The organism is Sphingobium bisphenolivorans (genome assembly GCF_000412635.1).
Taxonomy (GTDB): domain Bacteria; phylum Pseudomonadota; class Alphaproteobacteria; order Sphingomonadales; family Sphingomonadaceae; genus Sphingobium; species Sphingobium bisphenolivorans.
On the sequence record NZ_ASTG01000027.1, the window covers coordinates 1 to 55,039 of the forward strand.

The window sequence follows — 55,039 nt, forward strand, 5'->3', positions numbered from 1 at the left end:
TCGTGATCAATGCATGTTGGTATTAAGCCTGCGGACAATAGCCGACCCGACCATTCCACGGTGGCCTGCCACCCAGATTCGTTTACCTTCAATCACCGTGACCCCCGATTTCACTCAGCCAAGACCTCTGTCCGCTTTTTCGTATTAACATTCATTTCTTCAAGTCTTTTAGTAATAGCGCGCTGGTGGACCAATGCGCCTAAATCTGTCAACTTCTGACGTGATGACGGTGAAGTGGACATTGTATGTGGGCTTTGGCGAAACCTTGCCATCCCGTTCTGTGTAGCCCTAGCATCGCTTCTGGACGATCAAGGTTAGCGGAGTTTCTTAATTAGCTCTCGCTGCACAATCTGGCGACCCTGCAATCAGTCGCCTCAAAGTCTGTTCACCATCGTATCTTGGCGCCCATCCGGTTATCAAGCGAAGCCTCTGCGAGGCCCCGACCATGATTGGTGTGTCGTCTGCTGAGTTCCGTTGTGCAGCAAAGGCAATCTCCCCGACTTGTTTGTTGAGGATGGCAGCGATCATGCGCGTTATGTCGCTGATGCTTATCGCCACGCCGCTGGCGACATTGAAGATCGAGTGGGTCCGGTTTTTGGTCATGAGAACAGCGAAATAAGCCTCGATAATATCGTCGACATCCAGAAAATCCCGAATGCTGTTGAGGCCTGCCATTTCGATAGTAGTACCATCGGACGCATCCCGGACTCGGCGGATAATGGAGGGGATGACGAGGTCCGGTCGCATTCCGGCGCCGATATGGTTAAAGGGACGTGCGACCACCGCATCGATACCTGAAGCGCGGAGCACGATATTCTCGCACATGGCTTTGGCCAGACCATAATTGCCGCGCGGATCGACAGGGTCTTCCTCCGTTAGTGGATTTTGGCTGGCGCCATAAACCAAACAGGAACTGGCGAACAGCAATCGTCCCGATCGCAGGTGGCGACACAGGTTCAGTGTCATTTCGACAGAATCGACCAGTGGCTCATAGTCCGAAAATTTCGAAGGCACCGTTTCACTGGCCAAGTGAAGGACAAAGGGGATATCAACGGGCAAGCGGGCCACCGACCTGCGATCGAGTAGATCAACCGCACACCAAGCCGCATCCGCGGGAAGCCAATCGGGCCTTTTTCCCCTGCCTGTTGCGATGATGTTGAAACGCGATCGCCCGAGGGCAATCGCGCGTTGACCGACAAACCCTGATGCGCCGGTGACGAGAAGGCCCGGCTTATCGGACAATCTGCGCCTCAAGCTCATCGAATTTACGATGTTGATGCTCACGCTGTGCTAGCTTCAAGTCACTTTCGACCATCATTTTGGCAAGTGACGCGACGTCGTGGGTGGGTGACCATCCCAGATCCCGCTGTGTCTTGCTGTAATCACCGAGCAGGTAATCAACCTCTGCCGGGCGGTAGAAGCGCTCGTCAATCTCCACGAAATCTTGCCAATCAAGATCAATATGCTCGAATGTTAACGCGAGAAAATCTCGGATCGAGATCGCCTTGTTGGTGGCAACCACAAAGTCATCAGGTCGGTCATGTTGAAGCATCCGCCACATCGCTTCAACATAATCGCCTGCAAAGCCCCAGTCGCGCTTGGCGTCGAGATTGCCCAGATACAATTTTTTCTGCAGACCTAGTTTGATCCGCGCTGCGGCAAGAGTGATCTTTCGCGTAACGAAGGCTTCGCCGCGGCGAGGGCTTTCATGGTTGAAGAGGATGCCGTTACTCGCAAACATCCCATAGCTTTCGCGGTAATTGACCGTTTGGTAATGGGCATACACCTTGGCGCAAGCATAAGGGCTGCGGGGTTCGAAGCGCGTGGCCTCGCTCTGAGGCGGCTTAGCGGACCCGAACATTTCGCTCGATCCGGCTTGATAGAAGCGCACTGTCTTGGGCGCATATTGCGTAGAAGCACGGATCGCTTCCAACAAACGCAGAACGCCGGTTCCCGTAGCGTCCGTGGTATATTCAGGCTGGTCAAAGCTGACGCGGACATGGCTTTGCGCGGCTAGATTATAGATTTCATTTGGTTGCGTGAGATCAATCAGGCGACGTAGGGAGTTGGCATCTGACAGGTCGCCATAGTGCAACGAAAAACGATTATCCTGTTCTTCTTCTAAAAGATGATCGATGCGCCAAGTATTTACTGTGCTTGCTCGCCGAACCATGCCATGAACTTCATAGCCTTTTCCAAGAAGAAGTTCAGAAAGGTAGCTACCGTCTTGTCCGGTTACGCCAGTAATAAGGGCGACTTTAGCCATTTTATACTCCAATTATAAAATTATGCACTGTGCATGTTATGCATATGATGTCCATATGCTTGATCAAAGTCTGTGTATAATTTCATATCACCTTTATTTAATATGGCGAACTTGCTACAGTGATTTTTAATATACTCTGGGTCGTGAGAAATGATCAGCATGGCGCGATCAGCACGCTTATGGAAAAGTTCGACCGCACATTTCTCGTGAAAGCGCGCATCACCTACAGCGCTCACTTCGTCGATCAGATAGCAGTCAAATTCGATGATCATCGAAATGGCGAAGGCGAGCCGCGCCCGCATACCTTGGGAATAGGATTTGACCGGTTCACGAAGATAAAGGCCAAGTTCAGTAAAATCCTGAACAAAATCAATATTTTGGGCATAATCTTGATTGTATATGCGACTTATGAAGCGGACATTGTCAAACCCAGTCAAGGCGCCCTGGAATGCTCCGCCAAAGGCAAGCGGCCAGGAAACGGACATGGTCCTGGTGATCGTGCCAGATGTAGGTCGTTCCGCACCGCTGATCAATCTGATCAGGGTCGACTTGCCGGCACCGTTACGGCCCAAAATGCCTAGCTTTTCCCCACGAGCGACTGAAAAGGATATATCGCTAAGTATCACGCGATTGCCTTGTCGCGTCGGATAAATTTTATGGACATGATCGGCGATAATCATTCGGGTGTGATCTCCCGATTGACAACATTGACTTGCGCCAGCGCGAGCAGGGTTAGCGCGATACAGCACCCCAGTAGATAGGGTAGGTCATAATGGGTGCGGATCTGGTTGCCAAAATATCCCTCACGCACCAACTCCACTCCGTTTACCATTGGGATATAAAGCGCATATTTCTGTGCAGAGGTAGGCAAGGCATCGACTAGGAAGCCCGCTCCTGAAAGCGGAAAGGTGATGTAGGATGCCGGATGCCAGAACCGTTCTATTAGCTCGCTCCTTTCTGCCAGAGCCCCAAGTAGCATGGCAAGGCTTGCTCCGAACCAGGCAAGCAGTAACCATCCTTCTACCACGGTGAGAACATCTTCAGGTGGTTCAAGCCACCCAATATAGATGTAGAACAGGCTAAGGGTCACGAACGAAATTGTTGCCCCGCCGGCTTCCAGCAGAAGACGCGCCAGAAAGACATCAATCGCCTTGACGTTACGATGATACATGAGCGCGAGGTTTGGCTCTATGGCACCGATGCATCTTGCGGGCATGTTGCGCCACAAGAGGACGCTAGAATAGCCGGTGAGTGCAAAAGCAACGATAGGCAGTGATGATCCATGCACCGACTGGGACAGCGTCCACAATATGGTGACGCCAGTTGTGAACAGCATCGGCTCAACGAACAGCCAAAGGAAGCCGATATTGTGCCGGCCATAACGGGTGAGAATCTCGCGCATCAAAAGCGCATAGATCACCCGCCCCTGAATCGCTGCGCTGCGACTGATTGCGGCGAGTTGCGAAAAGGTTGTCACGTGGTTGCTAGTCCCGATGTTCCAGCATCCCCGCGACCAGCATGCTGATGATGCCCCATGCGGCAAGCCCCAAGATAAAGGTCGAGAAAATACCGCGCCACCGTCGCGGTTCCAGTGGTTCATCGGGAACATTGGGTTGCACGATACGCTCGACATAAGCCTGTTTGCGGTTTGCTTCGTTTCGAGCTTCGTCAAGGGATGCCATCGCACTAGCCAGTTGCTTGTCGGCGAACTGATTTTCGAGCAAGAGGCGTTGATATTGGGCGGCGCGGGACGAAAGCGACCTGCTGCTGCCGGCAACGAGGCCAAGCTGTTTGTCGATCTCATCGCTCAGGCTTTTAGCCCGCGTGGCTAGCACTTCGATTTGCGGGTTCTGGGGAGATACGGTGCGCGTTTCGGTCAGTTGCGTGCGGGTGGCGATCAATTCGTCCTGCAGCTTCGAAATCATCTGGACCTGAACCGTCGCCTGCTTTTCTGGGTCTACGACCCCTGCCGCGTTGCGATAGGCGGACAGGGCCAGCGCTGCGGTTTGCGATTTGACTTTGGCCTCACCGACTTCTCTCTGGGCGAAACGAATGAGATCCTGCCGCCCCCGCTCATTGAGCTTGTTGACGGTGGCTTCGGCCATTTCCAGCAGTTGCTCGTTGAACCGTGCCGCATCTCGCGGTGTGAAAGCTCGCACGGTTAGAGTAACAATGGAGGAGGATGTTTCGTATTTTACATCCACTTTTTTCTTATAATATTTATACAGGTCCTCAAAAGTCGTTCCCCAACCTATTCCGGGAAAGCGATCAAAAGCAGAAATCGAAGGGGCGGAATAAGCGCGCGTAAAGGCATTTTTCCTGTTGAGCGCCTGCAAGGCGTCGCGGGATTGCACATAGTCCTGGGCTGCGTAGACCTCGTCCCCCGCGTTGGTGAAACCTGAGCTTTTGAACAGGGCGCCAAGACCGGTGGGCGTAGATTTTTCGGGGCTTCGAACGGTGAAGCGCGATTCCGAAATATAAACGTCCGATGCAATGAAGCCAAAATACAGGATGGCCAGCAGAGTCGGAATGATGACCGTTATCAGAAAAAGTGGACTGATCTTTTTAAAATTTCTTGCGATCATTTCCTGCTTCTCTGCATAATATAGTGCACGTTGTTCCTGATGCCCCTGCGGATATTCAAGGCCGGGTTCAATTTTAGCGTGCATGGCATCCATAAACCTATAAATTCCAAACAACCAACATCCGCTTGGGACGGGCTGCAACCGGCCCTAACCGCCTCGCGCACTATCGTCCAGCAGGCCGTGCGGGAAGCCTCTATTTTCCTTCACGGAAGCGGTGAATGGACCGGTCCTACGATTGTCGTCGGAATGGGCGGATTTGCACCAGGCGCAGGATCCTTAGTGCGGGTGAGGGATTTTATGTGGAGCGTCCTTGATCCGCTTGCCCGGTTCAGCCATAGGTCAGCGCCTTTCGCCCCTGATTGCGCGCTTGTCTGTAATAGTTGGATCTGGCTGGACCCCGATGAATAAACCAATGAAGTCAGTCCGGATGGCTGGGGCGGCATGCCTGGCTATGGTGCTTTCAGGTTGCGCCATCATGTCTTCGTCCGGTCCAACAGCCCGTGCTATCAGGGCAGAGCGGGAACAGACGGTCAATGACTCCCAGATTAAGCTCATAGACGTTACGGATGCGGTGGCCCGCGATGTCATCGCCAACACCCCTCATTCCTCCTTTGTAGAGGATCTGGGCGAAGGGCGGCCAATTGGATCAGTGATCGGACAGGGCGATGTTCTCGACATTGCGATTTGGGAAGCGCCGCCCGCGACGCTGTTCGGCGGCTCCAGCAGTGACGTGCGGCTAGGATCGACCAGCTCCGGTTCACTTTCACGCGGTACGCCGCTGCCTGAGCAGATGGTCGACAGCGACGGCCAAATCATCATTCCGTTCATTGGCCGGGTACAGGCTGCGGGGCGGACGCCGCAGGAGATCGCGCGAACCATTACGTCTCGCCTGGCCGGCATGGCGCACCAGCCTCAGGCGATCGTGCGCCTGTCGCGTAATGCTGCGGCGAACGTTACGGTCGTGGGTGAAGTCGCCAATAGCGCGCGCGTGCCGCTGACCGCGCGCGGCGAGCGTATTCTCGACATCCTGGCGACAGCCGGCGGGGTGCGGCAGCCTGTCGGCAAGATGACCGTCCAGATCACGCGCGGCATGAAGGTATCCTCGCTGCCCCTGGAGACGGTGATCCGCGATCCCCGGCAGAATGTCCGGCTTGAGCCTGACGATGTCATGACCCTGCTCTATCAGCCCTACAGCTTCACCGCTCTGGGTGCGATCGGCAGGAACGATGAACTGCCCTTCGAGGCGACCGGGCTGACGCTAGCGCAGGCGCTTGGCCGCATTTCCGGGCTGCAGGATGCCCGCGCCGACGTGAAGGGGGTATTCATCTTCCGCTTTGAAGATCCCGACGCGCTCGATCCGGCCATTCGGGAGACAGTCCATCTTACGCCTGACGGCAAGGTGCCGGTTATCTATCGCATTAACATGAAGGATCCTTCCAGTCTCTTCATCGCGCAAAGCTTCCCGATCCGGAACAAGGACGTTCTGTACGTATCGAATGCACCGCTGGCCGATATCCAGAAATTTGTGAGCGTGATCTACTCCACCTTCCTGCCGATCGCGACGACGGCGACAACATTGAGATAAGGGTTGGCCCGCTTGGGAGTGGCGTTGTCGTGAAGGCTTTCTGGGATCTGTTGCCCCGTCATGTCGAACAGGCGGTGACCTCCGGCGTGATCCGCAAGCTGCGCGCGCGCTATCAACGACGCAAGATCGCGCCTGTTCAGGAGCGCGCATTGCCCACCACTCGGCGCTTGTTCATCGATCTGGCGGTCATCAGCCGGCATGACGCCGGGACCGGCATTCAGCGTGTGGTGCGCGCCTTGGCGCTGGCTTTGAAGGACGAGGCGGCAGGCGAGTGGGATGTCCGCTTTGTCGCGGCGGATCGGCGCCGTCCCTATCATGGCATATCCTGGCCCGATGCCAGCGCGATTGTCGATCGCGCGGAAATCTGGGCGGAGCCGGGCGACTTGTTCATCGGCCTTGATTTCTCGCTCGACACCATTCGCCGCTATCGTCGTCAGTTGAGCCGGTTCGTTCAGGATGGCGGGCGTTTCTGGTTCCTGATCTGCGATCTCCTGCCGGTGGAAAAATCCGACTGGTTCTCGCCCAACAATGTCCTTCGCTACAAGGCCTGGCTCGACACCATCGTTGGCCTAAGCGAAGGCTTCCTGTGCATATCCGAGCAGACCGAGCGCGACCTACAGCGGGTGCTGGCAACGCGATACGGCCTGACATCAGGCTATCGCACGAAGGTGGTGGCGATGGGCCACGATATCCGGGAATCGCTGCTCGATTCGGTGACGGTCCGTAGCTCGGATAACGCCGTGCGGTTCGATACGTCATCGCCCTTCTGGCTGATGGTGGGGACGCTTGAGCCGCGCAAGGGGCATGCCGATATCCTGGCGGCCTTTAGCGCACTCTGGCGTCAGGGCGCGGACAATCGCCTGGTTCTGGTAGGCCGGATGGGATGGCGTATCGATGATCTGCGGGACGCGATCCATGCGCATCCCGAATATGGCGACAAGCTGCTGTGGTTCGACGATATCGACGATCTGGAGCTGGGGCATATCTATCAGGCGTGCAGCGGCGTGATTATCGCGTCGCACGCCGAGGGGTTCGGACTGCCGCTGATAGAGGCGCTTGGGCATGGCAAGCCGGTGCTGGCGCGTGACTTGCCCATATTCCGCATCCATGAGGGACAGGGCGTTCATTATTTCCCGGCGGATGCCGATGCTCAGGAACTGGGCGCCTGCATCCAGCAGTGGGCCGACCATGCACAGGCTGGCCGGATCAATGTGGTTCGGCCAAGCGCCAGCTGGAAATCCTCTGCGCGAGGGTTGCTGGCGGCCATTGCCTAGCGGGCTTGACGCTCAGTCTTCGGTCTTGCGGTTGCCGATCAAGCGCAGGGCCTGTTCGTTGAGCCAGGCAGCACGCTCGGCCGTGTCGCTTTCGGTATAGCAACGCAGTTCCGGGGCGTTTCCGCTGGGGCGTAGGTGGATGATATCGCCCGCTTCGAAATGGATGCGCAGCCCGTCGGTCGTATCGATCCCGTCCGCAGTGCCGACGAGGGCGCCGAACATCTGCGTCAATCGCGCCATTATTTCGGCCTCGCCCCCTTCCTGAAGATGCGCGATCAGTGCCTGGCTCTGGCTGGTGGGATAATCCTGCAGCCGCTCGCTGAACGTATAGCGGGGCGGTAGTTGCGCCTGTAGCGCCGACAGCGACACCTTGCGCCGCCGCGCATCAACCAGAACGGCGAGGATGGGCAGCACAGCATCGCGTGTGGGGAGTGCAGACAGGGAACGCCCGTCCGCCTCGACTGTGGTCGCGAGCAGAAAGCCGCCATTGGCCTCATAGCCGCACACCGTGGCTTGGCCTTCCTCGACCAGAGCGTTCATCGCCTCGATGACGAAGGGGGATCCGATGCGGGTGCGGCGCACTACGTTGAACTGGCCGGACAATTCGACCGCGCTGTTGCAGCTGACCGGCGTTGCCACAGCGTTGATGCCAAGGGCGCGGGCACACAATATGCCGAGCACATCGCCACGCATCCACGCTCCGCTTTCATCGGCTAGCAGCGGGCGATCGGAATCTCCATCGGTGGAGAGGATGGCATTGAGTTGCAGATCGGCAGCCCATTGACGGGCGAGAGCCTGGTCTTCCGGGCGAACGGCTTCCGTATCGACCGGGATGAATGTCTCGGATCGGCCGAGGCGGATAGCCTGCCCGCCCAGTCGCTCGACGATCTGGGCCAGCACGTCGCGGCCGACGGCGGAATGTTCATAGATGCCGAGCTTCAGCCCTTCCAGCGCCTGCGATCCGAAGAAATCGGCATATCGCGCCACATAATCCGTCTCGGCATCGACGAGGGGCGCACTGTCCTGCGCTTCTTTCAGCATGCCCTGATCGTCGAACAGGTCCGGCAGGGACACATTCTGGGCGCGCATGGCCAGTTCATCCGGCTTGAGGACCTCGCCATCCACCCGGTTGAACTTGATGCCGTTGCGATCGTCGGGAATGTGGCTCCCCGTCACCATCAGCGAAGGGATAGCCTGCGCAAAGCCATAGGCGGCGACCGCAGGGGATGGCACAAAACCGCAGAAATCGACCTTCCCGCCCTTGTGCCGGACAGCCGCCGCACAAGCCGCAATGATGCGCGGCGAGGACGGGCGCAGATCGCCCGCGATCGCTACGCGCGTGCCGGATGCGAATTGGCCGATAGTCTCAAGATGCTGCAGGAATGCGCAGGTATAGGTGAAGCACACCATGTCCGTCATGGCGCTGACCAGGCCGCGCGCGCCGCTGGTTCCGAATGCGACCCCGGAACGTTCCATCAGGCCGGCAACCGAGACAATCTGCGTCATGCGCCGGGCGCCGCGTTCTTGAGAGCCTCGGCAACCTGGCGCACTTTCTGGGACTCGCCGCGACGCAGGATCATGACCTCGCCTTGCGAGACGACGACGATCAGGTCGTCGACATCGACGACCGTAACGCGCGGGCCATCGGTGTGGACAAGGCAGTTGCGCGCTCCCAGAGCCAAAGCCTGTCCGCGAACGGCGTTTCCTGCATCGTCCTGGGTGCTGACGGCGTGCAGGGAATCCCAGCTTCCGACGTCGGACCAGCCCATGTCCACCGGCACGCATGCCACGCGGTCTTCGCGTTCCATGATGGCATAGTCGATCGAATCCGATGGGCAGGCCGCAAAGGCCTGCGGCTCAGGCGATATGTGCGAGCCGCTGCGTTCGGCCTTTTCCAGCGCAGCCTTGGCCGCAGCAAGCATATCTGGCTGATGGCGCTCCAGAGCCGCCAGATAGGCGTCGGCGCGAAACATGAAAATGCCGGCATTCCAGGCATGATTGCCTTCGGCCAGCATCGCCGCGGCGCGATCCGCATCAGGCTTCTCGACGAAGCGCTCCACCTCATGGATCCTGTCCCCACAGGTCTGGCCCATCTTGATATAGCCATATCCGGTTTCGGGAGCATCCGGGTTGATGCCGAACGTGACGAGCCACCCTTCGGCCACCAGCGGCAGCGCGCGGGCAATTGCTTCATGAAAAGCCGGGAGATCGACGATCACATGGTCGCTCGGCATGACCAGCATCGCATCGCTCGCCTCCGCCTCAAGCGCGGCTAAGGCGATTGCGGGAGCCGTGTTCCGACCAAAGGGTTCGAGCAGGACGAGATAATCCTCGATACCACTGTCGGTAAGCTGCTCGTCGATGATAGTGGCGTGCGCGGCATTGGCAACCAGGATTGGGGGTCCCACCGGCGCGGCATCAAAGCTGGCAATCCGCTGGACCGTCAGCTGGAGCATGGTTTCATCCGCCGTCAGCGGCAATAATTGCTTCGGGCGTTCGGGTGTCGAGACGGGCCAGAGCCGCGTGCCGGAACCGCCGGATAAGATTACGGGCACGATTTTCGGGAAGCTATTCGTCATAACTCACATGGTCTAAATAAAAACAAATACTTAGAGCATGATCCGACAACAAAATGAGCCGAGCCCCGCCCGCGGGCTTCATGCGCGGAATGGCCCGACTTGCCAAGTGATTTTCAAATGAGCGATGCTTGGCTATCGCGCCATCAACCCATCGTTTCGAATGGTTTCGAACGGCGATGTGGCTGGCGCTTGAAGGTAGAATATGGAAATCCAAGCCGCTAATATTGCAGGGATTAAATTCTTGACCCCTCGCCGCATAGGTGATGACCGCGGCTATTTTTCAGAAACCTTCCGAGCCGATCTGTTCGCTCTGCATGTTGGCGATTTCACCTTCGTCCAGGACAATGAGTCGCTGAGCGCTCGACAGGGCACCATCCGAGGCCTGCATTTCCAGAGCGAACCCCATTCCCAGGGCAAGCTCGTTCGCTGCACCGCAGGCGCGCTGTTCGACGTCGTGGTGGATGTCCGTCGGGGCTCTCCCACTTTCGGCCAATGGGTGGCCGAGACGCTGACCCCCGACAATGGCAAGCAGCTCTGGATTCCTCCCGGTTTTGCCCACGGATTTTGCTCCATCGAGCCGAACACGGTCATCTGTTACAAGGTGACCAGCTTTTATAGTGCGGAGTGCGACAAAGGGGTGCGCTGGGACGATCCGGCGATCGGCATCGAGTGGCCCGATGCGGCCGATCCCGATACGCTTTCACCGAAGGACCGGCAGCAGCCCTTGCTTGCTGACCTTCCGGATTATTTCACCTGGGGGAAGTGACGCCATGCGCGTGATCGTTACGGGAGGCGCTGGTTTCATCGGTTCGGCCCTCGTCCGCTATCTGGTGCTGGAAAAGGGCTATGAGGTCCTGACCGTCGACGCGCTGACCTATGCAGGGTGCGAGGCTTCGCTCAAGGCCGTCGAAGGCAAGGCCAGCCACCGCTTCCTTAAGGCCGACATCTGTGACCGCGCGGCTATTAACGCGGCGATCACCGGCTTCCGGCCCGACCGCATCATGCACTTGGCGGCGGAAAGCCATGTCGACCGCTCGATCACCGGCGCGGCCGACTTCATCCAGACCAATGTCGTGGGCACCTTCACCCTGCTGGAGGCCGCGCGTGGCTATTGGAACGGCCTTTCCGGCGCGGCGAAGGAGGATTTCCGCTTCCTCCATGTCTCGACCGACGAGGTCTATGGCTCGCTCGGCGATGAAGGGCTGTTCGAGGAAAGCACGCCCTACGATCCCAGCTCGCCCTATTCGGCGTCCAAGGCCGCGTCTGACCATCTCGCCAAGGCCTGGCAGCGCACCTATGGGCTGCCTGTGGTGGTGTCGAACTGCTCGAACAATTACGGTCCCTATCATTTCCCCGAAAAGCTGATCCCGCTCACCATCCTGAACGCGCTCGCAGGCCGTGCGCTGCCGGTCTATGGCAAGGGTGAGAATGTGCGCGACTGGCTCTATGTCGATGACCATGCCCGTGCGCTCGACATCATCATCGAGCGCGGGGTGCCCGGCGAAACCTATAATGTCGGTGGCCGTAACGAACGGCGCAACATTGACGTGGTGCGCCGGATTTGCGCGGTGCTGGATGAGCTGGTTCCTGCCGATGCGCCACGCGAAGGGCTGATCGAGTTCGTTACCGATCGCCCGGGCCATGATGCGCGCTATGCGATCGACGCGACCAGGCTGGAGACGGAACTGGGCTGGCGCGCGCAGGAGAATTTCGACAGCGGCATCGAGAAGACCGTGCGCTGGTATCTGGAGAATGAATGGTGGTGGCGCCCGTTGCGCGATCGTTATGACGGCCAGAGGCTAGGGCTGAACGCCGCGCCCGCCGGAGTGGCTGCGTGAGAATTGCCGTCACCGGCAAGGCCGGTCAGGTCGTGACCAGCCTGATCGAGCGGGGAAGCGCCGCCGGACATGAAATTATCGCGCTGGGCCGGCCTGAGCTGGACCTAGCCGAGCCGGATTCGGTTGCCAGCGCGTTCGAGGCGGCTGCGCCAGATGCCATCGTCTCGGCGGCTGCCTATACAGCGGTCGACAAGGCTGAGAGCGAGAGCGAACTCGCCCATGCGGTGAACGGCGCCGGCGCTGGCGCGGTGGCGGAGGCGGCGAGGGGGCTGGGCGTGCCGCTGATCCATGTCTCGACCGACTATGTCTTCGACGGCAGGCTCGATCATCCCTATGTCGAGAGCGACCCAACCGGGCCGACGGGCGTCTATGGCGCGTCCAAGCTGGCAGGCGAGCAGGCGGTGCTGGCTGCCCATGGCGACAATAGCGCGGTGCTGCGCGTGGCATGGGTCTATAGCCCGTTCGGCGCGAATTTCGTGAAGACCATGCTGCATCTGGCTGGCGACAAGGATGAGGTGTCCGTCGTCGCCGATCAGCTGGGCAATCCCACCAGCGCCCTGGAGATAGCCGATGGTATCCTGCGGGTAGCTACCAATATGGTATCCGATAGTAGCCCATTCTTGCGCGGCGTCTTCCACATGACTGCCAGCGGAGAGGGCAGCTGGGCCGATTTTGCCGATGCCATCTTCGCCGCATCCGCTGCGCGGGGTGGACCTGCGGCGCGGGTCAAGCGGATCACTACCGCCGACTATCCGACGCCGGCCACCCGCCCATCCAATAGCCGGCTCGACTGCGGCTTGATTGCAAGGGTGCATGGCGTGGCCTTGCCCGACTGGCACGGGTCGTTGGAAACCGTAATCGCTCGCCTGCAGGCCGTGGCGAACTGACCTCTCCACCCAAAAGGAACGACGACGCATGAAGGGTATCATCCTCGCCGGTGGCAGCGGCACCCGCCTTTATCCGATGACGCTGGCGACCTCGAAGCAGCTGATGTCGGTCTATGACAAGCCGATGATCTATTATCCGCTGAGCACCCTGATGCTGGCGGGCATCCGCGAGGTGCTGATCATCTCCACCCCGCGCGACCTGCCCGCCTTCCAGGCGCTGCTGGGCGACGGATCGCAATGGGGTATGCGCTTCGAATTTGCCGGGCAGCCGAGCCCCGACGGGCTGGCGCAGGCCTATATCATCGGTGCTGATTTCGTGGCGGGGCAGCAGTCGGCGCTGATCCTGGGCGACAATATCTATTATGGGCATGGCTTGCCCGAACTGCTCGCCAGCGCTTCGTCGCGCAAGGAAGGCGCGAGCGTCTTCGCCTATCATGTGAACGATCCCGAGCGGTACGGTGTGGTAAGCTTCGACGGTTCGATGAAGGCCGTATCGATCGAGGAGAAGCCGGCCCAGCCACAGTCCAACTGGGCGGTCACAGGGCTCTATTTCTATGACGAGCAGGTGGTGGACATTGCCGCAAACCTGGAGCCCTCGGCGCGCGGTGAGCTGGAGATCACCGACGTCAATCGCGCCTATCTGGAGCGCGGGCAGCTCAATGTGGAGATCATGGGCCGCGGCTATGCCTGGCTCGACACCGGCACGCCCGACAGCATGCTGGACGCGGCCGATTTCGTCCGTGTTCTGGAGAAGCGACAGGGCTTCAAGATCGCCAGTCCCGAGGAAATCGCTTTCCGCCAAGGCTTCATCGGCGTTGCGGAGCTGGAGCGGGCGATCGGCAAGCTCGGCAAGTCGAATTATGCTCTCTACTTGCGGCGATTAATATCGGCGTAACTCAATGCCCATAAGCGCTTGCCTGACTCCTGAAAGCGAATAAAAGATAGGGGAGGCCTGACAAAAAAATCAGCCAAGGCCAAGGCTTTCAGCGGAAACGGAACTCAAAGGGGCAATATGCCGATACATCGTCTTGTTGCCCGAGCTGTCGAAAAGCCGTGGGGCCGCACCGATATTCCCTCGCATATCGCCACCAATGATGGCCTACGCATCGGCGAAATCTGGTTCTCTCCTGAACAAGCAATCAGGCTGCCTCTCCTGGTGAAATACATCTTCACCAGCGAAAATCTGTCGGTTCAGGTTCACCCCAATGATGAGCAGGCCCGGCAATATGGGCTGGCCGGCGGCAAGTCCGAATGCTGGTATGTGCTGGATGCCGCGCCCGATGCCCGGTTAGGCATTGGTACGACCCAGGATCTGACCTGTGAGGAATTGCGCACTGCGGCGCTGGACGGCAGCATCGAGGCGCTGATGGAATGGAAGCCCGTCCAGCCCGGCAGCTTCTATTATATCCCCGCAGGAACGGTGCATGCGATCGGCGGCGGCGTGACGCTGGTGGAAATCCAGCAGAATAATGACGTGACCTATCGCCTCTATGACTATGGGCGGCCGCGTGAATTGCATCTCGACCAGGGCGTGTCGGTCAGCGTGGCGGAGCCTTATGCCATGCCCGATCATGTCATTCCCCTGACCGCCGAAACACAGCTGGTCGCCTCCGGGGCGCCCTTCACCCTTGATATCGTTCAGGGTGCAGCCCGATCCCGCCGGGAGATTGAGGGGGAAATGCTGTGGTTCATTCCATTGGCTGGGTCCGGATTGATCGATGGTCAGGCCTGGCGTCCCGGTGAATGTTGGCTGATAACGGGCGGGGCAAGCGTCGAGATTGCGGAGCCGATGAGCGCTCTCCTCGCTCGGCCTGCGGTGGCGCAATGCGGTGCCGATCAGCAAGGCATCGATGCCATCCCAACCATGGCTCCAAGAGCGCTCGCCAGCTAGCCATCTTGACCAGGCCGTTCACTGCTGCAACTTTCGTTTCATGACGCCGATCGAACGCGCCGCGCGCACCCTGTGCAAACTCAATGGTCATGCTGAGGATGCGGAGCGTGATGGCACGCCCTTGTGGCGCAGCTATCTGCCCCAAGTTCGTTCGGTGCTGGAAGCGTTGCATGAGCCAAGCACGCGCATGGCGGAAGCAGGCGCTACGCTGATCAGATATGTGGGTCCGGACGAATCCGAGGAAGGCTATCAAAGCGATGCCGCCAATGTCTGGCGCTTCATGATCGACGCAATGCGGGAAGATTTTTCGACCCGGACATGAGGGGGACGAGAATGGGCCGGAACGCTTCAGGCCATTCCGCTCTTTTCTTCCGCTTCCGCGTCGAACGCACGGCGGCCGCGCCGCTTCCAGAGTGCCAGCGTGCTGCTGTCCTCCCGCGCCTTTCCGGCCAACTCCAGCAGCGCGCCATAAAGGGTGGCGCGATCGTCGTCGGCCAGATCGACGAGCCCGGCTTTCTGGACCAGGCCGCCCAGCTCGATCAGGTGGCGCGTGCGTTCCCTGCGCTGCATCACCCAATCCCGTGTGTCGGTGCGGCGCTGACCGGCTTCGGCGCGGCGAAGAGCGCGCTGCGTGCGCACCATGGCCTTGCCGGTGGCCGCGAGATCATGCGCGAGCCTTTTTCCTCCGCTGTTGAAAGAAGGCCTGGCCCTTCGCGCGCCACGCCTCCCTTGCTTCCGCATCGGGCGCTTCCACTGCTGCGATAAGGGCACCGGCGAGTATATCAGGATCGAGCGTATCGGCCCCGGTCACCGTCACAAGCTGGCCGAGCTGCTCGACCTTCTTCGCCTTCAGGGCGCGCGCCTTGTCGTTCAGCGCCTTCAATTCCGCATCATAGTCGCGCACCTTGCGCATGGCTGTTCCCTTAAGCAATTGAAAGCAGGAGACTATCAGCGCTCTCCCTAGAGGGAATCGGCCGAACCCGAAAATGCGACGAAGTCACTCAGGCGAACGGCAGAGAGTGTGAGTGCGCGCTTATACGTCGTTGCCGACGTGCTGCTAAGCTGCGAGAATCATTGGGTAATGGCGATCTACCATTTCTCCGCCAAAGTCATCAGCCGCGCCAATGGATCGAGCGCAGTGGCGTCGGCCGCCTATCGTTCGGCATCCGAATTGCAAGACGAGCGGCTTGGGCGTGCCCATGATTTCTCGAACAAGGCAGGCGTCATTCATTCCGAAGTGCTGCTGCCCCAAGGGGCGCCGGAGCGCCTGGCGGATCGTGCGACCTTGTGGAACGAAGTCGAGGCAGGGGAGAAGCGCAAGGACGCGCAGCTTGCCCGCGAGGTGGAGTTCGCGATCCCCCGCGAGATGAACCAGGTGCAGGGCGTCCGGCTTGCCCGTGATTTTGTCGAAAAGCAGTTCGTGAAACGTGGCATGGTCGCCGACCTCAATGTGCATTGGGATAAGGGCACGGATGGGCAGCCCAAGCCGCACGCCCATGTCATGCTGTCGATGCGCGAAGTGGGCCCCGACGGCTTCGGCAAGAAGGTGCGCGAGTGGAACGGCACGGAGCTGCTGAAGGAATGGCGCGAGGCATGGGAAGCCCATGTGAACGAGCGTCTTGCCGAGCTGGATATCGATGCGCGGATCGATCACCGGACGTTGGCGGCGCAGGGGATTGACCTTGAGCCGCAGCACAAGATCGGCCCTGCCGGATCGCGGCGATTGGAACGCGGCGAGGGCGCCGAACGCGCGGAAGATCATGTCCGGATTGCGCGAGAGAATGGCGAGAAAATCATCGCCAATCCTTCCATCGCCCTGGACGCGATCACGCGGCAACAGGCCACTTTCACCACCCGCGATCTTGCCATGTTCGTGCATCGGCACAGCGACGGGAAGGCGCAGTTCGATGAGGCTCTGAGGGCGGTGCGGTCCAGCCCCGAACTGGTGGCATTGGGGATCGACGGGAAGGGGAATGACCGCTTCACCTCCCACGACATGATGGCGGCTGAACAGCGGTTGGAATCGGCCGCCGATCGGCTCGGAGGCCAGGCGCAACATGGCCTCGCCGGTCGGCATCGCGACGACGCGTTGGCGACCGCTGAAACGCGGGGACTTGTCCTCTCCACGGAACAGCGCGGAGCGCTGGAGCATATCACTGGCAGGGAGGGGCTGGCGTCGGTCGTTGGCTATGCCGGGACCGGCAAATCGGCGATGCTGGGCGTGGCGCGCGAGGCTTGGGAGAGTGCGGGCTATCGGGTCCATGGCGTTGCGCTGTCAGGCATTGCGGCGGAAAATCTGGAGAGCGGATCGGGCATTGCTTCCCGGACGATCGCTGCACTCGAATATCAGTGGGAGCAGGGGCGCGAGCAGCTTTCCCCGCGCGACATACTGGTGATCGACGAGGCAGGGATGATCGGCACGCGCCAGATGGAGCGGGTGCTGTCCCATGCCGCCGACGCCGGGGCGAAGGTGGTGCTGGTCGGCGACCCCGAGCAGTTGCAGGCGATCGAGGCCGGCGCGGCCTTCCGCAGCCTGGCCGAGCGCCATGGCTGGGCCGAGATCGGCGAGATACGCCGGCAGCGCGCGGAGTGGCAGCGGGATGCCACCAAGGCGCTGGCGACGGGCCGAACGGGTGAGGCCGTTCATGCTTATGAGCAGAAGGGCATGGTCCATGCGGCGGAGACGCGTGAGCAGGCGCGGAGCGAACTGATCGACCGCTGGGATGAGCAGCGCCGTGCCGATCCCGATCAGAGCCGCATCATCCTCACCCACACCAATGCCGAGGTGCGCGACCTCAATCTCGCCGCGCGCGAGCGGCTGCGCGATGCTGGCGAACTGGGTGCGGATGTGGGGGTAGCGGCCGAGCGGGGCGCGCGCGATTTCGCCAGCGGCGACCGCATCATGTTCCTCAAGAATGAGCGCGGGCTGGGCGTGAAGAATGGCACGCTGGGGCGGATCGAAACCGTGTCGCCGGAGCGCATGGCGGTGCGGCTCGATGACGGGCGTAGGCTAGCCTTCGACTTCAAGGATTACGCCCATGTCGATCATGGCTATGCCGCCACCATCCACAAATCGCAGGGGGTAACGGTCGATCGGACGCATGTGCTGGCTACCCCCGGCATGGACCGCCATTCAGCCTATGTGGCGCTGTCGCGGCATCGCGACGGGGTACAGCTTCATTATGGCCGCGACGATTTTGCCGACCAGCGCCAGCTTGTGCGGACGCTCGGGCGTGAGCGGGCCAAGGATATGGCGTCGGATTATGCCCGCGATGCCGACGGGCCGCGCCGCGCCTTTGCTGATCTGCGCGGGCTGTCGGACGAGATCCGCTTGCCCGATGCGCCCGCCAAGCGGCGTGGCATGTTCGACGGCTTGCGGCTGTCGCGTGCTTCCTCACCGAGGACGGAGCCAGCTGCCGCTGACCGGACGCTGGTGCGGGCGGTGGAGCGTGTGGCCCGGGCCACAGGGGCCATATCCCAGGCGCAGGAGAAGGGCGCGCCCGTTCTGGAGCATCAGAAAGTCGCGCTGGAACAGGCGCGCACTGCGCTCGATCAGGTCCAGCCCCATGCGTCACGCGACATGAGCGCGGCGATCGCGCGCAATCCGGGTCTTGCCCGCGAGGCAGCATCGGGGCGCAGCGGTCCCCTGCTTGCCGCCATGGCGCAGGAGGCGCGCTTGCGGGCCGATCCGCATCTGCGCGCCGCGCAGTTCGTGGAACGCTGGCAGGGGCTTCAGGCAGAATATCGCGCTAGCGGCAGCGCAGGCCGCGAGAAGGCTGGCGAGGCCATGGCCGGCATGGCGAAAAGCCTGGAGCGCGACCCGCAAATGGAGGCGGTGCTGCGCGGGCGGGTGCGCGAGCTGGGGCTCGAAATGGGCATGGACCGTGGGCGTGATCTCGGCCGCCAGCTGACCCAAGGATTGGGGCTGGGCCGGGACCGCGGGCTCGAACGATAGGAGGAAGAATGGACCAGTATCGCGAGGTCGAGCAGGACGACCCAGTCGCGGCGTTCGAGCAGCTGCGCGGCGAGGTGACGCTGCTGCGTCGCGCCGTGGAAGGGCTGACCGCCGCGCGCGAGTCCATCGACATTCCCGACTATGAGCCGACCCTCGCCCGCACCGAGAAGGTGCTGGGGATATTGGTGAAGCAGACCGAGGCCATGCGCCAAAGCCCCGCCATGACGCTGACGCCCGAGACGATGGGCAACCGGCTGAACGCCTCCGTCAGGGAAGCGGTGAACGCCGTGCGGGGCGAGGCGCAGGCGTCGAAAGCGGCGCTGGACGGCGCGGTCGGCGATCTGCGCCGGCTGACAGGCTCGGTGCGCCAGGCGAAGGAGCAGAGGACGCAATTGTTCATTTCCGGGGGCATTGGCCTGGCATTGGGCCTGCTGCTCTATGCCGCGCTGGCGGGGCCGATCGCGCAGTTAATGCCTGCGAGCTGGCAATGGCCCGAGCGCATGGCTGCGCGGGTGCTGGATGAGCGTACCATCTGGGGAGCAGGCCAGCATCTCATGACCAGTGTCTCGCAGCCGAGCTGGGATGCAATCATCGAGGCCGCCAATCTCGTCCGTGACAATAGCGAAACGATCGAGAGGTGCCGCAAAGCCGCTGCCAAGGCGGAGAAGGCCATGCGCTGCACGATCGAGGTGAAGGGCGAGTAGGTCCCTCCTACCGATCATTCCTGCCCAAGAGCATGCACGGCCGTCGACAGCAACATCACCTCGATGCCGCTCAATCATCCTCGCAATATTCAATCTACGTTTGAAATTTGCAAGGTTGCGGGAGTTGAAATCCGCACCCGCTCCACCTCGGCACGGCTGATCTCGTCTCTCTGTTGGTCATAAATCTGCGCCTGCGGGTCAAGCTGTGATTTGGTCATGGCGGCGGCATTGGAAATCCGTGCCAGGGATTGCCGGGAAATCTCGACAGTTGTCCGATGATCCCTGCTTAGCTAAATGTAGCCAAGGAAGGTGCCTAATGGCTCAATTTTCGGTTCACGAGGCCAAGTCCAACCTGTCCCGGTTGATTGCCGATGCGCTGGCAGGTGGCGAAGTGGTTATTGCCAGGGGCAATGTGCCGGCAGTGCGTCTCGTTCCCGTTTCGCCTGTCGGTAAGCGGCGCTTTGGGGCTCTTGAAGGCAAGATCGGCATCGATGAACGTTTCGACGAGCCGCTCCTCAATGAGGAACTTAGTGGTTGGAATCTGATTTGAGGTTCCCAGATACATTCGTGCTGATCACGAGATGATAGCGGGCATAACGGCGCTCACCAGTCCGTTGTAGCGCACCCAGTTCGACGAGTTCAGCCAGATCGCGGGTGGCGGTTGCCGATGTGGCGTCGGTGATCGTGCGATAATTGTGCGCACTCAAGCCGCCAATGAAGCCGTCAGGCCCTTCGGCCATCATGCGGATGAGCGCCTTTTCCTGTCGCGCATTGATCTTGCCGCGCAGTCGATCAAGCAGGCGGGTCTTCTCGATCAGGAAACGGATGCTGGCGAGGGTCCGGGACTGCGCTTCCAGAACGATGCTGGCAAACCAATGTAGCCAGTCATCAATCTGATTGCTCTGGCTGGCTCGCTGTAGTTCGGCATAATAGGCCTTCCTGTGTCGATTGATGGTGGCAGAGAGCGCCGTCAGCGTGGGCGCCTCCAGGCTCTGAGCCAAAGCCTTCTCGGCAATGGCGCGGCCCAGGCGGCCGTTGCCGTCCTCAAATGGGTGGATCGTCTCGAACCAGAGATGCGCAATGCCCGCGCGCGTGATCGCTGGGAGGGGAGCAGAGCCTTGCGGGCAACTATCGTTGAACCAGGCGATAAACTGCGCCATCTCCCCTGATACCCGATCCGATGGCGGCGCTTCGAAATGAACGCGTGGTGCGTGGAGCGCGCCGGACACGATCTGCATGGCGTCGGCATGGGTGCGATAAGCGCCGATATCGGCCAGATCGCGACGGCCGTTCATCAGCATGCTATGCCATTCAAACAGAAGCTGATCGCCTAACGGCTCGGCATAGCGCCTATAGAGGTCCACCATAAGCTCTGCTGCCCCGGCTTCCGCGGGGTTTGACCGGCGCTTGGCCGAAGCAAAGCCAAGCTGTCGCGCGATGGAGGACTGGACGCTCGCGCGGTCCAGCACTTCTCCCTCAATGGCCGAGCTATCGACCATTTCCTGGGAAATCAGCTCGATCGCAATGCCTTGGCGTGCCTCGCCATCGAGATGGTGCAGCGATCCAACGATAACGCCAGCCCCTTTTATGAAACGCTCTTCTGCGGCACGCAGGGACGCCTGGTCGAAGCGGAACTGGGGCCAGTCGGACAGTTGCCAATTCCAGAGCATGATCGATAAAACCCCTTTCTATCGATCATAATATCGTAGAAAATGATTTATAGAAAGCAACCCTGTCGATCGAAACTTGATCGTACCCCCTCTCATCAAATCCGCACCCGCTCTACTTCGGCAAGGCTGATCTCGTCCCTTCGCCGGTCGTAAATCTGCGTCGTCCGGGTCGAGCTGTGATTGGCCATGGCGGCGGCGTTTTCCAGCGTGCCGCCATTTTTGAGATAAGTGGTGATCCCGGTCGCGCGGAAGCTGTGATTGCCGATGCGGGTTGCGATGCCCGCGGCCTTGGCGCGGCGGCGCACCATGGCGTGGGCGTCGGGCTGGGAGAGCGGGGTTTCGCTCAGCCGCTTCGTTGCGCGGCTGATGGTGCGGAACAGGGGCGCCTTGGCCTCCGCCAGGCCGCAGCTTTCGATATAGGCGAGGAGATATTCTTCCAGTTGGTGGTGGCAGGGCATTTCATGCCGCTTGCCGCCCTTTTCATGCAGCCGCAGCCAATGGCGGCGGCCCTGCACAAACACATCCTCCCGCTTCATGGCGAGCGCCGCGCCGACGCGCGCGAAGCTGTAGACCATGAGGCCGATCAGCGCCCGATCACGCAGGCCCGCTTCGGTCGAAATGTCGATCGCGTCGAGCAGGGCGCGGGCCTCCTCGGCTTCCAGTACGGGCGTGCGTCCAGTGCGCGCGCTATGGGCGGGGCCGCGCACGCTGGAGGCGGGGTTGAAGGGGATGATCTGGCCCATGACCAGCCAGTCGAACAGATTGCGCACCGCCGCGAGGCGCAGCTTGACGGTGGGCGCGGAAAGCGACTGGCCGAGTTCCTCTACCCAGCCCGCGACATGAAGCGGAGCGATCTCGGCAAGGTTGCGTGCACCATGGGCAAAGCACCAGCTGAGGAAGTCGCCCGCTGCCCGCGCATAGGCGCGCCGGGTGTTCGGGTTGCGGATGTTTGCCGCGAAAAATTCGAGGAAGCGGAGCCGGGCTTTGTTGTCGGCCGACGCGATCAGCGCCGGCAGCGCCAGATCTGACGAGGCGAGAGGGGTGAGCCGCGTCATCGCGCGATTTTTTCCCAGTGCGCCGGCTCAGGACGGGGCTTGGTAACCTCTCGACGCAATTCGTCCATGACTTCGTCCAGATCGCGGACGCGGCCAGCTTTTACATCTTCCAGGGACGCATCCAATTGCCGGCGCAGCAGCTCATCGCGCAGATCGCGATGCGGCTCCAAGTCGATATAGTTACTGACGATAGCGAACACCGCTTCGGATGGATCGGCGAACCACCCGCCTTCGACCCGTTCCAGCACCCAGTCGGCCATGCTGCCGGGAAGATAGGCCTCAAACCGTAGTCCGCCAGAGCGCGCCCGCTCGCGTAGCGCCTTGGCCTGTTCGCGCTCAGCCTGATTGTCGGCAAAAGCGTCATTTTCCTCAGTCATGCGGCAACCTCGATATCGGTGAGGGCGAAGTCATTGCCCTTGAACAGAAGCGGCTCGCCGGTCGCTTTCGCCAGCGCATAGGCGAAGCAATCGCCGAAGTTCAGCCCCGCCTTATGACGACCCTTTCCGAAATCGAGAAAGGCTTGCCGGGCCAGCTCGCCATGCTCGACTGTCACCGGCTCTATCATGATACCAGCGCGCCGGAAGAAGGCTTCAGCCTGTCGCATCCCTTCGGCCCCCAGCTGGTTTTCGATAACCATGGACAATTCGAGATGATTGGCGACGCTGATGCGGCAGGCATCGGCATTATGGATGGCTTGGACGAACGCCTCCGCTTCAGGTTCGCGGTAGAGGATTGCGACCAGTGCCGATGTGTCGAGGATCATTTCGGCAGGCCATTCTCATCGTACAGCAACTCGGCATGATCGGCATAGGGCTGCGTCACATGCGCGGCCGCCCGATCGGCGATGGCCAGCAGTTCGTGCACGCTTGCCTTGCCTTTGCGGCGCTCGATGCTGGCATAGCGTTCGCGCAGCGCCTGCGTGACGACCCGGGTCATGCTCTCGCCGGTCGCTTGGGCGATGGCTTGGGCAAGCCGGTGCGCTTCGGGGTCTTTGATGTTGAGGCTCACAAAGCACCTTTCTAGAAATATAGATGCTTTTCTACCATTACAGACGCCGAGGGGGAAGGCTTTGATAAAGGACATTATCACAGGATCAGGCGAGATCATGCCGCGATGTGTCGGGTATGGCGTGGTGTTAAATAGTGGCACAAATAGACATATATGGCATAGATAGCCAAATATGCTTATTGGAGCGAAAAGCGTTAAAGGGGTGCTGATGTGGCGATACAAGTGAATATCACTCCGAATGGCAGAATGAGCCTGCCCGTCGATCTTCGAAAGCGTCTGGGCCTTTCGGGCGGAGGGGCCTTGCTTGTGGAGGAAACGCCTGACGGTGTCATCCTGCGCACCGTTGCCCAGTCCGTAGCTCATGCCCGCGCGCTGGCTCGCAAATATACGGCGGACAAGCCGGAGGCCTCGGTCGATAGCTTCCTCGCCAACCGTCGCGCGGAAAGCGGCGAATGACCTCCATTGTTCTGGACGCCTCGGCCTTGCTCGCCATGCTGCGGGAGGAACCCGGTGGCGACAAGGTGGCGGGCGCACTTATCGGCTCGCGCATGTGCGTGGTGAACCTTGCCGAAGTGACGGGTCATTTCGTGCAGAACGGCATGCCGCCTGCAGAAGTCGATGCCATGCTGCGCCCCTTACCCGTGACGCTGGTGGAAGCGGATGCCGAACTCGCCAGGATCGCAGGCCATTTGCGCCCGGAGACATCCGAGGCGGGACTGTCGCTCGGCGACCGCTTCTGCCTGGCCTTGGCGCTGCGGGACGGAGTGCCGGCATGGACCGCCGATCAGCAATGGGCCTCGGTCGCCGAAAAGATCGGGGCCAAGGTGAAGATCATTCGGCCAATGAAACGATCGGGCTGACGATTTGGATCGTAAATGGGGATAGATGGAGGTGAATATGCGTGTGCAGATCAAGAAATGGGGCGACAGCGCTGCAATTCCTATTCCTGCACCGATCATGGCCGCGGTCGCTCTCCGCATTGATCAGGAGGTCGAGGTGCGAGAGGAAGAAGGACGCATTGTCATCGAGCCTGTCCTTTCGCCCACCTATAATCTGGACGAGCTTCTGGCCGGGATGACGTCAGATACTTTTCCCGACCCGGTAGAGTTTGGTTCGTCCGCCGGGAATAAATTTTGGTGATGGCCGCTTGAATAGGGTCACCTAGTAAATTGCTTTTGTTCCGATCTGGACTATATCTGGATCAGGAGAAGCTCTATGCCTCAGTTGCCTTATGCCTCCGACGTAGCGCAGCGTGCGCTGGACCTGTCCCGGTTCGAGCCGTCCAACCGCCGCCGCCTCAGCGCACCCGCTTTGCGCACCTTCCTCGCCATCGCCGACCTTTGGGGGCTGAACGAGGAACAGCGGCGGCTGATGCTGGGCTATCCGTCGCGCTCCACCTTCCATAGCTGGTGCAAGCAGGTGCGGGAGCATGGGTCGATCACGCTCGATGTCGATGTGCTGACCCGCATTTCCGCCGTCCTTGGTATCCACCAGGCGCTCGCCATGCTCTTCGCCGAGGAGCGTGATGGCGTCGCATGGCTTCGTCAGCCGCATGAGGCGCGCGTCTTTGGAGGCAGGCCGCCGCTCACGCTCGCCGCCAACGGCACGCAGGATGGGCTGATGACGGTCCGCCGCTTCCTCGATGCGGCGAGGGGTGGTCTTTATATGCCGCCGACCGCGGCGGAAGCGGATTTCGCGCCCTATGAGGATGGCGAGATCATCTTCCAGTGACCGGCACATTCACCGGCGCGCCGCAGCCGAGCTATCGGCTTATCCCTTCGCGCTTCCCGCCCATCGGCCTGTTCGACACGGTCGCCACCGCAGCCGATGCGCAGGCGGTCATGGAACTGGCGGGTTGGACCAACGACCGCCTCGCCGCCGATCGGTTGCACCGGCTGCCGCAATCTCAATGGGTCTATGGCCGGCCCAACAGCAGCGTCATCATGGCGGCCTTCCTGCACAGCGCGCCCGAGGGCATGCGCTTCAACGGCCCGGATCTGGGCGCCTGGTATGCCTCGAAGGAGATCGAGACGGCGGCGGCCGAGGTGGGCCATCATCTCCGCCGCGAGGCCATTGCCCGCAACGTGCCGGCCATGAGCCGAACCTACCGAGCCTATTCGGCCAAGCTTGCCGGCGAGGATTATTGCGACATCAGGGGATTGCAGGGCGAGCGCCCCGACCTCTACCGGCCCGACAGCTATGCCGCCGCCCAGCCGTTCGGGGAGCAGCTCCGTTCCGAGGGAAGAGCGGGCATCATCTTCGACAGCCTGCGGCGGCGCGGCGGTACGAGCATGGCCGCCTTCATTCCGCCCGCCATCACCAATGTCATGCAGACCGATCATTTCGAGATCAGCGTCGAAGCCCGCGCGCGAGCGATAAACGTCCGTCGCCTGCGCCAATAGACTGGCTGAGTATCGCCCTCGCATCCGTCGCGAGCAAGGATGTGCCGTTGGCGTGACCGTCGGCCCAGCTATCCCCGCGGAGGATTCGGGGCGGAAAACTCCGAGTTGCTTGCTATGTGCAAGCGCAGCAAATGTTGTCGCAGACTAACCTATGTTCCTGTGGAAGATGAGATCGCCGACCGCCTGTGAGGACGCGGTAGGGCGGTTTATCGAAGGATTTCGGCATGGCGACGGCGCTTTCGAGGAAAATCCTGAACCGGCTCGGTGACAAGCCGGCACAGTTCGCCTTCACTATGTCGAACCTGGGGCTGATCCGCCGCCGCCTCAAACGGCGCTACGATGCGGCGCTCGACAGGCATCGCCCTTCCCTGCCGAGATTGAACGGCCTTGACCTGGCGATCATCGAGGGGCTGGAACGGGACGGCCTGTTCGTCACCTCGCTGGATGCGCTTGGCCTCCCGCACTCGGCGGAGATGCTGCGCGCGGCGCAAAAGGTGGCGAGCGACTGTACCGAGAGCGCCCGGCAAAAGGCACGGGCGGGGCGGGCGTTCATCAGCGCGCCGGCTTCGGCCCTGATCGACAAGCCGGAGATATTCCAGTGGGGCCTCAATGAACGGCTGCTGGACATCGCCGAGGCCCATATTGGCCTGCCCGTCGCCTATGACGGGATGACGCTCATCTACACCGTGGCAGATGGAACCGAACTGGGCACGCGCCTGTGGCATCGCGATCGCGAGGACCGCAAGGTGATCAAGGTCGCCGTCTATTGCACCGACGTGACCGACCGTGGCGGCCCCTTCGAACTGATCAGCCGCGTCGATCCGTCGCAGGGCGTGGATGACCGCTATGAATTTGATTTCGGCACCGAGCAGCTGCTGAGCGAGCGCCTTGGACCCGATTATTCCCGCGCCATCGTCAGTTGCCCCGGCCCCGCCGGAACGGTCGTTTTCGCCGACACGGCGCGTTTCTTTCACCGTGGCGCACCGGCCTATGACAAGGACAGGGCCGCGCTTTATTATGGCTATTTCGCCACGACGACGCGGCATCCCTTTTTCTGCGAGCGATCGGGCCTGTCCCGGCGTCAGATCGCCGATCTGGCGCAGGACATGCCGGCGCGCCAGCGCGCCAGCGCACTCTGGCGCAAAGCCCTGCCCTTCTTTCTGAAGCTGATCCCTCCCGCTCCGGTCGGCATGGCTTTCCTCGCCCTGTCGGCAGCGGGATCGTGCCTGCACAAGGGGTGAGGAATATGTCGATCATACAAGCCGCGCAGGACGTCGGCATCGTGGTGATCGGGCGCAACGAAGGGGAAAGGCTGCGCCTCTGCCTGCAATCGGCGACGCAGGGCAGCGACCGCGTCGTCTATGTCGATTCCGGTTCGAAGGACGGCAGCCCCGGTCTCGCACGGACCTTTGGCGTCGAGGTGATCGAGCTTGATGCCGCATCGCCCTTTACCGCCGCGCGCGGCCGCAATGCCGGCTTTGCGCGCCTGCGCGAATTGTGGCCCGATACGCCGCTGGTCCAGTTCATCGACGGCGACTGCGAGCTTGATCCGGACTGGATCGACGCGGCACGCACGGGAATCGCGAAGGATGCGCGCACCGCTGTCGTCTTCGGTCGCCGGCGTGAACGCTATCCAGACCGGACCCTCTTCAACCATGTCTGCAACATGGAATGGGATGGCCTCGCCGGCCTTGCGGAAAGCTGCGGCGGGGATGCGCTGGTCAGGGCGCAGGCCATGCTGATGGTGGGCGGCTATGACCCCTCGCTGATCGCGGGCGAAGAGGGGGATATGTGTTACCGGATGCGCCAGTGCGGTTGGCAGATCGTCCGCTTGCCCGACGAGATGACGCTGCACGACGTGGCGATGACGACATGGCGGCAATGGTGGCAGAGAAATCGGCGCAGCGGCCATGCCGGGGCAGAGGCGTACCATCGCCGCGGCGCGCAGGACCCGAGGCTCATCAAATATCTGCTGAGCAATCTGCTCTGGGGATTGCCGCCCTTCTGGCTGCTATGGCCTGTGCTGTGGTGGCGCGTCTATCGCCGCTCGGGCGCGATCTATGCGACGCATATCGTGCTGGGGAAAGTGCCCCATTGTTTCGGGCAATTGGGCTTTTGGTGGAGTAGTCTGCGAGCACGCAAGATGCTGTTGATCGAATATAAATAGCTCTGTTGAGCAGGCCTGCGCGGCTCACAGAGGCCGGGCCGCTTAGCCCGTCGCAACCGCTACGAGCCGATAGTCGACCCCGATCCGTTTCCGCGCGCCCCGCCTTTTCCTGAAGATCGCCCGCACATGCCGCCGCGCCGAGAGCGCATCCGGAAAGCTGAACCTCTGTCGCTGTCCGGCGGCGCCGATCCGTGCCCAGCAGGTTTCGACGACATAGTCCCCGAACAAGTCGACGCTCATCCAGATGCTGTAATCGCGCGCGATGTTGCGGACAGGATCGAGCGCGCGCAGATGGATGAGGCGGGGCGGGAAAGGGCGCTCCATGACGGCAGGATAGGCGGGTGGGATTCCTGCGTCTTACGGTTTGTATGAGTCAGTGTCGGCGCACTGATTCAGTGCGTCGATCAGCAAGGCTATACTTAGTAGCTACTGGATATCTTATTGGTATCGCAGGGATGATCATGCATATAGGCGCGGAAATAGGATTTCCAGCGTATCGCTTGGAAAGCGGAGGGAAACCGGCCCTTTGGGTGTTTCAGACGCGAGCAGACCTTCATCGGTCAACTGCTTGAGAACGCGGCGGGCCGAACGTTCAGGCAGCTGGGTAATCCGTTCCGCTTCACCACGCTCGAACTCGCCCCGTATCAGCGCTTCCTGGAGAAGGCGCGTAGCCTCCGTCGGGAGGGTGGGACTGAGCGCGACATAGCGGATGAGCCTTTGCGACAAGGCATCAAGTTGGAACAGGTCCGACATATAGGCCAGCTGATCCAGGCATACCCGCAAAAACCAGGTTGCAAAGATTTCCAGCCCTTTCAGCGACAGATGACCGCGGCCGTCGCGATCGCCCTGCCTCACTTCGTCAGCCCACGCCATATGCCGCTTATATTCATTCCGGCCTTCAAGCGCCGATTGAAGACCGCGGGCCAGGCCGCGTGAGATCGACCATAGGCCATGCGCTCCGATGCCGGCCTTGTGCGCCATGGCGTGGCTCATCAAGCGGCTGACGCGGCCATTGCCGTCGGGAAAGGGGTGAATCCAGTTGAAGCGATGATGGGCGGTCGCCATGGCAAGAATGCGCTTTGCCTTGCCGGATCCGACGCCCTGCAGAACGCGTCCCGATGCCGGTTCGAACGCGAAGCGCAGATGAAAATAATCCATGAAGTCGGGCATCCGGTCGCTGGCCGGTGGCAGATGATTGCCGACTTGGACATCCTGGTCAGGCGTCGCCCGCCATTGGCCGGGGATCATGAGGAAGGATCGATCGCCATGACGGATGGTCAGCGTTTCAGCTGATGCGTCCGCGTAGAATTCTCGGTGAAGGTTCCGGATGAAGTCCGGATCTGCCGGGTCGGGAAGAGTGCCCTCGGCTGCCTGCCGATCGATATGTTCCTGTAGGCGATAATGCGCGACGGCTTCTTGCTGGAGATCGCGCTGCCCTTCGTCTCGCGCCCCTGCAAGCGCCCGTTCGATGTCGCGGGGGCGCGTGTTGTGGCCTTCGATCAGGTTGCTGTAATAGGTGTTCATCAGCCGGACGAGGTCTGCAAGATTGGCGGCTGTTCGTGGATGGAGCGACCGTCCCAAGCCCTCTGCCTTGGCGGCGACCTCTGCCAGGAGATCGGGCAGGTCTCCGCTTAGGGTGTCAATCCGGGCAGGTTCGATGCGACTGGGAGATTCTTCGAGATGGCCGATGGACATTTGGCCGATCTTACCGGTGGAAAAAAGCAAGGCAATATCGAGCTTAATTATATCTCATATAATGTATATGGCCGATCATTTGGCCGATAATACTGGAGAATGCCTCACCCGCGCGACGCGCCAAGAAGCAGGGGCAGCGCATGTTTCAGCCAAGAGAGGCTTTGCGGCGAAAAGAGGCCGAGCGGCAGGCTTGAACTGGCGCCCTTCACAAGCGTCTGGTGGATCCCCTGCTTTCGCGTCGCGGCGCGGCAGGCGGTCAGCCAGAAGACGCTGGAGGCGAGGCGCAGGCTCTCCTCGTCGACATAGCGGGTCCGGCGGTTGCATTCGCGCATCCGGGTGAGCCAGGCCTTCGCCCAGGGCAGATAACCCGGCCCTTGTTCCGCCGGGCTGATCTTGCTCTTGCCCAGCAGCGCGTGCCGGCGCAGATCCTCTTCGGAAAAGGTCATTCCCATCTTGGTGAGCCTGGGGGCAAGCAGCTTCATTTTCCGGTCGAGGATCAGATCCTGCTGAAGCCGGACCGTTTGCCCCTGATGCAGGCGCCGGTAGATGAGAATGCGGGGGAGGTTGGCCATCTCATGCGCTTCGGCGATCTGCAGGAAGACATCGACATCCTCGCAGACGGGATATTCGGCGCGATAGGGGAATTGTCTGAAGATCGCCGTCCTGCCGGTGACGGAAGATTGCTGAAAGGCCGAGCGAAACAGCAGCCAGGCCGCGATATCCTTTGGCGCGAGCGGAGGGACGCGTGTCCCCTTGATGCGCTTGGCGTTCTGGCCCAGCTTCCCGGCGCAGCAGCCGACTAGTGCGACATTGGGGTTGGCGCGAAGAAAGCGGACCTGTTCCTCGATGCGCCGGGGATCGGCGACGTCATCGCTATCGAGCCAGGCGATATATTCGCCCCGTGCATGCTCGACGCCCGTATTGCGCGCCGCCGGAATCCCGCGATTGCTGTTGTGGCTGACCACGCGCACACGCGGATCGCCTAGCGACTGAACCGCCGCGACGCTGTCGTCGCTCGACCCGTCATCGACCACGATAATCTCAAGGTCGCGGAAGGTTTGGGCGATGATGCTGCCGACCGCGTCGCGAATGAAATGCTCGCGATTGAAGACGGGAATGATGACGGAGACAGTGGGGACAGGCATGCTCATTCTCTTTCCCGATCAGGCGCTTTGTTCGAGGAGCGTCAATATGTGCCTCGCCACCCGCGCCGGCACGTCGGGGCCGGTGTCGCCCAGCGAGGAACTAGCGAAGGCCTGCTGGACCGGCGCATAGTGCGGATGCTCAGAAGGAGCTCGCGCGAGTGCGGGCAGGACATCCTCAAGCCTGTCCACCACCTCCCCGCATTTCCACTGCGCATAGGAAGGATCGTCCCGCCAGGCGATGCCATGGGCATTGAGGAAGAGGCAGGGCCGTGGCCGCATCAGATATTCCAGCACCTGGCTCGATGTGTCGCCCAGATAAATGTCGGCCGCTTCGGTGTAGCTGCCGTCGACCATCGCGAAACTGTCGAGATCGCAATGGACATGCGGCAGGTTCGCGACCTTCGCCATGACCTCCCGCAATTCAGGCGCTTTCTCCACCAGCCGCTGATGCGGGGCGATGATGACATTATAATCGCTCTGTTCCGCCAACTGCTCGACGATCTGCCTGCCCCATTGCGGCCATGAGGAGCGATGCGGTTGCCAATGGGGCGTGAAGAGGATGGTCGGCCGCTCTTGCCTGAAGGGCGGGCGCCGGTAGGTGCGCTGGCGGAAGCTGGCCTTTACATAGCCGGTCGCGAAGATCCGATCGGGGGCGAAACCGCGATCCAGATAGGTCTGGCGCTCCCGTTCGCTCGGCACGAGCGTCAGGCGCGGGGCGCGGCGGCGGCGATCGTCCCGCGCACTCATGGAGCCGACGCCGTGCGATGTTTTGACGAACCGGGTGGGCAAGGGCAGCAAGGTTGGAAGCCAGAGGCTGGTTTGCTCGGCGCAAACGGCGATGGGCGCACGGATCAGATGGGGCAGCAGGCGAAACAGCATCGGCAGTTTGGCGGGCAAGGCGGGGTTGCGGCCGTCGCCGCCTCCCTGCACTCTGCGGAAGCCCGGCGCGCGGCGGATGCGGATGGTGGGTCTGTCCAGTTCCGCGGTCCATCGCGCGAGCAGCTCTTCATGGACCGATGTGCTCGCCCAAAGATCGATCGGGACGTCGGACAGGCCAGCCAGCGCCTCGACGATCGGGTAAAGATGCGGAATGAGGAGCGTCTCGCCCAGGAAAAGAAAGGCGACCGGCCCCTTCATGGCCTTCCCCCCTGCCCGTCATGGTGGGCCTGCATGGCGTCCCAGCGCCGGGCAAAGGCGTCGAAGAGCGCTTCATCCTTCGAGATTGCCAGAAGCTCATTGTTGAGCCAGCGCGATGTGAGCGTGAGATTGAAGCTGCCGAACGCTGCCCAGCGTTCCCCCGGCCCCTCGGCCAGCAGAAATTTGCTGTGCATGGGAAAGCCTTGGGGATGATGAAAGCGGCGGAAAGAGACGCCGCCAGCCAGGATGCGTTTCTCGATCCGCCGGGGCACGCGCCGGGTCGTCGCTTCGGTCAACAGCTCCACATGCACGCCCCTTTTCGCAAGCCGTACAAGAAGATCGGCGATGCTCCCGTCCCGCAAGTGGGAGACGGCGATCCGCAGCCGGGAGCCGGCCTGCAAGGCATCGAGCCGCCCGGGAAGCGGATTGCCAAGGCGCGGAAAGAAATAAATCGTCGTGCTGTCGGTCACCACGGTTTCGTTCGTATGCCGCACGAAACGCTGGAACAGGAGGCGCGGGCATTCATGCATTTGGCGGGCATGGTCCATCAGCGGCCCCACTTCCGCGCCAGCCAACTCTACCAGATAATTATGCCCTCGGTCCTGATCGCCGATCTTGCCGATGACCCGCTCGTCCTCCGGCTCATTACCGGAAGGGTTGAATGATCCGACAAGAGCCACCGGTCGCGGATGGCTGAAGCAGTAAAGCTTCTCATGAAGATGCCGGAACAGTGCGCGATGAACCACCCGGAGCCCTGAACCGATGCCGCTTTCCCGGTCCTGGAGCAGGCGGATCACGGCGCTGTTGGCGGACTTGAGCCGGGGCGCTCCTTCCACCGCCACCTTGACATTCACCCCACGCCGGTGGGCACGAACCAACGCAGCGGCAAGGCGCTCATCCCGCAAATAATAGGTCACCCACAGAATCTCTCCGCCGGCGGGAACGGCATTAATCCGTTCTTCCAGAAGATCGCGCAATCGGCGCGGCTGATCCGGTCCCCCAAAGAACATCCGGCTGTCATGTTCGTCGCTTGCCTCTGCTTTCAATTTCATCATGCGGCCCCCCTGCTGATGGTTGCTCCTCACATAGAATGTAGGCGCGCCCATTAGCAGCTTTGCCCGGATGGTCGAGTAAAGCCTACGGCCACTCGGCATCGGCAGATCGGCCATCTATCGGGAAAGCGGCGCATTTATTCAGTCTGCGATCAGAAAGCAGGCGGTCGTACCTATCGCTAAACCATGCGCTATTCCGCACCGTTTCTATGGATCAAGCGGAATTACGCACATCGGATGGTGGTTATGCGGCCCCAACGTCAGAGCAAACATATCAATAGTATCCATAGGATATTATTGATACCTATAGGATATCTGATTGGTATCATATTCAGGTCCGGGGTGGACGGACATGACACGCAGACGCGAGTTGAGAGCATTTGGCCTTAACGATGCAGCGCCTGCTCCAGCGCCAAGCGAATGAACCGCTGATACGGCATGCCCTTGCTAGCGGCTGTCGCCTTGACCTGGTCCAGCAACTCGGCGGGCAAACGCATGTTGACCCGCGCGTCCTTGCTGCTGAACTCAAACCGCGTTGGCGTAAGCGCAGAAAGATCATAGCCGGTAAGATCGGCGGAACCGACGAAGTCCTCGGCCTCCTCATTGCTGGACAACAGCGGAAGGGGTTTATCCTTGCTCATAGTGCCACACCTCCTTGGCGTGCATATAACGGGCGCTGATCGGACGGATAAATCTGGCCCTGTCCCGTTCGCGCCAGGTGAAGGCCAGAAACACATGACGGCCACTGCTGGCGCGGCCGATCGCCAGAAAGCGCGTCTCCACCGTCGAGTGCGCGACATCTGGACCTATGGACGGCGCACCGGCAAACACGCTTTCGATTTCCGCCAGCGTGACACCATGTTTCTGGCCCAGCGACATTTTTGCTATCCATCCCAGAGAATGGCATTTGTATGTACATTTGGCAATACTGGACTGCATATCTTTCGGATCGCTGTTTTGGCGCGATCCCGTTCCCGGTCTAATCAGCACATCGAATTTCGCCATTAGAACTGGCGGTGTTTGCTGAGAGGCAGGCCCCGGCGATCAACATGGGCATTGGAGCTCGCCAGCGCCGCCGCATTGTCTGCCTGCCAGAGCCGGGCCTGCTCCTTCCCAATCTGGTCACTCAAACTGCTGGGCTTCTTGGCTTGACTGGAAATAGCGCTCTCATGTTGGCCCACCCTAAACTCCAAGCAGCATCCGTTTATCTACGCCCATAGATGCAGCAATCCAGACTTTCACCTATGATCAGATGAGGCTTCAAATCCCAGCTCATGAATTTAGTATCCAGGAGATATCCGGCTAGTAGCGGTTAAGCTATCAGGCGAGAATCGATCTGGAACGGCTCGTCATGACGAACCGCTACGCGCGCCATATCCGTATGGCGGACATTGATGAGTGCGTTCCATTCTTGCGGCACCACGACGCTGCGCACCAGTAGCGCCAACTTGTCGCCTGCATCCAGAAAGGCATCGCCTGCAGCCAGGCAGGACACCTCATCGGTCGGGCTTGGATCAAGCCGGTGAACCATTTCGTCAGGCAGTTCGATGGTCAGCAGCCGCAAGTCGTCGGGTAGCAATTCGGCAGGAAGATCGAGGTGAACCAGCACTTCCAGCACGGCAAGGCTGGGCGTCGCAGCGGTATAGAGCAAGGGACGACCTGCCGAATTCCAGCGTCCGCCCCACAGGCGAGCACCTTCTCCATCCAATGCGACATGGGCGGCTTTGCACAGCCGATAGACGATCACGCAGCGATGCCGTGTGCGATCCGCCCCAGCAGCGCCTCCACCGCGCGGGCACCCTGATCGGTGTCCGCCATGGCAAGCGGGGTTTCTCCATCCAGCTGGCGGTTCGACCGGCTGAGCCATGTCTGCGCCTTGTCGTGATTGCCGAAGGTTTCATCGGCGGCGGCGACAATGCTGACAATGCGCAGCAGGCGATCCGATTCATCCAGCTCAAGCGGCTGGGCGTTCTTCTTGCGGCGATTGAACGTCCGCAGGTTCAGCACCTTTGGATCAAGCGCATTGAAGCTGATGCCGGAGGTGGTGAGGAAATGATCCACGGCCTGCGTCGGCACGCCGCGCCGTATGAGGCGAATAAGGTCACGCTCATTGTGCAGCGGGCCGATGACCGGCTCGCCGCCGAGAAGCTGCTGTATTCGTCCTACCGCTGACATTTTCGGCCCTTGCAATTTGCCGGAAGAAAGAAGGCATTTTGTAAATAGGGTGAAGGCCGGTGTTCTGCAACTGGTAAGCGCGCAATCCTCTTTAAGACGATCCGAAACTTCGCGATCTGCCCTCAAAGCGGCTTGAAGCCCCAGCTCATGAAATTACCGACATTGACGGGCAGCCGGTGGCGATCGAGCCATGATCCGTGCAGCAGGCGGGTCAGGGTCTGCTTGATGCCATCGGGCATCGGCACCAGCCTCAGCCAATAGCTCGGCCGATAGCTGTTGCGGAAACTCGCACCGCCAACTGCCGTATAGCCGTTGTGCTGAAGCAGGCGCTTGGCGCTTGTTGCCGAGAATAGCTGCATATGTTCGATATCGACGATCGGGGAGCGCCGCCCCAGAAGGCGGTTGAGCCAGGCGCGCCGGTCATGCGTCACGCCTACGAACACGCCGCCGGGCCTGAGCAGGCGATAGGCCGAGGCGACCAGTGCGCCGGGGTCCTGCACATGCTCCAGCGTCATGAAGCAACAGATGAGGTCGAAGCTTTCCGGTGCGAAGTCGGCTTCCTCGAAGATGCCCTCGCGGATCCAGGGCTGGCGATGCGCGGGCGCGGCGGCGATGGCGGCGCTGGATGGCTCGACGCCGATGAGGTCCGCAAAGCCGAAGCCCTTCAGCCGTTCGAGGAACGCGCCGGTTCCGGTCCCGATCTCCAGGGCGGCCCCCCTCCCCTTCAGCTGCCCAAGCACCGGCCCCAGCGCGCCGGCATAGGCCTCGGCGGCGTCTTCGGCCTCCTCCGCGCTGTCATAATCGGCGGCATGATAGCTCACGGCGAGCGACGCCACGCTGGGCGGGCGGTCCACATAGGCGAGGTCGCATGAGCGGCAGCGGACCATCGCATGGCTCATATATTCCGGTACTTTGCGGGAGGCGAAGCTGGACGCGCTGACCCGGCTTTCATCGCGCGTGTCGGATAGGAAAGGCTCCGCCTGATCGGCGCCCGCTCCGCAAAGCGGACAGGCGCGTACGGAAGTGACGGGATCATGCTTCATCAGGACCACGCTAGATTGGCTTGGTTGAATAAATCTTAACCATATGTCACGATTTTCGCACCTATGATCGAAGCGCCCCTTGTCGCGGCCGAGCCGCAGGACACCCATCCGCTGGCCCGGCGTATCCGGGGGCAAGCCCTGCGCATGGTCACGCGGGCGAAGGCCTCGCATATCGGGTCGGCGCTGTCGATCGCCGATATCATGGCGGTGCTCTACGGGCGGGCGCTACGGGTCAGTCCTGCCGCGCCGGACCATCCTGAGCGGGACCGATTCATCCTATCCAAGGGCCATGCCTGCGTCGCCGTCTATGCGGCGCTTGGTGAAACCGGCTTTATCGATCGCGCGCTGCTGGAAACCTATGGCACCGACGGGTCGATGCTGATGGCGCATATCAGCCACAAGGTTCCCGGCGCCGAATTTTCCACCGGCGCACTGGGCCATGGCCTGCCCTTTGGCACCGGCAAGGCGCTGGCTGCGAAGCGGCGGGGGCATGTCTGGCGCACGGTGGTGCTGACCAGCGATGGCGAATGGGGTGAGGGCAGCAATTGGGAGGCGGCGTTGTTCGCCGCGCATCACGGGCTCGATAATCTCGTCTGCATTCTCGATTATAACAAGCTGCAGAGCCTCAAGAGCGTGGACGAGACGCTGAGGCTGGAGCCGCTTCATTCCAAGTTCGAAGCCTTTGGCTGGGCGGTGCGCGAGGTCGACGGCCATGACCATGCCGCCTTGATCGACGCGCTGGAGGGCGCGCCGTGGGAGCCGGGCAGGCCGATGATGCTGATTGCGCACACGACCAAGGGCAAGGGCGTGAGCTTCATGGAGAACAGGGTGGAGTGGCATTATCGCAACCCAACCCCTGAACTGCTGGAACAGGCGCTGACCGAGATCGAGGGGGAAAATGGATGCGAAACGCCTTTATCGAGGAGCTGACCGCGCTCGCCGAAACCCGCGACAATATCGCGCTGATCGTCGGCGATCTTGGCTATAGCGTGATCGAGGAATTTGCCGATCGCTTCCCCGACCGCTTCGTCAATGCGGGTGTGGCCGAGCAGAATATGACCGGCCTCGCCGCCGGGATGGCGAGCGAGGGCTATCATGTCTTCACCTACTCCATCGCCAATTTTCCGACCTTTCGCTGCGCCGAGCAGATCCGCAACGATGTCGACCATCATCGCCTGCCCGTGACCGTGGTGGCGGTGGGCGGGGGCGTTGCCTATGGCGCGCTCGGCTATTCGCACCATGCCGTGCAGGACTATGCGCTGATGCGGGCAATGCCGAACATGGTGATCGCCGCCCCCGGCGATCCGCTGGAAACGCGGGCCTGCCTGCGCTGGCTGGTGGACAATCCCGGTCCCTCCTATCTGCGCCTTGGCAAGGCGGGGGAACCACGCTTTCATGAGAGCCTGCCCGAGGTTGCGCCGGGCCGCTGGGTTCCGGTGCGTGAGGGGACCAGCGATGCAATCATGCTCTCCACCGGGGCTGCGCTGGGCGCGGCGATCGCGCGGGCGGAAGGCCGCGCCGTCTGGTCGCTGCCGCTCTGGAGCATGGCGGCCAAGTCCGACCAGCCCGCTCAACTGGCAAGGCATGGCCGGATCACCACGTTGGAGGATCATCTGGCCGACGGCGGTTTTGGGTCCTGGCTGACCGAAGCGGTGGCGGGCACCCCGGCTGCCGCCCGCATCGAGCCAATCGCGCTGTCACCGGAGATTTGCGACTTGGTCGCCGCTCAGCCCACGCTCAACCGCCTTGGGGGCCTCACCCTCTAACGCTTTCTTTACCATGCCTGTTCATAGGATATGACCCATGAAAGCGATCATCCTTGCAGGGGGCCTTGGCACCCGCCTCGCCGAAGAAACCTCGGTCAGGCCCAAGCCCATGGTGGAAATCGGCGGCAAGCCGATCCTGTGGCATATCATGAAGATCTATGCCCAGCATGGCGTCGACGAGTTCATCGTGTGCCTTGGCTACAAGGGCTACATGATCAAGGAATATTTCTTCAACTACGCCCTCCACATGTCGGACGTGACGATCGACCTGCGGCGCGGCACGACCGACGTGCATCGCAACGCCTGCGAGGACTGGAAAATCTCCCTGATCGACACCGGCGCGGAGACGATGACCGGCGGCCGTTTGCGGCAGGCGATGCACTATCTGGGCGATGACGAGGATTTCTGCCTGACCTATGGCGATGGCGTCAGCGATCTCAATGTCGGCGCGGCGATCGACTTCCACCGCTCGCATGGCCGCAAGGCGACCGTGACGGCGGTGCGCCCTGCGAGCCGCTACGGCCAACTCGACCTTGATGGCGACCGCGTCGCTGCCTTTGCCGAAAAGCCGGTGGAGGAAGGGGGCTGGATCAATGGCGGCTTCTTCGTCCTCAACCGCTCGATCGGCAATTATCTCGGCAATAGCGACGCCTGCGTCTGGGAGCGCGAGCCGCTGGAAGGCCTCGCTGCTGACGGCGAGCTGCGCTCCTTCTTCCATAACGGCTTCTGGCAGCCGATGGACACGTTGCGCGACCGGCAGATGCTCGAAGGCATGTGGGAGCGGCAAGAGGCACCATGGAAGACCTGGCACTGAAGCGGCGCAACGCGCGGGCGGTTAAGCCCGACCCTGCCTTCTGGGGCGGGCGGCGCGTGCTGGTGACGGGACATACGGGCTTCAAGGGTAGCTGGCTGCTGGTGATGCTCGACGCGCTAGGCGCGCAGGTTACGGGGCTGGCTTTGGCGCCTGACACCGTACCCGCGATGTTCGATGTAATCGGCGGCCCGGCGCTCTGCGACCATCATGTCGCTGACATCGGCGATGCCGCCGCTGTCGAGGCGATCTTTGCACGGGCAGAACCGGAAATCGTCCTGCATCTCGCCGCTCAGCCGCTGGTGCGCGCATCCTATGCCGACCCGCTCGGCACCTATCGCACCAATGTCATGGGCACGGCCCATGTCCTGGAAGCATGCCGTAAGACGCCTTCGGTTCGCACCATCGTCTCGGTCACCACTGACAAATGCTATGCCAATGACGGCCGCACCGAGGGCTATCGCGAGGATGCCCCGCTCGGCGGCCATGACCCCTATTCCAACAGCAAGGCCTGCGCCGAGCTGGTGAGCGCCTGTTGGCGCGACAGCTTCCTGATGGAACGGGGCATCGGCCTTGCCACGGCGCGGGCCGGCAATGTCATCGGCGGGGGCGACTGGTCGGCCGACCGTCTGGTGCCCGACGCGGTTCGCGCCTTTTCAGAAGGCCGTGCGCTTGAAATCCGCAACCCTGACGCCGTGCGCCCCTGGCAGCATGTGCTGGAGCCGCTGACCGGCTATCTGCTGCTGGCAGAGGCCCTGGCCGCCGATCCGGCGCGCTTCGCCAAGGGGTGGAATTTCGGCCCTGCGCCCGCCGACATGGCGAGCGTTCGCGAGGTGATTGACCTGCTGGTGGCTCATTGGGGCGTTACCCAGCCCTGGGAAAAGCAGCTTGGGCAGCATCCGCATGAGGCCGCGATGCTAACGCTCGATTCCTCGGCTGTGGCGGACGCGCTGGGCTGGCGTCCGCGCCTGTCACTGGACGAGGCGCTGGCGCTGACGGCTCACTGGTATCGCGCTGACGACAAGCGCGCCGCGACCCGCGCCCAAGCGGAGGATTTTCTCGCCATGGTGCCGGCATGAGCCGCATTCTCGTCACCGGCGCGGGCGGCTTTGTCGGCGCGGCTGTCGCCGATCTCGCTGCGCGGCAGGGCCATCAGGTGACCGCGCTGGTGCGCAATCCGTCCTCGCCGCGCGTCGTGGCGCTGGGGGGACGCTGCGCCATCGCACTCGCCGATCTGGCCGATAGCGCGGCGGGCAGCGCGGCACTGGCTGAGGCGCGGCCCGACATCATCATCCATTCCGCCTGGGAAGGCGTTGGCGGCGCGGCCCGGGCGGGCGACGTCCAGCTCGACAATATCCGCACCACCGTCGCGCTGCTCGACGCCGGAATTGCGGCGGGGGCACGCCGCTTCATCGGCATCGGCAGCCAAGCCGAATATGGCCGGCACGACCGCCGCATCGACGAAAGCGCCGCGACCGAGCCGTTTCTGCTCTATGGCGCGGCCAAGCTCTCCGCCTGCCACCTGACGCGCCAGCGCGCGAGCGAGGCGGGGATCGGCTTTGCCTGGCTGCGGCTTTTCTCGCCCTATGGTCCCGGCGACAACCCCAACTGGCTGATCCCTTCGGTCGCCGCGCAGATCCTCGCCGGCCAACCGCCGCGCACCAGCGCCGGCACGCAGAAATGGGACTATCTCCACATCATCGATTGCGCGCAGGGGGTTTTGGCTGCCGCGCTGACCGACAGCGCGCAAGGTGTCTTCAACCTGTCGAGCGGCCGCGCCGTCACCGTGCGCTCGATCGTCGAGCGTATCCGCGACCTCGCCAGTCCGGGCCTGCCGCTCACCTTCGGCGATATCCCCTTCGGTCCCAACCAGATCATGCATCTGGAAGGGGATTGCAGCCGCCTAACCGCCGCGACGGGTTGGAGCCCAAGCATCGCGATCGAGGATGGGCTTGCCACCGTGGTCGACGCGTTGAGGCAGGCGGCATGAGCGCGCCCGCTCTCGACCGCCGGTTCTTTGGCTTCCTCGTCGCGGGCGGGATCAATACGCTGTTCGGCTATGCGGTCTATGGCGGGCAGGTGCTGCTGGGCGTCGTTCCGCATATCGCCGTGACCGTCAGCACCGTGGCGGGCGTGCTGTTCAATTTCCTGACGACCAGCGCCGTGTTCAAGTCACGAGACCTGCGCAAATTGCCGCGTTTCCTCGCCGTCTATGGTGTGATGCTGAGCCTCAACATCCTGTTGCTCGACCTCCTCATGCGTGCGGGGCTGGGGCCTCTGCTCGCCCAGGCGGTCATCCTGCCAATCTTCGCCCTCACCTTCCTTGCCATGCGCCGCTTCGTGTTCGCGGCCTCGCCGGAGCAGACATCATGAAGACCATTTCCATCGTGACGCCCTGCTTCAACGAAGCGGACAATGTGGAAGCGTGCCGCGATGCCGTCGCCGCACTCTTCGCCCCCGGGGCACCGCTGGAGGGTTATGGCCGCGAGCATATCTTCGCGGACAATGACAGCAGCGACGGCACGCAGGACATATTGCGCAGGCTGGCGGCCAGCGACCCTTCGATGAAGGTGATCCTGAACGCCCGAAATTATGGGCCCTTCCGCTCCAATTTCAACGCCTTGCGCGCCGCCACTGGCGATGCGGTCGTCGTCTTCCTTCCCGCCGACCTGCAAGACCCGGCGGAGATGATCCCGGAATTTGTGAAGCTCTGGGAAAGCGGCGTGGAGGTGGTCGCCGGCGCCCGCGTCAACCGGCAGGAAAGCCTGGCGCTGCGCAGCTGCCGCGCGATCTTCTACCGCACCGTGCGGAGTTTGAGCGACATCGACATCCCGCTGAACGTGGGCGAGTTCCAGCTGCTCGACCGCAAGGTGTGGGAGGCGGTCGTCAGCCATGACGATCATTATCCCTACATCCGCGGTATCATCGCCTCGGTCGGCTTCCGCCGCGCCATCGTTCCCTATACCTGGGCGGCGCGGCGTTCGGGCATTTCGAAGAACAACCTGCCCCGCCTGATCGACCAGGCGCTGAACGGCATTTTCAGCTTCACCAATGTGCCCATGCGGCTGTGCACCTTTGCCGGGGTGGCGATGGCGATACTGTGCATTCTTTATGCGATCACGTCGGTCGGGCTCTATATCGCGCGGCCCGATCTGGCTCCGCGCGGCACGATGACGCTGATCGTCGCCCTCTTCTTCCTGTCGGGCGTGCAGCTCGCTTTCATGGGGATATTGGGCGAATATGTGACCTCGATCCACGCGCAGGTCCGCAAGCGGCCCCTCGTCGTCGAACGCGAGCGGATCAACATGGAGCAGGGCGGCGAACCCCCTGTTCACGCCCTCCAGCGTAAACTGAACGTGGAGGCGGCGTGACGCGGCCTCTGGCCCAAATAGCCGCAGCCTACGACCAGCACATGACCAGAGCCTCCATCCCCTTGCGGGCGCTGGCGGCCATGCTCGTCGCGCTGTTCGCACTGGACAATGTCCTATTGCTCGGCCTGCTGGGCCAGTCGCCGTCGATCGTGGCGGCGCTTGGCCTGCTGGCGCCGGCGGTCCTTGCCTTTCTGACATGGAAAGCGATCGGCGGCGCACATCGGGTGAGTGTGCCCACCATTGCCCTCTGTCTTGCCGTCGCCGCCATCCTGCTAGTGCTGGGCGGCGAGGGGCGCCTTTTCTACGCCACCGCCGACTGGCAGATCCGTGATGCCGTGCTGGCCGACATGGGCAAGCATCGCTGGCCGTTCGACTATTGGCTGGATGGCAAGTCGCAGCTGCTGCGCGCGCCGGTCGGCATGTATCTGGTCCCGGCCCTGCTGGGCGGCGCAAGCCAGATCGGCCGCGATTGGGCGTTGCTGGCGCATAATGCGCTGGTCCTCGGCCTGCTGCTCGCCATCGGTTCGGCCCTGTTCGAGGGACGGCGCACCCGATGGATCGCGCTGATCGTCTTCGTAGCGTTCAGCGGCCTCGACATCATCGGCAACCTCATCAACCAGTCCGCCACCCACGCGGCGAACTGGGAACATATCGAGCGCTGGGCGGGCGGCTATCAATATAGTTCGCACATCACCCAGATTTTCTGGGTGCCCCAGCATGGCTTTGCGGGCTGGACGGCGGCGCTCACCTATATGCTGTGGCGCAAGGGGATCGCGCCCATAGGCCTGTTCGCGGCGAGCCTGCCGCTGGTCGCGCTCTGGTCGCCATTCGCCCTGTTCGGCGCGCTGCCCTTCGCCATCTATGCCGGGGTGAGCGTTCTGCTGAGCGGGGCATGGAGCTGGCGCGATGTGTTGATCTGCGGGATTGCGGCGCTGCTGGCGGTTCCGGCGCTCCTTTACCTGTCGGCCGACGCCGCATCGGTCGGGGGCGGGCTGCATCCCCCGGTCGCCATCACCTACGTCCTGCTTCTGGCGCTGGAGGTCATACCCTTTCTCCTGCCGCTGTTGCGGGACAAGGCCGCGGATCGCCCCACCGTCCTGATCGCAGGCACCTGCCTCTTCCTCATGCCGCTCTGGGTGATCGGCATGAACAATGATTTCGAAATGCGGGCGTCGATAGTGCCGCTGGCCCTTCTTGCTGTCGCATTTGCCGAGTGGGGAAGCCGCCAGCAAAGCGGCGGGCAGAAAGCCTGGTTCATCCTTCTGGTTGCTCTAGGGTCCGTCACCGGCTTCGTGGAGATGGCCCGCTCCTTCCGCCTTGCCCCCTCACCCGCGCCGCGCTGTTCGCTGGCGGGAGCATGGCACCGCCAGACCGGCATGGTCGTGCCGCATGCCTCCTATTTCGCGGCACGCAGCGCCTTTCCGGTCAAAATCGACCCGGCAGAGAGGGTGAGCAGCACGCAACCGGCCAGATGCTGGGATCAGCCCTGGCACAGGCTGCGCCATGGGCAGGAACGGCCATGACCTCGTCCCTGACAATTCCAGCAGTCTATGCCTTGCTGCTCGTCGCCGTGCTGCTGGTGCCTTATGCCGCCCTTCCCCTGACCGTTCGTCCCTGGTTCGATCGGCTGAGCGGGAGGGTCTTCTGCGCCATGCTGCTGGTGGGGGCGGTCGTCCTGACGGGTGCGCGGCATTGGGAATTTCTGCTGCTCAGCGTCTTTCTGCTGCAATCCCTTCTGGGGCTGGGGATTGGCGCCCTGCTCGGCGGCATAGCAGCGGTGCTGCTGTTCCAGACGGTGATGTGGTGGTGGACAGCCGACCCCATATTGTCGCGCTGGCCCGGCAGCGTTTTCATGTTGCTGGCGCTGGTCGCCGGTTTTCTGCCGCGCTGGAAGTCGCGCGTGCTTCCTGAAACGGGGCAGCCGCGCCTGCTGGTGCCGATGCTGCTCTGCGGCGGTATCGGTCTGCTGGCGGGGCTGATTACCACGCCGTTCGAGGGGCTCGATCCCCTCTATACCGCCTGGCATCATTGGAGCGCCCTGCTCGCCCCGGTCGAGGCGTGGCGCGGCGGCGGCGTGCCCTATCGTGACTTCCCCATCCAATATGGGCTGGGACCGACAGCGCTTTTGCGGGCGAGCTGCGGCGCTGATTGCTGGAGCGGGATGTTCCATGTGGCGGTCGTCACCAACGCCCTCTATTTCGCCACCCTTACCGGCTGCGCGATTATCCTGACGGCGCGCTCTTCTCAAGGCATGCGCTGGCTGGCGCTGGCCGCGCTCTTCTGCGCCTGCTTCATCTGGACGGGATTTCCGATCCAGTTCGCCGGCCCCGCCATGACGCCGGCGGTTGCCGGTTTGCGCTTCCTGACCATCTCCGCCCTGCTGTTCCATATTCTGCTTACTGAGCAGCGGCAGATCCGCCGCGATTGGATCGGCCATGCGATCTGGCTGGTCGATCTTTTCTGGTCGCCGGAAGCCGGTTTTTTCGCGACCGTGATCTGGTGGCCCTATCTGGCCATGCGCGATGCCGCGGCGGCGCAAAATACGCGCGGTGCCTGGCTCGCGCTGGTTCGCGGCGCGCTGCGCGCGATCGTCGCACTTGCCATTGGCGTCTGCTACCTGGTGGCGCTGCTTTGGTGGCTGTCGGGCGGCAGCGTCACGCTGGCCGATTTCTTCGCCTATATCCAGCACCCCCCAGGGATGCGGCCGATCAAGCCCTTGGGCGCCATCTGGGTTGCGCTGGCTTCCATCGCGCTCGCTATGGTCGTGCTGGCGCGGCAGGGGCTCTCCTCGTCCGCGCGCTGCTTCTATGCCTGCCTATTGGGGTTCGTCGCTGCGGGCGTCTATTATCTCAGCCGCAGTCACGACAATAATATCCTGAACCTTTTGCCCTTGCTGATCCCCGTACTGCTGGCGGTCCTTGCAGGCGTGGAGCGGATCGATACATCGGCGCGGGGCTTCGTCAGGGGTTTCGTCCACACTGCGCTGGTGGCGATGGTTGCCTTGGTGACGACGTTCAATTTCGAATTTTGGCAGGCAGGGTTGGCGCGCGCCGGTGTAAACCTGGGGCCGGCGCATATGGTGGCCCGGCTGACGCCCACGCGCGGCACACAACCCGCCATCCTCTCCGCCGATGCCGTGGCGGGCCTCGACTATCTGCGCGGCCGCGATGCCGGCATGGTCATGCTGTTCGACTATCGGCGGGTCATTCCCCGCTCCTCTTCCGGCACAGCATGGACGAGCGTCAACAATGTCGCCAATTTCGAGCCGCTGCCCGGCGCAATGATCGTGGATTATATCCAGCGTGGCGCGGCATCCTACCAGCGCCCGGGCTGGATCATGGTCGGCCCCGGTTTTCACGCTTGGGCGCGCGCCTTCCAGACCGCCTATGACATACGTGAGGAAAGGGCGTTCGGCCGCTACCGCGCTTATCATCTCGTCCCGCGCCACCATCCTATAGAGGAGCAGGCAGCAAGGCTTGCAATGCTGGCGCTTGACCGAGCCAAGCCCAAGACGTAGCTATCGGATACCAAGTAGTATCCGATAGCTATCTTGCTTCAGCGCATGCTTCATTGACTGAGAAGCTTCACAGGATATACAGCGCATAATGTATATCCAAGGAGCCAGTCATGCAGGTCACCCGCTGGGGCAACAGTCTGGCAGTTCGTTTACCCGCAGCCGTTGTCGAGGCGCTGTCTCTCAAGGAAGGCGATGACATCGAGATCCGTATTGCGGGCGATCGCACCTTCATCGTCGATCGCGATCAAAGCCGCATGGCGGCGCTGGAGAGCATTCGCAAGTTGCGCCGCCCCCTCCCCTCGGGCTGGAGCTTCGATCGCCAAGAAGCGAATGAGCGGCGCTGATGCCGAAAATCTTTCTGGACACCAATGTCGTCCTTTATGCCTTCACCGATGACCCTCGATCGGCGGTCGCCGAAACGCTGCTGGCGCGGGGTGGGGATGTGAGTATCCAGGTTCTGAACGAATTCACCAATGTCGCACGCCGCAAACTCGCACTGGATTGGGAGCAGGTCGAGGAAGCCTTGCAGGCTATTCGCGTGTTGGTCCGGACGATCCATAATGTCGATCTGGATACGCATTCAGGCGCGGTGGATCTGGCGCAGCGCTACCAGCTTTCCTTCTACGATGCCCTGATCCTGTCATCCGCGCTCAAGGCGCGATGCGACATACTATATTCGGAAGACATGCAGCATGGCTTGATGGTTGAAGACCGTTTGCAGATCGAAAATCCATTCAGAGAGGCGGCGTCCCGATGATGTGCATCCAAGAAGGATTCGTGCTTTCGAGTAGAAATTGCCAGAAGGGTGTCATGAGCAAGGAGCGATCATAATGGGCACCCCGCAAGGCGAGCTGTTCCTGCTCGACAGCCCGCTCATCGGTGAGATCCGGGGCGAGCGGTCGCTCATGGCCTTTCCCTTCTTCGCGCTTAGCAAAAATGCCTGGATGAAGCCCCTCGCCTACTCGACGCCCACTGTGTCGATCGAGGTGCGGCCGAGCGCGCGGGGCGTGGCGACCATCTACGACAAGGAAATCGTTCTTTACATCGCCAGCCTCATGGCCTCGAAGATCGAGGAAGGCGCGGCGGTAGCGCAGGATTTCGTGTTCACCGCCCATGACCTGTTCAGCGTCACCGGCGCTAACCACAGCGCGCGCTCCTACTCGCGCCTCGCCGATGCGCTGGAGCGGCTTCAGGGCACGCAGATCAAGACCAATATCGAGGCCGGCGGCGAGGGCGAGGAGGGTTTCTTCTCCTGGCTCTCCGAAGCGCGGCTGCAATATGCGCGCTCGGGCAAGGGCGAAAAGCGGCTGAAGGCGGTCAAGGTGCGGCTATGCGACTGGCTCTTCCGCGCCATCTTGCGCGACAGGCAAGTGCTTGATTATGCGTCGACTTATTTCCAGCTGGGGCCGATCGAGCGGCGCATCTATGAGGTTGCGCGCTCGACCTGTGTCGATGGCGAGCCGCTGGAAATGGACCTCCAGATGCTGAAGTTGCAGATCGGTTTCCAGAACCCGCTATCCAACTTCCGCATTGCCATGCGGCAGGTCGTGGCCGCCAACAGCATCCCGGATTATGACGTCCAGTTGATCGAGGATGCCCCGGGGGACGACGGCCCGCGCAAGGTCGGGCGCAGGCCGGCCAAGGCGCGGGTCATCATCACCCGGCGTCCGGAGCTGGCGGTTGAACTGATCGAGAACCAGGCGGCGGAGGCCTGACGATTCCTCTGATTGTCGCGACCCGCAGGAGGCTCGGCGAGCCCCTTTCCGATTCGCGCCGCTGATTCGGAAATCGGCCCAATTTCTACTCGAAAGCACGAATTGGGACGGCCTATTTCTACTCGAAAGCACGAATCGAGGGGCAATTTCTACTCGAAAGCACGAATGATTTTTTGCTTTCCTACTCGAAAGCACGAACCGTAAGAGCTTCCACCGCGCGGATATTACTGCGAATATGTTGCAATCGGCCAAGGGGGCCGTCTGCGTAGCAATGAAGGGGTGGCTGTGACCGCATAAATAGAAAGCCCGGCACGAAGGCCGGGCATCCATTTGGTTAGTGGAGCGACGTCGCCAAACGTCGAACCGGGTCTGAACTCCCTTCTCCCTACGCCAGATCGAACGTTGTTTCAAGGATGCGCGCTTCGCGCCACGCACTCTTTTTGTCTGGTGACGGCCTTCCCGATGGAGGGACGAATGGGAACGCTTGGCTTTGGCGAGGCGCTGGTGGGCGCGCTCGCGCAAGTGAAAATGTCGCGCAAGGCACAGCGCGCGCCAGCGCGATCGGGTGCGCCGCATCCCACCGGCGCGCCCGTGCTGCGCGACAGTGTCGAGGCGGGAACGTTCGAGCATGTCTTCTTCGTCGTGCCTGGCAAGGGCGAGACGGATCGCCTGCTCCGCGCCGCCCGCCGCATCCTGGACGCAGGCCGCCAGTTGCGCAGCGAAGCCCGGCGCGACGGGCGCGAACTCACCCCGGAAGAGCGGCTCCTCACCACCCTCACCGCTGCCAGCGTGCGCGTATTTGAGGAAATCCTGACCCTTGCCCGCCTCAACAAGGGCCGCGTCTTCCCGAGCTATGATCATCTGGCGCAGGCCACCAGCCTTGGCCGCGCGACGGTGGCGCGGGCGCTGCGCATATTGGAGGGGATTGGCTTCCTAGTGCGCCAGCGCCGTTTCAAGCGCGTCGAAGGCGATGGCCCCGGGCCGCGCTATGAACAGACCTCGAACGCCTATCGCGCTTTCCTGCCCAAGTTGGCGCAGGCCTATCTGCCGCGTTGGATGCGCCCTGCGCCCATTCCTGATGACGAGCTCCAGCGCGAAGCCGAGCGGATCGAGGAGGTTGAGCATATGCAAGCACGCCTACCACGGCGAGAGCGGGCGGAGGCGGAACTGAAGGGGCCTCTCGCCAAGGTGCTCGCCCGTCTCGACGCCGCGATCGACGCCCGAGAGCGTGAGTCTCATAAAGATACGCAACCGCTACTGGATTCATTTATTAAAGGGATCAGCGGCGTTGGCCTGATCGGCCAACAAAGTCATTAAAACAGGCAACCCCAGCCTAACCGCCGCACTTCCCGTCAACACCTACACCAATCCCAAGGTAGGACGCACCGCTCCGCGGCGCGAATGCTCCCCAGCGGAAGCAGGCGTCTCTGGCAGTTTGCCAATTGACGGAGGCGCTGGGGGACAACGTGCAATATTGAAGGATCACACTCTTCGTACAGTTGAGCTATCGGATAGCTACCAGATACTAAATTGATATAATTGCTTGAGAGACTTGGATTTCTCCGTGTAAGCCCTGCCGAGTTTATACGGGGGTAAAAGATGAATTTCGGAAACGGCGCGTCCAAATGGGCGCTGCTCGGTGGCGTCAGTGTGATTGCCGCACTGGCAATGGTGTCCTCGGCGCGGGCGGCCTGCACGACTGCCGGCGGCATGGTCACCTGCACGGGCGACAATGCCCCGTTCACCGTCACTTCCGATATCCCGACCATCATCGCCGAGGGTGCGACCGTCACCGGATCGGGCCTCACCGCCATCCGACTGAACAGCACGCAAGCCAATCTGCGGGTCGATGGCACCGTGAACGCTACAGGCGCCGCCGCGCTCACGGTGCAGAATGGCAGCCGCGAACTGATCTATGACCCTTATGCCGGAGCTGGCCTGCCCAACGGCTATCTTAGCTATCCCTATCTCTATCCCCATGCCCGCGCCACGATCATCGTCGGCGAACAGGGCGTCATCAGCGGCGATGTCGGCATATGGATCGAGCGGTCGAGCAGCAATTATCTGGGGAATTCCTACGCCACGATCGACAATAGCGGGCTGATCACGGCGACCTCCGGCGCCGCGATCCGGGGACCGGCAACCACCGGCATCGGTTATACCGTCCTTAATCGCGCCACTGGAACGATCTACGGTATCGCCGCCTTTGCCAGCATCTCCAATGAGGGCCTGATCGACGGGCGCGGCGAGGCGGCCATTACCATCCTGCCAAGCAACGATCCCTTTTTCGGCGGACCGGCCTATTCATCCATCACCAATAGCGGAACGATAATGTCCGCAGCCGGCGCAACGATCGTCAGCCAGCTAAATCCCTTGTCCGTCACCAACAGCGGAACGATCACCAACAGCTGTGGCGGTTTGTCGATCGACGCCGGGAACGGCCTGTTCCTTAAAAATACTGGCACGATCGACACCGATATCATGGTCCGCGCTTCCAGCAGCACGATCGACAGCACGCAGGGGGCGATCAGGGGCAACGTCCTGCTGGGGAGCGGCAACGACATCCTTGTCGCCGCCATCGATCAGAATGGCAGGCTGAAGACCGGCATCACCGGTCAGGTCGATGGCGGCGCGGGTGTCAACATGGTGACGCTGACCGTTACCGCCGACGCCACGCTGACCGGCACCCCGGTGCTCCCCACCAATTTCACGCTGCTCCGCACGACCCTTGAGAACAACGCCAAGCTGACCCTTGATGCAGCCTATCTTGGGACAAGCGGAATTTCCGTCCAGGGCAGCGGCACGCTGGTCAACCAGGGCCGTTTCGAAACGCAGGGCGGCGCAATAGGGGCATTGGGCTTTGGCTATCCCGCATCGCTCAACCTTGTAAATGAAGGCGTTATCAAGGCGACGCTGTCGAGCGCGGCAATGTCGGCCGTATCGATCGAGGGCGCTTCCTTCACCAACAACGGCGTCATCGAGACGATAAGCGGTGCAGGCGTCCGGCTCACAGGCAGTTCGGGCACGACCACCCTCACCAACATCGGCAAAATCAGCGCGACCGGTGCCCCGACGATCCTGTTCGGCGGCGGCTATGCCAGCAACGGCACGGTGACCAACAAGGCGGATGGCGCCATCCAGGGCGATACGATCGCCATCGCCGTCATGCCCGACAGCAGCCCCTATAGCTACAGCGCCACCACCATCGCCAATGCCGGGGCGATCATCGGCCATGTCGATCTTACCGGCAGCGCCAGCACCGACCGCTTCGTCATGCAGCAGGGCGGCAGCGTTGCGGGCGACATTCGTCTGGGCGCAGGCAATGACAGCTATTTCCTTGACGCGACCATGGGAGAAAATGGCTTCCTGACCGGCATTTCGGGCGTGCTCGATGGCGGCGCGGGCAATGACCAGCTGCTGGCCCGGATCAAGGACGATGCCGCGATCACGCTCGGCAATGCGATCAATTTCGAGGCGATGGGCCTCGACATCGCCGCTGGCAAGCTGGTCAAGGTGACCGGCAGCACCGATGGCATGCAGCTCAACCTCTATGGCAAGGGCAGCGTGGACCTGTCGATGCCGATCTCGGGCCAGAATATCAGGCTGATCGATGCGTCAGGCTATGGCTTCAGCTTCCCCGGTGACAGCTTCGGCAACTCCGCCCAGGTCGGGACGACGATCATCAGTCGGGGCGCCCTCACAGCGGCTTATGACAGCAATGCCCCTTATGGCAGCGCGGTTCAGCTCGACTGGCTGGACCGCTTCACCAATGAAGGCGTCATTACGCTTAGCCAGTCCGCCAATCCCTATGGTGGGCGAGCAAGCGCGATCAATGGCGGGCTTGAGGTCGTCAACAGGGGCGAGATCATCCTCGACGGTGGGGCGGCGATCGGCGGCGCGCTGACGGTCGTCAACAGCGGCACGATCCGCCAGGCAGTCGGTGGCGCACCGGCGGTGGGCGTCTCCAGCGTCCGCGACCTCAGCAACAGCGGTACCATCAGCACGGCCGACGTCGCTGTCTATACCTATGACGGGATGCCAGCTTCCATCATCAATAGCGGGGGGATCCAGAGCAGCGCGGCGCAGGCGATCCGCAGCGGCTATTCGTCGCCAGCGGTGATCGTCAATCATGCGGGCGGCATCATCGCGAGCGGGGCCGGATTCGACGCCATCGCCCTGTCCGGCGGCGGCGCGGTCAGCAATGCCGGCACCATCAACGGTAACGTCAATCTCGCCTATTCGCCCTATGGCGGCATCGGTTATGCGAGCGGCGCCTATGTGGATAGGGGGGGCACGCTGAATGGTGACCTGCTGTTTGGCGCGGGCGACGATATTTTCGTGGCGACCCGCGACAGCCTCGGCGTGACTGGCACGATCGATGCCGGCGATGGCTTTGACAGCTTCGTGCGCGCCTATGACGCGAGCAGGACCGTTGACTTGGGCGCCATCTCTGCCCTTCCGACCGGTTTCGAGTGGCAGGGCATTGGCGCTTTCGGCAGCGGTACGGTCGTGACGCTGACCGCCGATGGCGCGTTCAGCCAAGCCCTCACCCTTGTCGGCGACGGCACTATCGTCAATCTGGCGGACATCAGCGCTGACCCCGCCTCTCCTGAGCGGTTGCTGACGCTTGGTTCCTCGGCCGATCCGTTCAACATCTCGGGCGCAGGCTCGACGCTCAGCTTCATCAATCGCGGGAAGATTGGTGATGGCATCGGGGGCTATGCGACCAGCTTCCAGAATGAAGGGGAGATCGGCAACAGCCTTTATGGCTCTAGTATCCAGCTCACCGCCAGCGGCAAGGACAGCTTTGCCTTCCGCAACAGCGGCACAGTCATGGCGGCGGAAAGCGACCCATTCTTCTTCTGGGCTTCGGCCGTCAGCATCACCGGGGCTGACAGCAACCAACTGATCGGACAGGCCTCTATCACCAATAGCGGTACGATCGACGGCGGTATGTCGCTATCGCTGAACGCCAGGAATTTCAGCTTCAGCAATGATGGCACCATCACCGTTGATACCGCCATTGCGCCGTCGGTGTCCCTCTCTGTCGGCCAGGGCAGTTATTTCAACAGCGCCGATATCAATGGCGACAGCGCGACCGTCAGCAACAGCGGCACGCTTAGCAATGGGCTGAGCGCTGCGATCGCGGCGAAGACGCTCGCCTTCAGCAACAGCGGGACGATCGGTTCGGCCTCCGGCATTCCCTTGATCCCCGGGAGGCCTCCGCTTTCCGGTCTTCCTTCTTCCGGTAGCCCGGGCCTCTTGCTGGTTCAGTCGCCGCATCAGACCAGCGATACGACGCAGGGCCTCTATGGCGCGATTGATCAGGAAAGCCTGAGCTTCGACAACAGCGGCACGATCGAGGGATTGGCGAGCCTGCGGTCCAGCGCCACCACCCTTGCAGCGACGAACAGCGGTACGATCGACATGCTGACGGTCGAGGCGGGAAGCCAGGGCAGTCAGACGATCAGCCTCGCCAATAGCGCGCGGATCGGCACCGACCGTCTGGGCGCCTCCGCCGTGTTCATCACCAGCGATGCGCGTTCGGTCGAGCAGCAGCGGACCGGCTTCGACCCGGCGGCAGGGCCGATCGAGGGCGAACCGACAACGACAGTCACCGTCACCAATAAAGGCGTGTTGAGCGCCGATGGCGGCGCCAGCTATCGCCTGGACACGCTGAGTTTTAATCCTTGGTTTCCCCCTTCGACGCTGGAAAGCCTCACTCTCGTTTCAGCCCTCAACATCGATGCGTCGAGCGGCGGCCTTTCCACCATTATCGTCACGAACGAGGCTGGCGGTGTTCTTCCGGCCACAGGCGCCACGCGAAACGCCTCTGTCGCGGGAAGCCCCGTGATGGTCGGCATGGAGACTATCGGGTCGACGGCCTTTATCGGCTCCGCGAACCAGATCACGCTGGTCAACGCCGGGACGATCCGGGGCGTCGAAGGCGGGATTGTCCCGACCAGCCTGTCGGTCGGGCTCGCAGGAGAGTTCATCGCCGGCGCGATCCAGACCTTCAATTCAACCGACAGGATCACCAACCTCGCCACTGGCGTGATCTCCGGATCAGTCGACCTCGGCGTGCGCGACGACAGACTAGCGAATTACGGCACCATCACCGGCAATGTCACTCTGGGCGAAGGCGATGACCGCTTCACCCAAGGCCTTGGCGCCACCCTGAACGGCCTGATTGATGGCGGCGCGGGCAGTGATGCACTTGTCATCGACATCACTGGCGGCGGTCTGCTCGACCAGGCGCTGCTCGACAAGTTCGTGAACTTCGAAAGCCAGTCGATCACCGGCAAGGGCACGATCACGACCAATGGGCCGCTCAATGTGGACAGCCTAGTCCTGCGCGACGCGCAGCTGACGCTGGGCCTGGGACAAACGCTGCAAACCGCCAGCGACACCAGCATCGTCTTTGCCGAGGGCACCAACAGCCTCACCAATCTGGGCACCATCAGCGGCGCACTGGACTTCGCTGGCGGCACGAACAGCTTCGTCAATCTGGGCAGCATCGCGGGGCCGGTCACGCTGGGCGGCGGCAGCAACAGCTTTACCATCGGCGCGGGTTCCTCGGTCGGCGGCCCGGTCGTCGCTAATGGCAGCGATGATCTGCTGATCCTGGCGACGGGCGGCACTGACGCCGCGCCGCAGGAGCTGCGCCTCGCTGGGTTCACGGGTTTTGAGCGCACGCGCCAGGACAGCGGCCCGCTGGCCCTGTCGGGCGACTTCACCACGGGCGAACTGACGGCCGCGGGCGGCCGCTTCATCGGGCGCACCGGATCGATACTCAATGCCCCCTCCATCCTGGTGAATCAGGGCGGGACCTTCGGCAGCGCGGGCACGGTGAACGGCAATATCGCGGTGCAGGGCACCCTCTCCCCCGGTTCCTCGCCGGGGACGATGATCGTTAACGGCAATGTCGCCTTGGCGGGCAGCTCCACCACCCTGTTCGAGATGACGCCGACCGTCAGCGATGCCCTCGTCATCAACGGCACGCTCAGCATCGCGCCGGGTGCGACGCTGAAGCTGGTCGGCAATCGTCCCCTTACACCGGGCGTGACCTATGAACTGATCACCGCCACCAGCGGCATCGTCGGCAGCTTCAGCACCATCGACAAGGCGTCGGCGGTCGTCGGCTTCGTCCGCCAAGGCAATCGCAGCATCGACCTGTTGGGCCAATTCGTACTCGGCAGCGGCGCCAGCGGGCAGGTCACGCAGACGGTCGATTATCTGAACGGCCTGCTGATCGCCGGCACCGCGACCAGCGGCATTTTGACGGCGGCGCCTTCGCTGCTGCTGGCTGACGGCACCGTCAACCAGTCGGCCGTCGCTCGCCTCAATGGCGAAAGCTACGCCTCGGCCTCACAGATCGGGATCGAGAATGGCCTTGCCATTGCTGCCGCGCTGCGCACCGCCTCGACCAGCATGCAGGGAGATGAAGCCGGCCTCTTCACCTTTGGCCAGACGCTGGGTGGCTGGCGCCGCTTGCCGGGGGATACTGCGCTCGGCACGTCGCGGGCGAATGTCTCGACCTATGGCGCGCTCGCCGGCATCGGTTTCGGCACGCAGGGCGCCTCGATCGGCGCGTTCGTCGGCTATGTCGACGCGCGGCAGCAGATCGCCGGCCTTCAGGCCCGAACCGAGGCCGACGGCATGCTCGCCGGCATCATGGCGCGAGGCGCGGCCAGCGGCTTCCAGATCGCCGCCTCATTGAGCTAGGCCCAGTCGGCCCGAAGCTGC

Annotated in this window: 58 protein-coding genes; 32 read left to right on the forward strand and 26 right to left on the reverse strand. The window is 61.9% G+C overall.

The features are described from left to right. Positions 1-327: 327 nt before the first annotated feature. From L858_RS21395 to L858_RS0116875, 5 genes are read right to left on the reverse strand one after another with little or no spacing between them, the layout of a single operon-like run. Positions 328-1,242: an NAD-dependent epimerase/dehydratase family protein gene (locus L858_RS21395; protein WP_238564987.1), complete on the reverse strand. Its 915-nt coding sequence runs from the start codon at positions 1,240-1,242 to the stop codon at positions 328-330. Beyond that, the gene (gene gmd, locus L858_RS20455) at positions 1,232-2,266 is read right to left on the reverse strand and encodes a GDP-mannose 4,6-dehydratase (protein WP_022684271.1); all 1,035 of its coding nucleotides are present in this window, start codon (positions 2,264-2,266) and stop codon (positions 1,232-1,234) included. The genes L858_RS21395 and gmd overlap by 11 nt, the downstream gene beginning before the upstream one ends. Positions 2,267-2,286: 20 nt before the next feature. Beyond that, on the reverse strand, positions 2,287-2,946 hold the full coding sequence (locus L858_RS0116865; protein ID WP_022684272.1) for an ABC transporter ATP-binding protein: 660 nt from the start codon (positions 2,944-2,946) through the stop codon (positions 2,287-2,289). Continuing rightward, positions 2,943-3,743, reverse strand: coding sequence for an ABC transporter permease (locus L858_RS0116870; protein WP_028056240.1), 801 nt, complete (start codon positions 3,741-3,743; stop codon positions 2,943-2,945). The genes L858_RS0116865 and L858_RS0116870 overlap by 4 nt, the downstream gene beginning before the upstream one ends. Before the next feature lie 7 nt (positions 3,744-3,750). Beyond that, positions 3,751-4,944 carry a KpsE/RkpR family capsule polysaccharide export protein gene (locus L858_RS0116875; protein ID WP_022684274.1) on the reverse strand — a complete coding sequence of 398 codons (1,194 nt, stop codon included), beginning with the start codon at positions 4,942-4,944 and terminating at the stop codon, positions 3,751-3,753. A gap of 217 nt (positions 4,945-5,161) precedes the next feature. On the opposite strand from L858_RS0116875, the gene L858_RS0116880 reads away from it, so the two are divergent. Next, entirely contained in the window at positions 5,162-6,436 is a 1,275-nt protein-coding gene (locus L858_RS0116880; protein WP_022684275.1) for a polysaccharide biosynthesis/export family protein, read from the forward strand. 29 nt (positions 6,437-6,465) lie between these two features. Further along, positions 6,466-7,710, forward strand: coding sequence for a glycosyltransferase family 4 protein (locus L858_RS0116885; RefSeq protein WP_022684276.1), 1,245 nt, complete (start codon positions 6,466-6,468; stop codon positions 7,708-7,710). A 12-nt stretch (positions 7,711-7,722) separates the two neighbouring features. On the opposite strand, the gene L858_RS0116890 is transcribed toward L858_RS0116885, so the two are convergent. Together L858_RS0116890 and L858_RS0116895 are read right to left on the reverse strand one after the other, a co-directional pair. Next, positions 7,723-9,216: a phosphomannomutase gene (locus L858_RS0116890; RefSeq protein ID WP_022684277.1), complete on the reverse strand. Its 1,494-nt coding sequence runs from the start codon at positions 9,214-9,216 to the stop codon at positions 7,723-7,725. Further along, on the reverse strand, positions 9,213-10,289 hold the full coding sequence (locus L858_RS0116895) for a mannose-1-phosphate guanylyltransferase/mannose-6-phosphate isomerase (RefSeq protein ID WP_022684278.1): 1,077 nt from the start codon (positions 10,287-10,289) through the stop codon (positions 9,213-9,215). Before L858_RS0116895 ends, L858_RS0116890 begins: the two co-directional genes overlap by 4 nt. A 202-nt stretch (positions 10,290-10,491) precedes the next feature. On the opposite strand from L858_RS0116895, the gene rfbC reads away from it, so the two are divergent. The 6 genes from rfbC to L858_RS0116925 all read left to right on the forward strand — a co-directional run bounded on the left by rfbC (position 10,492) and on the right by L858_RS0116925 (position 15,227). Next, positions 10,492-11,055, forward strand: a complete 564-nt coding sequence (rfbC, locus tag L858_RS0116900; protein ID WP_022684279.1) for a dTDP-4-dehydrorhamnose 3,5-epimerase — start codon at positions 10,492-10,494, stop codon at positions 11,053-11,055. Positions 11,056-11,059: 4 nt separating this feature from the next. Continuing rightward, a complete protein-coding gene (gene rfbB / locus L858_RS0116905; RefSeq protein ID WP_022684280.1) occupies positions 11,060-12,127 on the forward strand; it encodes a dTDP-glucose 4,6-dehydratase in 1,068 nt (355 codons plus the stop codon). After that, positions 12,124-13,014, forward strand: a complete 891-nt coding sequence (rfbD, locus tag L858_RS0116910; RefSeq protein WP_022684281.1) for a dTDP-4-dehydrorhamnose reductase — start codon at positions 12,124-12,126, stop codon at positions 13,012-13,014. The genes rfbB and rfbD overlap by 4 nt, the downstream gene beginning before the upstream one ends. Before the next feature lie 28 nt (positions 13,015-13,042). After that, the gene (gene rfbA, locus L858_RS0116915; protein ID WP_022684282.1) at positions 13,043-13,909 is read left to right on the forward strand and encodes a glucose-1-phosphate thymidylyltransferase RfbA; all 867 of its coding nucleotides are present in this window, start codon (positions 13,043-13,045) and stop codon (positions 13,907-13,909) included. Positions 13,910-14,026: 117 nt separating this feature from the next. After that, entirely contained in the window at positions 14,027-14,905 is an 879-nt protein-coding gene (locus tag L858_RS20460) for a class I mannose-6-phosphate isomerase (protein ID WP_022684283.1), read from the forward strand. A 40-nt stretch (positions 14,906-14,945) separates the two neighbouring features. Beyond that, positions 14,946-15,227 carry a hypothetical protein gene (locus L858_RS0116925; RefSeq protein WP_022684284.1) on the forward strand — a complete coding sequence of 94 codons (282 nt, stop codon included), beginning with the start codon at positions 14,946-14,948 and terminating at the stop codon, positions 15,225-15,227. A gap of 26 nt (positions 15,228-15,253) precedes the next feature. On the opposite strand, the gene L858_RS20465 is transcribed toward L858_RS0116925, so the two are convergent. Together L858_RS20465 and L858_RS20470 are read right to left on the reverse strand one after the other, a co-directional pair. After that, positions 15,254-15,475, reverse strand: a complete 222-nt coding sequence (locus L858_RS20465; RefSeq protein WP_037504880.1) for a conjugal transfer protein TraD — start codon at positions 15,473-15,475, stop codon at positions 15,254-15,256. A gap of 94 nt (positions 15,476-15,569) precedes the next feature. After that, on the reverse strand, positions 15,570-15,818 hold the full coding sequence (locus L858_RS20470; RefSeq protein ID WP_022684286.1) for a conjugal transfer protein TraD: 249 nt from the start codon (positions 15,816-15,818) through the stop codon (positions 15,570-15,572). A 168-nt stretch (positions 15,819-15,986) separates the two neighbouring features. Here L858_RS20470 and traA point away from each other — a divergent pair, with 168 nt between their 5' ends. Then, positions 15,987-18,860: a Ti-type conjugative transfer relaxase TraA gene (traA, locus tag L858_RS0116940; protein WP_022684287.1), complete on the forward strand. Its 2,874-nt coding sequence runs from the start codon at positions 15,987-15,989 to the stop codon at positions 18,858-18,860. 8 nt (positions 18,861-18,868) lie between these two features. Further along, positions 18,869-19,564, forward strand: coding sequence for a DUF6118 family protein (locus tag L858_RS0116945; protein ID WP_028056244.1), 696 nt, complete (start codon positions 18,869-18,871; stop codon positions 19,562-19,564). Positions 19,565-19,653: 89 nt separating this feature from the next. Here L858_RS0116945 and L858_RS22450 read toward each other — a convergent pair whose 3' ends face one another. Then, positions 19,654-19,782, reverse strand: a complete 129-nt coding sequence (locus L858_RS22450; protein ID WP_274518613.1) for a hypothetical protein — start codon at positions 19,780-19,782, stop codon at positions 19,654-19,656. 98 nt (positions 19,783-19,880) lie between these two features. On the opposite strand from L858_RS22450, the gene L858_RS0116950 reads away from it, so the two are divergent. Beyond that, positions 19,881-20,114: a type II toxin-antitoxin system Phd/YefM family antitoxin gene (locus L858_RS0116950; RefSeq protein ID WP_022684288.1), complete on the forward strand. Its 234-nt coding sequence runs from the start codon at positions 19,881-19,883 to the stop codon at positions 20,112-20,114. Here L858_RS0116950 and L858_RS0116955 read toward each other — a convergent pair. From L858_RS0116955 to L858_RS0116975, 5 genes are all read right to left on the reverse strand, one after another. Continuing rightward, positions 20,092-21,234, reverse strand: a complete 1,143-nt coding sequence (locus tag L858_RS0116955) for a Fic family protein (protein WP_022684289.1) — start codon at positions 21,232-21,234, stop codon at positions 20,092-20,094. The two genes, L858_RS0116950 and L858_RS0116955, sit on opposite strands and share 23 nt — an antisense overlap. Before the next feature lie 95 nt (positions 21,235-21,329). After that, entirely contained in the window at positions 21,330-22,289 is a 960-nt protein-coding gene (locus L858_RS0116960; RefSeq protein WP_022684290.1) for a tyrosine-type recombinase/integrase, read from the reverse strand. Beyond that, a complete protein-coding gene (locus tag L858_RS0116965) occupies positions 22,286-22,666 on the reverse strand; it encodes a hypothetical protein (protein WP_022684291.1) in 381 nt (126 codons plus the stop codon). The genes L858_RS0116960 and L858_RS0116965 overlap by 4 nt, the downstream gene beginning before the upstream one ends. Continuing rightward, the gene (locus L858_RS0116970) at positions 22,663-23,052 is read right to left on the reverse strand and encodes a type II toxin-antitoxin system VapC family toxin (protein WP_022684292.1); all 390 of its coding nucleotides are present in this window, start codon (positions 23,050-23,052) and stop codon (positions 22,663-22,665) included. The genes L858_RS0116965 and L858_RS0116970 overlap by 4 nt, the downstream gene beginning before the upstream one ends. Next, positions 23,049-23,297 (reverse strand): type II toxin-antitoxin system VapB family antitoxin, encoded by a 249-nt coding sequence (locus L858_RS0116975; RefSeq protein WP_022684293.1) that lies wholly within the window; start codon positions 23,295-23,297, stop codon positions 23,049-23,051. The genes L858_RS0116970 and L858_RS0116975 overlap by 4 nt, the downstream gene beginning before the upstream one ends. Positions 23,298-23,507: 210 nt before the next feature. On the opposite strand from L858_RS0116975, the gene L858_RS0116980 reads away from it, so the two are divergent. The 7 genes from L858_RS0116980 to L858_RS0117010 all read left to right on the forward strand — a co-directional run bounded on the left by L858_RS0116980 (position 23,508) and on the right by L858_RS0117010 (position 27,866). Then, positions 23,508-23,753 carry an AbrB/MazE/SpoVT family DNA-binding domain-containing protein gene (locus tag L858_RS0116980; protein ID WP_022684294.1) on the forward strand — a complete coding sequence of 82 codons (246 nt, stop codon included), beginning with the start codon at positions 23,508-23,510 and terminating at the stop codon, positions 23,751-23,753. Then, positions 23,750-24,157 carry a type II toxin-antitoxin system VapC family toxin gene (locus L858_RS0116985; RefSeq protein WP_022684295.1) on the forward strand — a complete coding sequence of 136 codons (408 nt, stop codon included), beginning with the start codon at positions 23,750-23,752 and terminating at the stop codon, positions 24,155-24,157. The genes L858_RS0116980 and L858_RS0116985 overlap by 4 nt, the downstream gene beginning before the upstream one ends. A 37-nt stretch (positions 24,158-24,194) precedes the next feature. Continuing rightward, the gene (locus L858_RS0116990; RefSeq protein ID WP_037504883.1) at positions 24,195-24,437 is read left to right on the forward strand and encodes an AbrB/MazE/SpoVT family DNA-binding domain-containing protein; all 243 of its coding nucleotides are present in this window, start codon (positions 24,195-24,197) and stop codon (positions 24,435-24,437) included. A gap of 75 nt (positions 24,438-24,512) precedes the next feature. After that, positions 24,513-25,028, forward strand: a complete 516-nt coding sequence (locus L858_RS0116995; protein ID WP_022684297.1) for an MbcA/ParS/Xre antitoxin family protein — start codon at positions 24,513-24,515, stop codon at positions 25,026-25,028. Next, on the forward strand, positions 25,025-25,699 hold the full coding sequence (locus tag L858_RS0117000) for an RES family NAD+ phosphorylase (RefSeq protein ID WP_022684298.1): 675 nt from the start codon (positions 25,025-25,027) through the stop codon (positions 25,697-25,699). The genes L858_RS0116995 and L858_RS0117000 overlap by 4 nt, the downstream gene beginning before the upstream one ends. A 224-nt stretch (positions 25,700-25,923) precedes the next feature. After that, positions 25,924-26,940 carry a phytanoyl-CoA dioxygenase family protein gene (locus L858_RS20475; RefSeq protein ID WP_022684299.1) on the forward strand — a complete coding sequence of 339 codons (1,017 nt, stop codon included), beginning with the start codon at positions 25,924-25,926 and terminating at the stop codon, positions 26,938-26,940. Between the two features lie 5 nt (positions 26,941-26,945). Continuing rightward, positions 26,946-27,866, forward strand: a complete 921-nt coding sequence (locus L858_RS0117010; protein ID WP_022684300.1) for a glycosyltransferase family 2 protein — start codon at positions 26,946-26,948, stop codon at positions 27,864-27,866. A gap of 42 nt (positions 27,867-27,908) precedes the next feature. Here L858_RS0117010 and L858_RS0117015 read toward each other — a convergent pair whose 3' ends face one another. The 11 genes from L858_RS0117015 to L858_RS0117065 all read right to left on the reverse strand — a co-directional run bounded on the left by L858_RS0117015 (position 27,909) and on the right by L858_RS0117065 (position 36,113). Beyond that, the gene (locus tag L858_RS0117015; RefSeq protein ID WP_022684301.1) at positions 27,909-28,190 is read right to left on the reverse strand and encodes a WGR domain-containing protein; all 282 of its coding nucleotides are present in this window, start codon (positions 28,188-28,190) and stop codon (positions 27,909-27,911) included. A 135-nt stretch (positions 28,191-28,325) separates the two neighbouring features. Beyond that, positions 28,326-29,561, reverse strand: coding sequence for a Fic family protein (locus L858_RS0117020; protein WP_022684302.1), 1,236 nt, complete (start codon positions 29,559-29,561; stop codon positions 28,326-28,328). 104 nt (positions 29,562-29,665) lie between these two features. Then, positions 29,666-30,706 (reverse strand): glycosyltransferase family 2 protein, encoded by a 1,041-nt coding sequence (locus tag L858_RS20480; protein WP_193742889.1) that lies wholly within the window; start codon positions 30,704-30,706, stop codon positions 29,666-29,668. Between the two features lie 18 nt (positions 30,707-30,724). Continuing rightward, on the reverse strand, positions 30,725-31,843 hold the full coding sequence (locus L858_RS20485; RefSeq protein ID WP_022684304.1) for a glycosyl transferase: 1,119 nt from the start codon (positions 31,841-31,843) through the stop codon (positions 30,725-30,727). Continuing rightward, a complete protein-coding gene (locus tag L858_RS20490; protein ID WP_022684305.1) occupies positions 31,840-32,898 on the reverse strand; it encodes a phospholipase D-like domain-containing protein in 1,059 nt (352 codons plus the stop codon). The genes L858_RS20485 and L858_RS20490 overlap by 4 nt, the downstream gene beginning before the upstream one ends. A 383-nt stretch (positions 32,899-33,281) precedes the next feature. Then, positions 33,282-33,536, reverse strand: a complete 255-nt coding sequence (locus L858_RS0117040; protein WP_022684306.1) for a CopG family antitoxin — start codon at positions 33,534-33,536, stop codon at positions 33,282-33,284. Then, positions 33,523-33,900, reverse strand: a complete 378-nt coding sequence (locus tag L858_RS0117045) for a BrnT family toxin (protein ID WP_202951365.1) — start codon at positions 33,898-33,900, stop codon at positions 33,523-33,525. The genes L858_RS0117040 and L858_RS0117045 overlap by 14 nt, the downstream gene beginning before the upstream one ends. Next, the gene (locus L858_RS21055; protein WP_238564988.1) at positions 33,900-34,025 is read right to left on the reverse strand and encodes a type II toxin-antitoxin system CcdA family antitoxin; all 126 of its coding nucleotides are present in this window, start codon (positions 34,023-34,025) and stop codon (positions 33,900-33,902) included. Before L858_RS21055 ends, L858_RS0117045 begins: the two co-directional genes overlap by 1 nt. Before the next feature lie 182 nt (positions 34,026-34,207). Further along, on the reverse strand, positions 34,208-34,642 hold the full coding sequence (locus L858_RS0117055; RefSeq protein WP_022684309.1) for an RES family NAD+ phosphorylase: 435 nt from the start codon (positions 34,640-34,642) through the stop codon (positions 34,208-34,210). Further along, positions 34,639-35,070: a type II RES/Xre toxin-antitoxin system antitoxin gene (parS, locus tag L858_RS0117060; RefSeq protein ID WP_022684310.1), complete on the reverse strand. Its 432-nt coding sequence runs from the start codon at positions 35,068-35,070 to the stop codon at positions 34,639-34,641. Before parS ends, L858_RS0117055 begins: the two co-directional genes overlap by 4 nt. 122 nt (positions 35,071-35,192) lie before the next feature. Further along, positions 35,193-36,113 (reverse strand): class I SAM-dependent methyltransferase, encoded by a 921-nt coding sequence (locus L858_RS0117065; protein WP_037504897.1) that lies wholly within the window; start codon positions 36,111-36,113, stop codon positions 35,193-35,195. Between the two features lie 63 nt (positions 36,114-36,176). Between L858_RS0117065 and L858_RS20500 the strand changes: the two genes are divergently transcribed. From L858_RS20500 to L858_RS0117135, 14 genes are all read left to right on the forward strand, one after another. Then, the gene (locus L858_RS20500) at positions 36,177-37,043 is read left to right on the forward strand and encodes a transketolase (RefSeq protein ID WP_022684312.1); all 867 of its coding nucleotides are present in this window, start codon (positions 36,177-36,179) and stop codon (positions 37,041-37,043) included. After that, positions 37,016-37,879: a transketolase family protein gene (locus L858_RS0117075; RefSeq protein ID WP_022684313.1), complete on the forward strand. Its 864-nt coding sequence runs from the start codon at positions 37,016-37,018 to the stop codon at positions 37,877-37,879. The genes L858_RS20500 and L858_RS0117075 overlap by 28 nt, the downstream gene beginning before the upstream one ends. A gap of 37 nt (positions 37,880-37,916) precedes the next feature. Further along, complete coding sequence (gene rfbF, locus L858_RS0117080; RefSeq protein ID WP_022684314.1) at positions 37,917-38,693, forward strand: glucose-1-phosphate cytidylyltransferase; 777 nt, start codon at positions 37,917-37,919, stop codon at positions 38,691-38,693. Further along, on the forward strand, positions 38,675-39,769 hold the full coding sequence (gene rfbG, locus L858_RS20505; RefSeq protein ID WP_022684315.1) for a CDP-glucose 4,6-dehydratase: 1,095 nt from the start codon (positions 38,675-38,677) through the stop codon (positions 39,767-39,769). The genes rfbF and rfbG overlap by 19 nt, the downstream gene beginning before the upstream one ends. Continuing rightward, entirely contained in the window at positions 39,766-40,680 is a 915-nt protein-coding gene (locus L858_RS0117090) for an NAD-dependent epimerase/dehydratase family protein (RefSeq protein WP_022684316.1), read from the forward strand. Before rfbG ends, L858_RS0117090 begins: the two co-directional genes overlap by 4 nt. Beyond that, the gene (locus L858_RS20510; protein WP_022684317.1) at positions 40,677-41,063 is read left to right on the forward strand and encodes a GtrA family protein; all 387 of its coding nucleotides are present in this window, start codon (positions 40,677-40,679) and stop codon (positions 41,061-41,063) included. The genes L858_RS0117090 and L858_RS20510 overlap by 4 nt, the downstream gene beginning before the upstream one ends. Continuing rightward, on the forward strand, positions 41,060-42,061 hold the full coding sequence (locus L858_RS20515; protein WP_022684318.1) for a glycosyltransferase family 2 protein: 1,002 nt from the start codon (positions 41,060-41,062) through the stop codon (positions 42,059-42,061). Before L858_RS20510 ends, L858_RS20515 begins: the two co-directional genes overlap by 4 nt. Beyond that, the gene (locus tag L858_RS0117105) at positions 42,058-43,584 is read left to right on the forward strand and encodes a hypothetical protein (RefSeq protein WP_152639869.1); all 1,527 of its coding nucleotides are present in this window, start codon (positions 42,058-42,060) and stop codon (positions 43,582-43,584) included. Before L858_RS20515 ends, L858_RS0117105 begins: the two co-directional genes overlap by 4 nt. Then, entirely contained in the window at positions 43,581-45,578 is a 1,998-nt protein-coding gene (locus tag L858_RS0117110) for a hypothetical protein (protein ID WP_022684320.1), read from the forward strand. Before L858_RS0117105 ends, L858_RS0117110 begins: the two co-directional genes overlap by 4 nt. 110 nt (positions 45,579-45,688) lie before the next feature. Continuing rightward, positions 45,689-45,922: an AbrB/MazE/SpoVT family DNA-binding domain-containing protein gene (locus L858_RS0117115; protein ID WP_022684321.1), complete on the forward strand. Its 234-nt coding sequence runs from the start codon at positions 45,689-45,691 to the stop codon at positions 45,920-45,922. Continuing rightward, on the forward strand, positions 45,922-46,335 hold the full coding sequence (locus L858_RS0117120; protein ID WP_022684322.1) for a PIN domain-containing protein: 414 nt from the start codon (positions 45,922-45,924) through the stop codon (positions 46,333-46,335). Before L858_RS0117115 ends, L858_RS0117120 begins: the two co-directional genes overlap by 1 nt. Before the next feature lie 73 nt (positions 46,336-46,408). After that, positions 46,409-47,293 (forward strand): replication initiator protein A, encoded by an 885-nt coding sequence (locus L858_RS20520; RefSeq protein ID WP_022684323.1) that lies wholly within the window; start codon positions 46,409-46,411, stop codon positions 47,291-47,293. A gap of 474 nt (positions 47,294-47,767) precedes the next feature. After that, entirely contained in the window at positions 47,768-48,610 is an 843-nt protein-coding gene (locus L858_RS0117130; protein ID WP_022684324.1) for a helix-turn-helix domain-containing protein, read from the forward strand. A 282-nt stretch (positions 48,611-48,892) separates the two neighbouring features. Further along, the gene (locus tag L858_RS0117135) at positions 48,893-55,018 is read left to right on the forward strand and encodes a hypothetical protein (protein ID WP_022684325.1); all 6,126 of its coding nucleotides are present in this window, start codon (positions 48,893-48,895) and stop codon (positions 55,016-55,018) included. The last annotated feature ends 21 nt before the right edge of the window (positions 55,019-55,039 follow it).

What these genes read in the sequence shown, in the direction of transcription:
- gmd (WP_022684271.1), bottom strand. Translation starts at nt 2,266, where the DNA reads ATGGCTAAAGTCGCCCTTATTACTGGCGTAACCGGACAAGACGGTAGC.
- L858_RS0116865 (WP_022684272.1), bottom strand. Translation starts at nt 2,946, where the DNA reads ATGATTATCGCCGATCATGTCCATAAAATTTATCCGACGCGACAAGGC.
- L858_RS0116875 (WP_022684274.1), bottom strand. Translation starts at nt 4,944, where the DNA reads ATGGATGCCATGCACGCTAAAATTGAACCCGGCCTTGAATATCCGCAG.
- L858_RS0116890 (WP_022684277.1), bottom strand. Translation starts at nt 9,216, where the DNA reads ATGACGCAGATTGTCTCGGTTGCCGGCCTGATGGAACGTTCCGGGGTC.
- L858_RS0116895 (WP_022684278.1), bottom strand. Translation starts at nt 10,289, where the DNA reads ATGACGAATAGCTTCCCGAAAATCGTGCCCGTAATCTTATCCGGCGGT.
- rfbC (WP_022684279.1), top strand. Translation starts at nt 10,492, where the DNA reads ATGGAAATCCAAGCCGCTAATATTGCAGGGATTAAATTCTTGACCCCT.
- rfbB (WP_022684280.1), top strand. Translation starts at nt 11,060, where the DNA reads ATGCGCGTGATCGTTACGGGAGGCGCTGGTTTCATCGGTTCGGCCCTC.
- rfbA (WP_022684282.1), top strand. Translation starts at nt 13,043, where the DNA reads ATGAAGGGTATCATCCTCGCCGGTGGCAGCGGCACCCGCCTTTATCCG.
- L858_RS20460 (WP_022684283.1), top strand. Translation starts at nt 14,027, where the DNA reads ATGCCGATACATCGTCTTGTTGCCCGAGCTGTCGAAAAGCCGTGGGGC.
- L858_RS0116925 (WP_022684284.1), top strand. Translation starts at nt 14,946, where the DNA reads ATGACGCCGATCGAACGCGCCGCGCGCACCCTGTGCAAACTCAATGGT.
- L858_RS20465 (WP_037504880.1), bottom strand. Translation starts at nt 15,475, where the DNA reads ATGCAGCGCAGGGAACGCACGCGCCACCTGATCGAGCTGGGCGGCCTG.
- L858_RS20470 (WP_022684286.1), bottom strand. Translation starts at nt 15,818, where the DNA reads ATGCGCAAGGTGCGCGACTATGATGCGGAATTGAAGGCGCTGAACGAC.
- traA (WP_022684287.1), top strand. Translation starts at nt 15,987, where the DNA reads ATGGCGATCTACCATTTCTCCGCCAAAGTCATCAGCCGCGCCAATGGA.
- L858_RS0116945 (WP_028056244.1), top strand. Translation starts at nt 18,869, where the DNA reads ATGGACCAGTATCGCGAGGTCGAGCAGGACGACCCAGTCGCGGCGTTC.
- L858_RS22450 (WP_274518613.1), bottom strand. Translation starts at nt 19,782, where the DNA reads ATGACCAAATCACAGCTTGACCCGCAGGCGCAGATTTATGACCAACAG.
- L858_RS0116950 (WP_022684288.1), top strand. Translation starts at nt 19,881, where the DNA reads ATGGCTCAATTTTCGGTTCACGAGGCCAAGTCCAACCTGTCCCGGTTG.
- L858_RS0116955 (WP_022684289.1), bottom strand. Translation starts at nt 21,234, where the DNA reads ATGCTCTGGAATTGGCAACTGTCCGACTGGCCCCAGTTCCGCTTCGAC.
- L858_RS0116960 (WP_022684290.1), bottom strand. Translation starts at nt 22,289, where the DNA reads ATGACGCGGCTCACCCCTCTCGCCTCGTCAGATCTGGCGCTGCCGGCG.
- L858_RS0116965 (WP_022684291.1), bottom strand. Translation starts at nt 22,666, where the DNA reads ATGACTGAGGAAAATGACGCTTTTGCCGACAATCAGGCTGAGCGCGAA.
- L858_RS0116970 (WP_022684292.1), bottom strand. Translation starts at nt 23,052, where the DNA reads ATGATCCTCGACACATCGGCACTGGTCGCAATCCTCTACCGCGAACCT.
- L858_RS0116985 (WP_022684295.1), top strand. Translation starts at nt 23,750, where the DNA reads ATGACCTCCATTGTTCTGGACGCCTCGGCCTTGCTCGCCATGCTGCGG.
- L858_RS0116990 (WP_037504883.1), top strand. Translation starts at nt 24,195, where the DNA reads ATGCGTGTGCAGATCAAGAAATGGGGCGACAGCGCTGCAATTCCTATT.
- L858_RS0116995 (WP_022684297.1), top strand. Translation starts at nt 24,513, where the DNA reads ATGCCTCAGTTGCCTTATGCCTCCGACGTAGCGCAGCGTGCGCTGGAC.
- L858_RS20475 (WP_022684299.1), top strand. Translation starts at nt 25,924, where the DNA reads ATGGCGACGGCGCTTTCGAGGAAAATCCTGAACCGGCTCGGTGACAAG.
- L858_RS0117010 (WP_022684300.1), top strand. Translation starts at nt 26,946, where the DNA reads ATGTCGATCATACAAGCCGCGCAGGACGTCGGCATCGTGGTGATCGGG.
- L858_RS0117015 (WP_022684301.1), bottom strand. Translation starts at nt 28,190, where the DNA reads ATGGAGCGCCCTTTCCCGCCCCGCCTCATCCATCTGCGCGCGCTCGAT.
- L858_RS0117020 (WP_022684302.1), bottom strand. Translation starts at nt 29,561, where the DNA reads ATGTCCATCGGCCATCTCGAAGAATCTCCCAGTCGCATCGAACCTGCC.
- L858_RS20480 (WP_193742889.1), bottom strand. Translation starts at nt 30,706, where the DNA reads ATGCCTGTCCCCACTGTCTCCGTCATCATTCCCGTCTTCAATCGCGAG.
- L858_RS20485 (WP_022684304.1), bottom strand. Translation starts at nt 31,843, where the DNA reads ATGAAGGGGCCGGTCGCCTTTCTTTTCCTGGGCGAGACGCTCCTCATT.
- L858_RS20490 (WP_022684305.1), bottom strand. Translation starts at nt 32,898, where the DNA reads ATGATGAAATTGAAAGCAGAGGCAAGCGACGAACATGACAGCCGGATG.
- L858_RS0117040 (WP_022684306.1), bottom strand. Translation starts at nt 33,536, where the DNA reads ATGAGCAAGGATAAACCCCTTCCGCTGTTGTCCAGCAATGAGGAGGCC.
- L858_RS0117045 (WP_202951365.1), bottom strand. Translation starts at nt 33,900, where the DNA reads ATGGCGAAATTCGATGTGCTGATTAGACCGGGAACGGGATCGCGCCAA.
- parS (WP_022684310.1), bottom strand. Translation starts at nt 35,070, where the DNA reads ATGTCAGCGGTAGGACGAATACAGCAGCTTCTCGGCGGCGAGCCGGTC.
- L858_RS0117065 (WP_037504897.1), bottom strand. Translation starts at nt 36,113, where the DNA reads ATGAAGCATGATCCCGTCACTTCCGTACGCGCCTGTCCGCTTTGCGGA.
- L858_RS20500 (WP_022684312.1), top strand. Translation starts at nt 36,177, where the DNA reads ATGATCGAAGCGCCCCTTGTCGCGGCCGAGCCGCAGGACACCCATCCG.
- L858_RS0117075 (WP_022684313.1), top strand. Translation starts at nt 37,016, where the DNA reads ATGCGAAACGCCTTTATCGAGGAGCTGACCGCGCTCGCCGAAACCCGC.
- rfbF (WP_022684314.1), top strand. Translation starts at nt 37,917, where the DNA reads ATGAAAGCGATCATCCTTGCAGGGGGCCTTGGCACCCGCCTCGCCGAA.
- rfbG (WP_022684315.1), top strand. Translation starts at nt 38,675, where the DNA reads ATGGAAGACCTGGCACTGAAGCGGCGCAACGCGCGGGCGGTTAAGCCC.
- L858_RS0117090 (WP_022684316.1), top strand. Translation starts at nt 39,766, where the DNA reads ATGAGCCGCATTCTCGTCACCGGCGCGGGCGGCTTTGTCGGCGCGGCT.
- L858_RS20510 (WP_022684317.1), top strand. Translation starts at nt 40,677, where the DNA reads ATGAGCGCGCCCGCTCTCGACCGCCGGTTCTTTGGCTTCCTCGTCGCG.
- L858_RS20515 (WP_022684318.1), top strand. Translation starts at nt 41,060, where the DNA reads ATGAAGACCATTTCCATCGTGACGCCCTGCTTCAACGAAGCGGACAAT.
- L858_RS0117110 (WP_022684320.1), top strand. Translation starts at nt 43,581, where the DNA reads ATGACCTCGTCCCTGACAATTCCAGCAGTCTATGCCTTGCTGCTCGTC.
- L858_RS0117115 (WP_022684321.1), top strand. Translation starts at nt 45,689, where the DNA reads ATGCAGGTCACCCGCTGGGGCAACAGTCTGGCAGTTCGTTTACCCGCA.
- L858_RS0117120 (WP_022684322.1), top strand. Translation starts at nt 45,922, where the DNA reads ATGCCGAAAATCTTTCTGGACACCAATGTCGTCCTTTATGCCTTCACC.
- L858_RS20520 (WP_022684323.1), top strand. Translation starts at nt 46,409, where the DNA reads ATGGGCACCCCGCAAGGCGAGCTGTTCCTGCTCGACAGCCCGCTCATC.
- L858_RS0117130 (WP_022684324.1), top strand. Translation starts at nt 47,768, where the DNA reads ATGGGAACGCTTGGCTTTGGCGAGGCGCTGGTGGGCGCGCTCGCGCAA.
- L858_RS0117135 (WP_022684325.1), top strand. Translation starts at nt 48,893, where the DNA reads ATGAATTTCGGAAACGGCGCGTCCAAATGGGCGCTGCTCGGTGGCGTC.